The sequence below is a fragment of the Paracoccus sp. MKU1 genome, from assembly GCF_001447385.1.
Lineage (GTDB): Bacteria > Pseudomonadota > Alphaproteobacteria > Rhodobacterales > Rhodobacteraceae > Paracoccus.
The window spans coordinates 1-55,537 of sequence record NZ_LLWQ01000221.1 but is presented as its reverse complement, the minus strand read 5'-3'; the positions used below and the strand labels follow the sequence as shown (position 1 = coordinate 55,537).

Annotated in this window: 53 protein-coding genes, 3 tRNA genes, 1 pseudogene and 1 riboswitch (1 of these 58 cut by a window edge); of the genes and pseudogenes, 25 read left to right on the top strand and 32 right to left on the bottom strand. The window is 67.7% G+C overall.

The genetic code is table 11. The annotated features are described in order from the left end of the window. On the top strand, positions 1-591 hold the 3' portion of the coding sequence (gene hemN, locus AQY21_RS25750; RefSeq protein ID WP_058100431.1) for an oxygen-independent coproporphyrinogen III oxidase. The gene continues 765 nt to the left of window position 1, outside the view; only the last 591 of its 1,356 coding nucleotides appear in the window; the start codon falls outside the window, past its left edge; it ends in the stop codon at positions 589-591. Here the strand turns inward: hemN and AQY21_RS25745 are convergent. From AQY21_RS25745 to AQY21_RS25735, 3 genes are all read right to left on the bottom strand, one after another. After that, a complete protein-coding gene (locus AQY21_RS25745; RefSeq protein ID WP_058100430.1) occupies positions 588-1,532 on the bottom strand; it encodes a cation diffusion facilitator family transporter in 945 nt (314 codons plus the stop codon). The genes hemN and AQY21_RS25745 overlap by 4 nt on opposite strands. Before the next feature lie 70 nt (positions 1,533-1,602). Next, positions 1,603-4,422: a DNA polymerase I gene (gene polA, locus AQY21_RS25740; RefSeq protein ID WP_058100429.1), complete on the bottom strand. Its 2,820-nt coding sequence runs from the start codon at positions 4,420-4,422 to the stop codon at positions 1,603-1,605. Positions 4,423-4,601: 179 nt separating this feature from the next. After that, positions 4,602-4,790, bottom strand: a complete 189-nt coding sequence (locus AQY21_RS25735) for a zinc-finger domain-containing protein (protein ID WP_058100428.1) — start codon at positions 4,788-4,790, stop codon at positions 4,602-4,604. A gap of 69 nt (positions 4,791-4,859) precedes the next feature. On the opposite strand from AQY21_RS25735, the gene AQY21_RS25730 reads away from it, so the two are divergent. Next, entirely contained in the window at positions 4,860-5,819 is a 960-nt protein-coding gene (locus tag AQY21_RS25730; protein WP_058100427.1) for an ABC transporter ATP-binding protein, read from the top strand. On the opposite strand, the gene AQY21_RS25725 is transcribed toward AQY21_RS25730, so the two are convergent. Further along, a complete protein-coding gene (locus AQY21_RS25725; protein WP_058100426.1) occupies positions 5,807-6,181 on the bottom strand; it encodes a histidine triad nucleotide-binding protein in 375 nt (124 codons plus the stop codon). The genes AQY21_RS25730 and AQY21_RS25725 overlap by 13 nt on opposite strands. A gap of 11 nt (positions 6,182-6,192) precedes the next feature. Further along, positions 6,193-7,770 (bottom strand): DUF5928 domain-containing protein, encoded by a 1,578-nt coding sequence (locus AQY21_RS25720; RefSeq protein ID WP_058100513.1) that lies wholly within the window; start codon positions 7,768-7,770, stop codon positions 6,193-6,195. A gap of 156 nt (positions 7,771-7,926) precedes the next feature. On the opposite strand from AQY21_RS25720, the gene AQY21_RS25715 reads away from it, so the two are divergent. From AQY21_RS25715 to AQY21_RS25700, 4 genes are all read left to right on the top strand, one after another. Then, positions 7,927-8,745 (top strand): sulfotransferase family protein, encoded by an 819-nt coding sequence (locus tag AQY21_RS25715; RefSeq protein ID WP_058100425.1) that lies wholly within the window; start codon positions 7,927-7,929, stop codon positions 8,743-8,745. Between the two features lie 296 nt (positions 8,746-9,041). Then, the gene (gene rpmF, locus AQY21_RS25710) at positions 9,042-9,248 is read left to right on the top strand and encodes a 50S ribosomal protein L32 (RefSeq protein ID WP_010392407.1); all 207 of its coding nucleotides are present in this window, start codon (positions 9,042-9,044) and stop codon (positions 9,246-9,248) included. 17 nt (positions 9,249-9,265) lie between these two features. Then, positions 9,266-10,378 carry a phosphate acyltransferase PlsX gene (gene plsX / locus AQY21_RS25705; protein ID WP_058100424.1) on the top strand — a complete coding sequence of 371 codons (1,113 nt, stop codon included), beginning with the start codon at positions 9,266-9,268 and terminating at the stop codon, positions 10,376-10,378. Next, positions 10,378-11,349, top strand: coding sequence for a beta-ketoacyl-ACP synthase III (locus tag AQY21_RS25700; protein WP_058100423.1), 972 nt, complete (start codon positions 10,378-10,380; stop codon positions 11,347-11,349). Before plsX ends, AQY21_RS25700 begins: the two co-directional genes overlap by 1 nt. An 8-nt stretch (positions 11,350-11,357) precedes the next feature. Here the strand turns inward: AQY21_RS25700 and AQY21_RS25695 are convergent, their stop codons facing one another. Continuing rightward, positions 11,358-11,633, bottom strand: coding sequence for a DksA/TraR family C4-type zinc finger protein (locus AQY21_RS25695; protein ID WP_058100422.1), 276 nt, complete (start codon positions 11,631-11,633; stop codon positions 11,358-11,360). A gap of 213 nt (positions 11,634-11,846) precedes the next feature. Between AQY21_RS25695 and ihfA the strand changes: the two genes are divergently transcribed. The 4 genes from ihfA to AQY21_RS25675 all read left to right on the top strand — a co-directional run bounded on the left by ihfA (position 11,847) and on the right by AQY21_RS25675 (position 14,084). After that, positions 11,847-12,155, top strand: coding sequence for an integration host factor subunit alpha (gene ihfA / locus AQY21_RS25690; RefSeq protein ID WP_011748157.1), 309 nt, complete (start codon positions 11,847-11,849; stop codon positions 12,153-12,155). After that, positions 12,155-12,754, top strand: a complete 600-nt coding sequence (locus AQY21_RS25685; protein ID WP_058100421.1) for a MerR family transcriptional regulator — start codon at positions 12,155-12,157, stop codon at positions 12,752-12,754. Before ihfA ends, AQY21_RS25685 begins: the two co-directional genes overlap by 1 nt. A 124-nt stretch (positions 12,755-12,878) precedes the next feature. Next, positions 12,879-12,956 (top strand) — tRNA-Pro (locus AQY21_RS25680). 60 nt (positions 12,957-13,016) lie between these two features. After that, on the top strand, positions 13,017-14,084 hold the full coding sequence (locus AQY21_RS25675; RefSeq protein ID WP_058100420.1) for a 2'-deoxycytidine 5'-triphosphate deaminase: 1,068 nt from the start codon (positions 13,017-13,019) through the stop codon (positions 14,082-14,084). A gap of 84 nt (positions 14,085-14,168) precedes the next feature. On the opposite strand, the gene AQY21_RS25670 is transcribed toward AQY21_RS25675, so the two are convergent. The 6 genes from AQY21_RS25670 to argS form a co-directional block, all read right to left on the bottom strand. Beyond that, positions 14,169-14,339 (bottom strand): hypothetical protein, encoded by a 171-nt coding sequence (locus tag AQY21_RS25670; protein ID WP_238986907.1) that lies wholly within the window; start codon positions 14,337-14,339, stop codon positions 14,169-14,171. 42 nt (positions 14,340-14,381) lie between these two features. Next, positions 14,382-15,044, bottom strand: a complete 663-nt coding sequence (scpB, locus tag AQY21_RS25665) for an SMC-Scp complex subunit ScpB (RefSeq protein WP_058100418.1) — start codon at positions 15,042-15,044, stop codon at positions 14,382-14,384. Beyond that, positions 15,041-15,880: a ScpA family protein gene (locus tag AQY21_RS25660; RefSeq protein WP_082658268.1), complete on the bottom strand. Its 840-nt coding sequence runs from the start codon at positions 15,878-15,880 to the stop codon at positions 15,041-15,043. Before AQY21_RS25660 ends, scpB begins: the two co-directional genes overlap by 4 nt. 60 nt (positions 15,881-15,940) lie before the next feature. Then, entirely contained in the window at positions 15,941-16,927 is a 987-nt protein-coding gene (gene nagZ, locus AQY21_RS25655; RefSeq protein WP_058100417.1) for a beta-N-acetylhexosaminidase, read from the bottom strand. A gap of 9 nt (positions 16,928-16,936) precedes the next feature. Next, positions 16,937-18,091, bottom strand: coding sequence for an SPOR domain-containing protein (locus AQY21_RS25650; protein ID WP_058100416.1), 1,155 nt, complete (start codon positions 18,089-18,091; stop codon positions 16,937-16,939). Positions 18,092-18,159: 68 nt separating this feature from the next. Beyond that, positions 18,160-19,905: an arginine--tRNA ligase gene (argS, locus tag AQY21_RS25645; RefSeq protein WP_058100415.1), complete on the bottom strand. Its 1,746-nt coding sequence runs from the start codon at positions 19,903-19,905 to the stop codon at positions 18,160-18,162. A gap of 282 nt (positions 19,906-20,187) precedes the next feature. Here argS and AQY21_RS25640 point away from each other — a divergent pair. From AQY21_RS25640 to metK, 3 genes and pseudogenes are all read left to right on the top strand, one after another. Continuing rightward, positions 20,188-21,649: pseudogene (locus AQY21_RS25640) on the top strand (DEAD/DEAH box helicase); the annotation flags it as partial. A gap of 632 nt (positions 21,650-22,281) precedes the next feature. After that, positions 22,282-23,823 (top strand): apolipoprotein N-acyltransferase, encoded by a 1,542-nt coding sequence (gene lnt / locus AQY21_RS25635; protein ID WP_058100413.1) that lies wholly within the window; start codon positions 22,282-22,284, stop codon positions 23,821-23,823. Between the two features lie 31 nt (positions 23,824-23,854). Beyond that, positions 23,855-23,903, top strand: a riboswitch (SAM-SAH riboswitch). 5 nt (positions 23,904-23,908) lie between these two features. After that, positions 23,909-25,075, top strand: a complete 1,167-nt coding sequence (metK, locus tag AQY21_RS25630; protein ID WP_058100412.1) for a methionine adenosyltransferase — start codon at positions 23,909-23,911, stop codon at positions 25,073-25,075. Positions 25,076-25,248: 173 nt separating this feature from the next. Here metK and AQY21_RS25625 read toward each other — a convergent pair whose 3' ends face one another. Beyond that, complete coding sequence (locus AQY21_RS25625; RefSeq protein ID WP_058100411.1) at positions 25,249-25,875, bottom strand: J domain-containing protein; 627 nt, start codon at positions 25,873-25,875, stop codon at positions 25,249-25,251. Between the two features lie 69 nt (positions 25,876-25,944). On the opposite strand from AQY21_RS25625, the gene AQY21_RS25620 reads away from it, so the two are divergent. From AQY21_RS25620 to AQY21_RS25605, 4 genes are all read left to right on the top strand, one after another. Continuing rightward, complete coding sequence (locus AQY21_RS25620) at positions 25,945-26,196, top strand: BolA family transcriptional regulator (RefSeq protein WP_058100410.1); 252 nt, start codon at positions 25,945-25,947, stop codon at positions 26,194-26,196. Positions 26,197-26,277: 81 nt separating this feature from the next. Continuing rightward, the gene (glpX, locus tag AQY21_RS25615) at positions 26,278-27,243 is read left to right on the top strand and encodes a class II fructose-bisphosphatase (protein ID WP_058100409.1); all 966 of its coding nucleotides are present in this window, start codon (positions 26,278-26,280) and stop codon (positions 27,241-27,243) included. A 49-nt stretch (positions 27,244-27,292) separates the two neighbouring features. Then, the gene (recJ, locus tag AQY21_RS25610; protein ID WP_058100408.1) at positions 27,293-29,047 is read left to right on the top strand and encodes a single-stranded-DNA-specific exonuclease RecJ; all 1,755 of its coding nucleotides are present in this window, start codon (positions 27,293-27,295) and stop codon (positions 29,045-29,047) included. Positions 29,048-29,168: 121 nt separating this feature from the next. Next, positions 29,169-29,243, top strand: a tRNA-Glu gene (locus AQY21_RS25605). A gap of 9 nt (positions 29,244-29,252) precedes the next feature. Here the strand turns inward: AQY21_RS25605 and AQY21_RS29120 are convergent. Beyond that, positions 29,253-29,411, bottom strand: a complete 159-nt coding sequence (locus AQY21_RS29120; RefSeq protein WP_161906121.1) for a hypothetical protein — start codon at positions 29,409-29,411, stop codon at positions 29,253-29,255. A gap of 101 nt (positions 29,412-29,512) precedes the next feature. Between AQY21_RS29120 and AQY21_RS28855 the strand changes: the two genes are divergently transcribed. Further along, positions 29,513-29,887 carry a hypothetical protein gene (locus AQY21_RS28855; RefSeq protein WP_152988343.1) on the top strand — a complete coding sequence of 125 codons (375 nt, stop codon included), beginning with the start codon at positions 29,513-29,515 and terminating at the stop codon, positions 29,885-29,887. A gap of 328 nt (positions 29,888-30,215) precedes the next feature. Here AQY21_RS28855 and AQY21_RS25595 read toward each other — a convergent pair whose 3' ends face one another. Then, complete coding sequence (locus AQY21_RS25595) at positions 30,216-31,625, bottom strand: Glu/Leu/Phe/Val dehydrogenase (protein ID WP_058100406.1); 1,410 nt, start codon at positions 31,623-31,625, stop codon at positions 30,216-30,218. A gap of 62 nt (positions 31,626-31,687) precedes the next feature. Further along, positions 31,688-35,107, bottom strand: coding sequence for a bifunctional proline dehydrogenase/L-glutamate gamma-semialdehyde dehydrogenase PutA (gene putA, locus AQY21_RS25590; RefSeq protein ID WP_058100405.1), 3,420 nt, complete (start codon positions 35,105-35,107; stop codon positions 31,688-31,690). A 109-nt stretch (positions 35,108-35,216) separates the two neighbouring features. Between putA and AQY21_RS25585 the strand changes: the two genes are divergently transcribed. After that, positions 35,217-35,681: an Lrp/AsnC family transcriptional regulator gene (locus AQY21_RS25585; RefSeq protein WP_058100404.1), complete on the top strand. Its 465-nt coding sequence runs from the start codon at positions 35,217-35,219 to the stop codon at positions 35,679-35,681. 61 nt (positions 35,682-35,742) lie between these two features. Here AQY21_RS25585 and AQY21_RS25580 read toward each other — a convergent pair whose 3' ends face one another. After that, the gene (locus tag AQY21_RS25580) at positions 35,743-36,693 is read right to left on the bottom strand and encodes an ornithine cyclodeaminase family protein (protein WP_058100403.1); all 951 of its coding nucleotides are present in this window, start codon (positions 36,691-36,693) and stop codon (positions 35,743-35,745) included. A 16-nt stretch (positions 36,694-36,709) separates the two neighbouring features. Then, positions 36,710-37,738, bottom strand: a complete 1,029-nt coding sequence (locus tag AQY21_RS25575; RefSeq protein WP_058100402.1) for a proline racemase family protein — start codon at positions 37,736-37,738, stop codon at positions 36,710-36,712. A 231-nt stretch (positions 37,739-37,969) separates the two neighbouring features. Between AQY21_RS25575 and AQY21_RS25570 the strand changes: the two genes are divergently transcribed. Next, positions 37,970-38,629: a GntR family transcriptional regulator gene (locus tag AQY21_RS25570; protein WP_238986906.1), complete on the top strand. Its 660-nt coding sequence runs from the start codon at positions 37,970-37,972 to the stop codon at positions 38,627-38,629. A 620-nt stretch (positions 38,630-39,249) separates the two neighbouring features. Here the strand turns inward: AQY21_RS25570 and AQY21_RS25565 are convergent. Continuing rightward, on the bottom strand, positions 39,250-40,614 hold the full coding sequence (locus AQY21_RS25565; RefSeq protein WP_203416675.1) for an NCS2 family permease: 1,365 nt from the start codon (positions 40,612-40,614) through the stop codon (positions 39,250-39,252). A gap of 219 nt (positions 40,615-40,833) precedes the next feature. Between AQY21_RS25565 and puuE the strand changes: the two genes are divergently transcribed. Next, positions 40,834-42,240: an allantoinase PuuE gene (puuE, locus tag AQY21_RS25560; protein WP_058100400.1), complete on the top strand. Its 1,407-nt coding sequence runs from the start codon at positions 40,834-40,836 to the stop codon at positions 42,238-42,240. 36 nt (positions 42,241-42,276) lie between these two features. Next, a complete protein-coding gene (locus AQY21_RS25555) occupies positions 42,277-43,098 on the top strand; it encodes a bifunctional allantoicase/(S)-ureidoglycine aminohydrolase (protein WP_058100510.1) in 822 nt (273 codons plus the stop codon). A gap of 64 nt (positions 43,099-43,162) precedes the next feature. On the opposite strand, the gene alkB is transcribed toward AQY21_RS25555, so the two are convergent. Beyond that, positions 43,163-43,819 (bottom strand): DNA oxidative demethylase AlkB, encoded by a 657-nt coding sequence (alkB, locus tag AQY21_RS25550; protein WP_152988342.1) that lies wholly within the window; start codon positions 43,817-43,819, stop codon positions 43,163-43,165. Positions 43,820-43,886: 67 nt separating this feature from the next. Between alkB and AQY21_RS25545 the strand changes: the two genes are divergently transcribed. Beyond that, positions 43,887-44,504 (top strand): DsbA family protein, encoded by a 618-nt coding sequence (locus tag AQY21_RS25545; protein WP_058100398.1) that lies wholly within the window; start codon positions 43,887-43,889, stop codon positions 44,502-44,504. Positions 44,505-44,535: 31 nt separating this feature from the next. Here AQY21_RS25545 and trpB read toward each other — a convergent pair whose 3' ends face one another. From trpB to AQY21_RS25495, 10 genes are all read right to left on the bottom strand, one after another. Next, a complete protein-coding gene (trpB, locus tag AQY21_RS25540; RefSeq protein WP_058100397.1) occupies positions 44,536-45,768 on the bottom strand; it encodes a tryptophan synthase subunit beta in 1,233 nt (410 codons plus the stop codon). Positions 45,769-45,820: 52 nt separating this feature from the next. Then, positions 45,821-46,273 (bottom strand): GNAT family N-acetyltransferase, encoded by a 453-nt coding sequence (locus AQY21_RS25535; RefSeq protein ID WP_058100396.1) that lies wholly within the window; start codon positions 46,271-46,273, stop codon positions 45,821-45,823. Then, positions 46,270-46,917 carry a phosphoribosylanthranilate isomerase gene (locus AQY21_RS25530; protein WP_058100395.1) on the bottom strand — a complete coding sequence of 216 codons (648 nt, stop codon included), beginning with the start codon at positions 46,915-46,917 and terminating at the stop codon, positions 46,270-46,272. Before AQY21_RS25530 ends, AQY21_RS25535 begins: the two co-directional genes overlap by 4 nt. 4 nt (positions 46,918-46,921) lie before the next feature. Further along, the gene (locus AQY21_RS25525; RefSeq protein ID WP_058100394.1) at positions 46,922-47,323 is read right to left on the bottom strand and encodes a LapA family protein; all 402 of its coding nucleotides are present in this window, start codon (positions 47,321-47,323) and stop codon (positions 46,922-46,924) included. 36 nt (positions 47,324-47,359) lie between these two features. Next, positions 47,360-47,647: an integration host factor subunit beta gene (ihfB, locus tag AQY21_RS25520; RefSeq protein ID WP_058100393.1), complete on the bottom strand. Its 288-nt coding sequence runs from the start codon at positions 47,645-47,647 to the stop codon at positions 47,360-47,362. A gap of 196 nt (positions 47,648-47,843) precedes the next feature. Next, positions 47,844-49,523 (bottom strand): 30S ribosomal protein S1, encoded by a 1,680-nt coding sequence (gene rpsA, locus AQY21_RS25515; RefSeq protein ID WP_058100392.1) that lies wholly within the window; start codon positions 49,521-49,523, stop codon positions 47,844-47,846. 162 nt (positions 49,524-49,685) lie between these two features. Further along, positions 49,686-50,765: a nitronate monooxygenase family protein gene (locus tag AQY21_RS25510; protein WP_058100391.1), complete on the bottom strand. Its 1,080-nt coding sequence runs from the start codon at positions 50,763-50,765 to the stop codon at positions 49,686-49,688. Further along, on the bottom strand, positions 50,762-51,346 hold the full coding sequence (locus tag AQY21_RS25505; protein WP_058100390.1) for a d(CMP) kinase: 585 nt from the start codon (positions 51,344-51,346) through the stop codon (positions 50,762-50,764). Before AQY21_RS25505 ends, AQY21_RS25510 begins: the two co-directional genes overlap by 4 nt. A gap of 128 nt (positions 51,347-51,474) precedes the next feature. Beyond that, positions 51,475-51,550: transfer RNA gene (locus tag AQY21_RS25500), tRNA-Thr, on the bottom strand. A 55-nt stretch (positions 51,551-51,605) separates the two neighbouring features. Beyond that, entirely contained in the window at positions 51,606-51,971 is a 366-nt protein-coding gene (locus AQY21_RS25495) for a response regulator (RefSeq protein ID WP_058100389.1), read from the bottom strand. Between the two features lie 331 nt (positions 51,972-52,302). Between AQY21_RS25495 and rpsB the strand changes: the two genes are divergently transcribed. Together rpsB and tsf are read left to right on the top strand one after the other, a co-directional pair. Beyond that, positions 52,303-53,088, top strand: a complete 786-nt coding sequence (gene rpsB, locus AQY21_RS25490) for a 30S ribosomal protein S2 (RefSeq protein ID WP_082658266.1) — start codon at positions 52,303-52,305, stop codon at positions 53,086-53,088. Positions 53,089-53,185: 97 nt separating this feature from the next. Next, the gene (tsf, locus tag AQY21_RS25485; protein WP_058100388.1) at positions 53,186-54,097 is read left to right on the top strand and encodes a translation elongation factor Ts; all 912 of its coding nucleotides are present in this window, start codon (positions 53,186-53,188) and stop codon (positions 54,095-54,097) included. Between the two features lie 84 nt (positions 54,098-54,181). On the opposite strand, the gene AQY21_RS25480 is transcribed toward tsf, so the two are convergent. Next, positions 54,182-55,033 (bottom strand): LuxR family transcriptional regulator, encoded by an 852-nt coding sequence (locus tag AQY21_RS25480; protein WP_082658265.1) that lies wholly within the window; start codon positions 55,031-55,033, stop codon positions 54,182-54,184. Between the two features lie 221 nt (positions 55,034-55,254). Further along, positions 55,255-55,537: hypothetical protein (locus AQY21_RS25475; protein ID WP_238986905.1), on the bottom strand; the 283-nt coding region annotated here is incomplete at its 5' end.

The window sequence follows — 55,537 nt, the reverse complement described above, 5'->3', positions numbered from 1 at the left end:
TCCGAGGCGCTGCCCGATCCCCATGGCCGGCTGCGGCTGTTCGAAACCGCGCGCGAGCTGTTCCTGGCCGATGGCTATGACGAGATCGGCATCGACCATTTCGCCCGGCCCGGCGACGGGTTGGCCCGCGCGCAAAAGGCCGGACTCCTGCGCCGCAATTTCCAGGGCTATACCGACGACCGGGCCGAGGTTCTGGTGGGCCTGGGCGCCTCGTCGATCTCGCGCTTCCCGCAGGGCTATGCGCAGAACGCCCCGGCGACCGGCGCCCATCTGGCCAAGATCCGCGACGGGCGCTTCTCGACCACGCGCGGCCATGCCTTCACGCCCGAGGACCGCTGGCGCTCGCGCATGATCGAAGCGCTGATGTGCGATTTCGAGATCCGCTCCGACGAGTTCATCCGCGACCACGGTTTCGACTCCGACAGCCTGGCCAACGTCTTCGCCCCCGTCGTCGCACATTTCGGCGAGATGGTGGAAAGCGATGCCTCGGGCCTGCGCATCACGCCCAAGGGACGGCCGCTGACCCGGATGATCGCGCGCATGTTCGACGGCTACGACATGGCGGCCTCGGGCCATTCGGCCGCGATCTAGCGGCCATGGCCGTGGTCATGGTCGTGCCCATCATGCCGGTCGCCGCAGACCTCGCCCTCGCGCTCGGTCTCGATGGTGGCGTGATCGATGCCGAAATCGCGCCGCAGCAGCGCCTTGACCCGCCGCACCGCCAGCGCCGGATCGGCCCCCTCGCGCAGTACCAGATGCATCGATAGCGCCGTGCTGCGCTCGTCGATCTGCCACAGATGCAGGTGATGCGCACCCGCAACGCCCTCGACGCCGGTCACGGCACCGGCCAGCGCCGCGTGATCCGTGCCGGCGGGCGCGGCCAGCATCAGCATGCGCATCACCGGCCCGATCTGCTGCCCGATATGCCACAGGATCACCGCCGAGATCAGCAGCGTCAGGATCGGGTCGGCGAGATTCCAGCCAAAGGCCCAGATCAGCGCCCCGCCCAGGATCACCGCGACCGAAACCGCCGCATCGGCCAGGTTGTGCAGGAAGGCGGCACGGATATTCACGCTCTCCTTCGCCGCCCGCCAGACCAGCGCCGCCGTGGCCATGTCCACGAACAGCGCGAAAGCCGCCAGCGCCATGACCAGCCCGCCCGCCACCTGCGGCGGCTCGACCAGCCGCCCCAGCGCCTCGATCCCCAGCCAGACCGACACGGCGATCAGCGCGATATAGTTGACGAAGGCCGCGACGATCTCGGCCCGGCCCCAGCCATAGCTCATCTCGGGACTGGCGGGACGGCGCGCCAGCCGCCGGGCGCCAAAGGCCAGCACCAGCGCCAGCGCATCCGAGAGATTGTGCACCCCATCCGCGATCAGCGCCGTGGAATCCGCGACATAGCCGCCCAGGATCTGCGCCCCGGTCAACGCCAGGTTGACCACCACCGCAATCAGGATGGTGCCGTCGCCCACCCCGCCCGGCAGATGTGAATGGCCGTGTCCGCCGTCATGCGAATGCGAATGGCCCATCCCGCCCTCCACCGGCTTCTTCGTTGCCCAAATACCCATGCGACCGCGCAACCGGCACGGCCGCCGCCGCTCAATGCGCCTCGGCCCAGTTCGCTCCCTGCCCGGCGTCGACAATCAGCGGCACGTCCAGCCGGACCGCGGGATCGGCCGCGCCCTGCATGACGCCGCGCGCCGCCGCGATCAGCTCGGGCACCGCGCCCTCCTCGACCTCGAAGACCAGCTCGTCATGCACTTGCAGCAGCATCTTCGCCGGCAGGTGCCGGATCGCCTCCGGCATGCGGATCATTGCCCGGCGGATGATATCGGCGGCCGCGCCCTGGATCGGCGCGTTGATCGCCGCCCGCCGCGCCCCACCCGTCGCCGGCCCGGACTGGTTGATGCCCGGCGTCATGATCCGCCGCCCGAACAGCGTGCGCACGAAACCGTCCTGCTTCGCCCCGGCCACGGTGCGGTCCATATAGGCGCGGATCTCGGGGAAACGCTCGAAATAGGTGTCGATGAAGGCCTGCGCCTCGGCGCGCGGAATGCGCAGGTTGCGCGCCAGGCCAAAGCCGGAAATGCCGTAGATCACCCCGAAGTTGATCGCCTTGGCGCGGCGGCGGATCATCGGGTCCATGCCCTCGACCGGCACGCCGAACATCTGGCTCGCCGTCATGGCATGGATGTCGATGCCGTCGCGGAAGGCCTGCTTCAACGCCGGGATCTGCGCCACATGCGCCAGGATCCGCAGCTCGATCTGGCTGTAGTCGAGGCTCACGATCCGCATCCCCGGCCCGGCGACGAAGGCTTCGCGGATGCGCCGTCCCTCCTCGGTCCTGACCGGGATGTTCTGCAAGTTCGGATCGGTCGAGGCCAGCCGGCCAGTCTGCGCCCCGGCGATGGAATAGCTGGTGTGCACGCGCCCGGTCTCGGGGTTCACATGCAGCGGCAGCGCATCGGTATAGGTCGATTTCAGCTTCGAGATCGCCCGCCAGTCCAGCACCCGCGCCGGCAGCTCATGCCCCTCGGCGGCCAGGTCCTCCAGCACCTCGGCGCCGGTGGAGAAGGCTCCGGTCTTGCCCTGCTTGCCGCCGGCAAGCCCCATGCGCTCGAACAGGATCTCGCCCAGCTGCTTGGGACTGCCGACATTGAACGGCCCGCCGGCCAGGGCGTGGATATCGGCCTCCAGCCCCGCCATCTTCTGGGCAAAGGCGTTGGACATGCGCTTCAGATGCTCGGAATCGATGCGGATGCCGGCCATCTCCATGTCGGCCAGCACCGCGATCATCGGCCGCTCCAGCCGTTCATAGGCGGTGGTCACATGGTTCGGCGCCAGCTTGGGCCGCAGGTGATGCCAGAGCCGCCAGGTCACCTCGGCATCCTCGGCGGCATATTCGCTGGCCTTGTCGATCGCCACCTGCGAGAAATTGATCTGCGCCTTGCCCGAGCCGATCAGGTCCTTGATCGGCAGGCAGCGATGGCCCAGATACAAGTCCGCCAACTCGTCCATGCCGTGGTTATGCGCCCCGGCATTCTGCGCATAGGACAGCAGCATGGTGTCGTCCAAAGGCGCCATGCGGATGCCGTAGCGGGCCAGCAGCTTCCAGTCATACTTGATGTTCTGGCCGATCTTCAGCACCGAGGGATCCTCCAGCACCGGCTTGAGCATGGCCAGCGCCCGCTCCCGGTCCATCTGCCCCTCGACCCGGGCGCCGGAGCCGAACAGATCCGCCGCGCCATCGACATGGCCCAGCGGCAGATAGGCCGCCCGCCCCGGGCCGGTGCAAAGCGAGACCCCGACCAGTTCAGCCTGCATCTCGTCCAGGCCGGTGGTCTCGGTGTCGATGGCGACCACGCCCCTCTCGGCGATCTCGGCCAGCCACTCGGCCAGCACGGCCTCGTCGCGGATGGTGACGTAAAGGCTGCGGTCGATCGCCGGCAGTTCGGCGGCGACCGGCACCGCCGGGTCCGCACCGGCGGCGGGCGGGGGCGTTACATCGGCCATGGTCGGCGGCTCGGTCCCGAAACGCTCGGCAACCCGCTTGGTCAGGGTGCGCAGCTCCATCCGGGTCAGGAATTCCAACAGCGCCTCGGGATCGGGCTCGCGGATCTCCAGGCTTTCCAGCGTGAAATCCAGCGCCATCCCGCAATCCAGCTCCACCAGCCGCTTCGAGATGCGGATCTGCTCGGCATGGTCGATCAGCGTCTGCCGGCGCTTCGGTTGCCTGATCTCGCCGGCCCGTGCCAGCAAGCTCTCCAGATCACCATATTCGTCAATAAGTTGTGCGGCGGTCTTGATGCCGATTCCCGGCGCGCCCGGCACGTTGTCGATGGAATCGCCGGCCAGGGCTTGCACGTCCACCACCCGCTCGGGGCCGACGCCGAATTTCTCGCGCACCTCCTCGGGGCCGATGGGCTTGGCCTTGATCGGGTCCATCATCTCGACCCCGCCACCGACCAGCTGCATCAGGTCCTTGTCCGAGCTGATGATCGTCACCCGACCGCCCGCATCCCGCGCCTGGCAGGCCAGCGTGGCGATGATGTCGTCGGCCTCGAAGCCCTCGGTCTCGATGCAGGCGATGTTGAAGGCCCGCGTCGCCTCGCGGGTCAGCGGGAATTGCGGCCGCAGATCCTCGGGCGGCTCGGGCCGGTTGGCCTTGTAGAGCGGATAGATGTCATTGCGGAATGTCCGCGCAGAATGATCGAAGATCACCGCCGCATGGGTCGGCTGGTCCGAGCCCTTGCCGTCCTGCAAATATTTCCACACCATGTTGCAGAAACCCGCCACCGCCCCGATGGGCAGCCCGTCCGAGCGGCGGGTCAAGGGCGGCAGCGCATGATAGGCGCGAAAGATGAAGGCCGAGCCGTCGATCAGATGCAGGTGATGACCCTTGCCGAATCCGTCCGTCATATGTGCCGCGCGCCCCGTGCTCTCTTTCGTTCGCCAGCCTTGATGCCACGAAGCGGCCCCGGGGCCAAGGCCGCGCGGCCCGGCTTTTCACCGTTGAACAAATACCCCCGCCGGAGGCGTCGCAACGCCCCAGCCGGCCCGGCATGGCAGCCTCGGAAAGCTCCCGTCGCAGCCGGGCCTCAGTGATCCTCGTGCGCGTGCTCGCGGTCGATCACGAAACGCTTGTCGCAATAGCCGCATTCGACCCAGCCGGTGTCCCGCGGAATGGCCAGCCAGACGCGCGGATGGCCCAGGCCCCGCGCCTCGTCGCCGTCGCAGGCGACCTTCCAGGAGGTGACGGTCTGGATCTCGGGGGCCGGAATGGTCATGGCGGTTCCTTGAGCTTTGACGACAAACGGGGTTAAACCGGCGGCGATCATAATGAACGCCAAGAGCCGATGCCAGCCCCAGAGCAAAGCCCGAATGCCATCGAAATCAGCGGCCTGACCAAGACCTATGCCGCCGCGGGCAAGGCGCCCGCGAAACAGGCGCTGAAAGGTCTGGACCTGGCGATTCCCGCCGGCTCGATCTTCGGGCTCCTGGGACCGAACGGCGCCGGCAAGTCGACCACGATCAACATCCTGGCCGGGCTGGTGCGCAAAAGCTCGGGCAAGGTCAGGATCTGGGGCTTCGACCAGGACGTGAACCCGCGCCAGTCCCGCGCCGCCATCGGCGTCATGCCGCAGGAACTCAACATCGACCCGTTCCTGACCCCCCGCGCCAGCCTCGAGGTGCAGGCCGGGCTCTACGGCGTGCCGAAGCGCGAGCGCTGGACCGACGAACTCCTGGAACTGGTCGGGCTGACCGAACAGGCGGAAAGCTATTCGCGCCACCTGTCGGGCGGCATGAAGCGACGCCTGCTGCTCGCCAAGGCGCTGGTCCACCGGCCGCAGATCCTGGTGCTGGACGAACCGACGGCGGGCGTCGACATCCAGCTGCGCGAGATGCTGTGGCGCAATGTGCGCAAGCTGAATGACCAGGGCATGACCATCATCCTGACCACGCATTACCTGGAAGAGGCCGAGGAGATGTGCGACCGCATCGCCATCATCGACCATGGCGAGCTGATCCTGTGCGAGGATACCGCCGCCCTGCTCGGCCGCGCCGATTCCAAGACGCTGGTGGTCGATACCGGCGAGGCCCGCAGCCTGCCCGCCCTGCCCGAGGGCGTGCGGGCCGAGCGGCGCGAGGACGGCCGGCTGGCGCTCAGCTATGCGCCCTCGCGCATTCCGACGGACGGGCTGATCGACGCGCTGCGCGCCGCCCGCCTGCCGATTCGCGACCTCGCGGTCGAGGCGCCGGACCTCGAGGATGTCTTCGTCCAGCTGACCTCGCGCCCGGCGCCTCAGCCCGGCTGAACCATCCGGCCCATGGGCCGGCCGCCCAGGATGTGCATGTGGAAATGCGGCACCTCCTGCACGCCGTCCGGCCCGGCATTGGTGATGGCGCGAAAACCCAGCCCGCCCTCCAGCGCCACGCCCAGCTCACGGGTCACCTTGGCGATGGCGCGGTGGAAATCCACGATCTCGGCCTCCGAGGCATGGGCGGCGAAATCGTCATAGCTGACATAGGCGCCCTTGGGGATCACCAGTACATGCACCGGCGCCTGCGGCCGGATGTCGCGAAAGACCAGCGTATGCTCGGTCTCCAACACCGTGTCATTGGGGATCTCGCCGCGCAGGATGCGGGCGAAGATGTTGCTGTCGTCATAGGCGGGCATGCTCTCTCTCCTCAATCGCTGAACAGGTAGTCGGTCTTGGCAAGCGTCAGCGCGATCTCGGCCGGCACGTCCAGGAAACGCGCCAGCTGCGCGGCATTCTCCTGGCACGGCCGCCAGGGCGCGACGGAATGGAAGCCGGCGAAATCCATGTCGCGCAGCCGCTCGGCCTCGTGTTCCAGATCGGCGCGCACCGTGGGCAGCAGCCGCTCGATCACCTCGGGCGCGGTCTCGGCACCGGCCAGCCCGACGCGGGCGATGTGACCGCGCAGATAATCGTCGTCGAATTCGGAATCGACCAGCAGAATGCGGGTATCGGCCTTGTCCGAGGTCAGATCCTGAATCAGGTGCAGCGCCGAAGGATCCAGGCACAGCACCAGCCGGTGCGATTCGAAATGCTGGAACAGCAGCCGGATCAGCGCCCGGCGGTGCCGGTCGCGCTTTTCGACCGTGGTCTCGACGCCGCCCAGATCGGGCAGATGCGCCTCGTGCTCGTTGAAGACGAAATCCACCGCCGGAATCGGGGTATGCGCCCGGATCGCCGCGGTCAGCCGCTTGGCGACATGCCATTTCTTGGCCACCACCAGCAGCAGCGAATTGGCCCGGCCCAGGCTGCCCTCGGCCTCCCAGAACCGCTGGCCGAACCGCCGCCCGACCCGGCCGCGCGCGGTCAGGAAACGAAACAGCCCGGTCGCCTCGTTCGAGATCGGGAAATGCACGCCCGAGGCAGCCCAGAGCGCACCCAGCCGCTCGCGCAGCCGGATCGCCTCGGGGCTGATCTTGCGGGCGAACAGGTAGTCCTGCCCCATGAGCAGGTCGTAATGGTCGTTGTAGAACGTCACCGGCATGCCGTAATCGGTGAAGATCAAATAGGTCAGGGTGCGCGAGCGGATCTCCTTGCGCGGCACGACATGCGGCACCACGGTCTGGAAGAAGGTCTCGTCCGGGATCCAGGTGGTCGAGAAGAAGCGCATCACATCCGGGCGGCTGGCGCAGAAATCCAGCACCTTCTCGACGGTCTGGCGGCGCAGGCACCACCATTGCGAGCCGATCATGACCTGGATGTCGGCCGGCACCTTGCGGGCCAGGCCGAATCGCCTTTGCAGGTCATAGCTGGCATAGAACAGCCATTTCCGCCGGCGCTCGTTGAACCAGTGGCGATAGATCAGCCGCTCCTCCTTGAAGCCGGTCTTGATCCAATCCGATTCGAAGAAATCGAAGTTCTCGATGTAATCGCAATCCTCGGCATCCAGAAAGCCATGCGCATGTTCGGCCGACTTGATCGGCATGCAATCGCCCGACAGCATGTAGAAATGCGTGGCCTGCGGAAAGGCGGCGACGGCGGCGCGCACCGCCTCCAGCGTGGCGCCGACCAGCGACCATTCGCCCCAGCCGCATTTCCAGCGCCGTTGCGCAAAGGCGACCGAGGGATTGTCGGCCAGCGCCGCCCTTATCAGCTCGAAATCCCGGGGATTGGCCCGCCCGTCGAAATGGATCGACACGTAATCGCCCGAGGCGGTCAGCCGGCGGGCCTGCGCGACCACCCCCTTCGGATCCTTGTGGCAGAGAAGAATGAAGGCAATACGCGCCATCTCGATAGCCATCCCGTCCGGTTCACGCAGGCAACGCTTCGCGGCAGGTTGAAACTCTGCCGGCGATTTGCTTTGTGTCCTTACCGATTTTGACCGGAGGGGCAACCCGGCCGCGGTCCCGGCCGGCCGGCGCGGTTTTTGAAGGGAAAGAGAGTTATGGGTTTTCCAGGAACCTGGATGACGGAAAGCGAAAGCATGGTCTATCGCGTCGTCCCGAAATGCGCCTGCTCCTCGATCGGACAGATCATGTTCTATTCCGACCATGGCCGCTATTTCGACGGCGACATCCATGATTCCACCGGCGGGCTGCACAAGTGGAACCAGCCCGAAAGCCAGCCGCTGATCGAGGAAAACGTCAGGGCGCACAAGGCGCTGACCTTCACCTGCGTGCGCAATCCCTATGCGCGCATCTTGTCCTCGTTCTTCGACAAGATCGCCGGCATCCAGCGCAACGGCAAGCGCTATCGCGGCAACCTGGTGCCGCAGCTGATGCAGCGCTACGGCGTCGATGTCGGCAGCCCCGAGAACGGCTTCGAATTCGACCAGATCGCCAGCTTCCGCCGTTTCCTGCTGTTCGCTCGCGACACCATCCGCTGGCGCCGCCCGATGGAGCCGGACATCCACTGGTCGGCCATGTCGGGCCATATCTCGACCTTCATCGTCAACGGCGGCCGCTACGACCAGATCTTCTTCACCGAGAAGTTCAACGAGGGCATGCAGAAGGTGCTGGACGCCGCCCCGACCCCGGTCGGGCTCGACGTGAACGACGTGCCGAAGTTCAACGAATCCGCAGGCCACGGCCCCAAGCGCGCCCATAAGGCCAGCGCCTATTTCGACGACCTGTCGCGCCATCTGGTCTGGGAAATCTACAAGAAGGATTTCCAGCTGTTCAAATACGACTTCGACGATCCCGACAACAAGCTGCCGAAGAACGAGATCGACCTGGACGAGGTCCACGCCAAGCTCGGCCGCTGAACCGTCGCGCCATCCCGGCCCGCAGACCCGCTTCTTTCGTGTCCAAATATCCCCGCCGGAGGCAGCGGCGCGCAAGCGCCGCTTCCCTTGCAGATTTCCCTTGCGCAATGCGAAAATCCCGCTATTTTCCCGCGTTCATTCGACCGGCGGGGGAATCCCGGACCGCGGCCCCGCTCTGCGACCCGTTTTCGCGACTTGCGGCCCACGCTCCAGTGGCCTATGCCCGCCCCAGATACGAAACACCGAATCCGGGGCCGCCCAGCCGGGTTGCCCCCCGAACCACTTGAGGTTGAGACATGGCCGTCCCTCAGAACCGAGTTACCCGCTCCCGCCGCAACATGCGCCGTTCGCATGATGCGCTCGTCGCTGGCAACCCGAACGAATGCCCGAACTGCGGCGAACTGAAGCGCCCGCATCACGTCTGCCCGTCCTGCGGCCATTATGCCGACCGCGAGGTCGTGGCGCAGGCCAATGAGGTCGACCTGGACGAAGACGCGGCCTGAGCGGACCGACCGCGGATATGGCTTCGGCAGATTCCAGCATTCTGCCTCGCGCCCCTGGCGACGGGGGCGGCGTGGTGATCTCCGTTGACGCGATGGGCGGCGACCGCGGCCCGGCGACGGTGATCGCCGGCATGGCCGAGAGCGCCGGGAGAAATCCCGATATCCGCTTCATCGTCCACGGCCCGCAGGCCGAACTGGAACGGCTGATCGCCCGGCGCGGCGATCTGGCGCGGCGTTGCGACATTCGCGACGCCGCCGGCGTCGTGACCATGGACGACAAGCCCAGCCAGGTGCTGCGCAAGGGCGAGGGCACCTCGATGTGGTCCGCCCTCGAATCGGTGCGCCGGGGCGAGGCGACCGCCACCGTCTCCTGCGGCAATACCGGCGCGCTGATGGCGCTGTCGATGCTGCGGCTGCGCAAGCTGCCCGGCGTGAACCGCCCCGCCATCGCCTGCCTCTGGCCGTCGCGCAACCCGCAGGGCTTCAACGTCATGCTGGATGTCGGCGCCGATATCCGCGCCGATGCGCAGGATCTCCTGACCTATGCGCTGATGGGCGCCTCCTATGCCCGCAACGGTTTCGGACTGGAGCGGCCGCGCGTCGGCCTGCTGAATGTCGGGACCGAGGAGCACAAGGGCCGGCCCGAGCTGAAACAGGCTCATGAGCTGATCCCCACCACGGCGCAGGCGGCAAATTTCGACTATGTCGGCTTCGTCGAGGGCGGCGACCTGCCCTCGGCCCGCGTCGATGTGATCGTGACCGACGGCTTTACCGGCAATGTGGCGCTGAAGACCGGCGAGGGCACGGCGAAGCTGGTCGGCGAGCTGCTGAAGGAAGCCTTCGGCAAGTCGGTGATGTCGAGATTCGCGGCGCTTCTGGCCATGGGTTCGCTGAAGCGGCTGCAAAAGCGTATCGACCCGCGCCGCGTCAATGGCGGCGTCTTCCTGGGCCTGAACGGGACGGTGGTGAAATCGCACGGCTCGGCCGATGCCACCGGCGTCTCGGCGGCGATCAAGCTGGCCTTCCGGCTGGCGCAATCCGGCTTTCAGGACCGGCTGGCGGCGCGCGTGGCGCAATCCGTCGCGGCGGCCGGCCAAATCAACGGCAGCAAGGAAAGCGAGGCGTCCTGATGCGGCGTGCAATCGTCCGGGGAACCGGCCATTACCTGCCCGAGCGCGTGGTCGAGAACAGCTGGTTCGAGGACAAGCTGGACACCAGCGACGAATGGATCCGCGCCCGCACCGGCATCGAGCGGCGCCATTTCGCCGCCGAGGAGCAGCGCACCAGCGACCTGGGCATCCTGGCGGCGCAGGCCGCGCTGGCCGATTCCGGCCTTGAGGCCGGGCAGATCGACGCGGTGATCGTGGCCACCTCGACCCCCGACCTGACCTTCCCCTCGGTCGCGACCATGGTGCAGGCCGGGCTGGGCATGCGGCATGGCTTCGCCTATGACCTGCAAGCAGTCTGCGCCGGCTTCGTCTATGCCCTGGCCAATGCCGATGCGATGATCCGCGCCGGGCTTGCGGATCGCGTCCTGCTGATCGGGGCCGAGACCTTCAGCCGCATCATGGACTGGACCGACCGCGGCACCTGCGTGCTGTTCGGTGACGGCGCCGGCGCCGTGGTGCTGGAGGCCGCCGAGGGTCAGGGCACCTCCGCCGATCGCGGCATCCTCGCCACCGACCTGAACAGCGACGGGCAATATCGCGACCTGCTCTATGTCGATGGCGGCGTCGCCTCGACCGGCACGGCCGGGCATCTGCGCATGCAGGGCAACCTGGTGTTCCGCCATGCGGTCGAGAAGCTGGCCGACACCGCGCATCGCGCGCTGGACCGCGCCGGGCTGAACACCGATCAGGTGGATTGGCTGGTGCCGCACCAGGCCAACCTGCGCATCATCGAGGCCACGGCCAAGCGCATGCACCTGCCGATGGAGAAGGTGGTGCTGACGGTGGCCGATCACGGCAATACCTCGGCTGCCTCGATCCCGCTGGCCCTGTCGGTGGCCAATGCCCAGGGCCGCTTCAAGCCCGGCGACGTGGTGGTGGCCGAGGCCATCGGCGGCGGCCTCGCTTGGGGCTCGGTCGTGCTGCGCTGGTAGGCAAACCCTTATTTCAGCTGCGAATCCTTCGATCCGCGCCGGTTGATTCCGGCGTCGGGACGCCAGGCCCTGTCCCGGCCCGACTGGCAGTTCACGCACAGCCGCACGCCGGGAATCGCCTGCCGCCGCGCCTCGGGGATCGGCTCGTCGCATTCCTCGCAGAACGCGGCACTTTCCCGGTCGCCGCGCTGCGCATTGCGCAGCCGCATCCGCTCGATCGCCTCTTGCGTCGAAACCTCGATCTGTTCGTTCACCGCATCGTCGCGCGCCCAGCCGCCAGCCATGTCAGTCCCGTCCTGCTTGCCTTTCCAGCCATGAAGATAGGCACGAATTGCCGCGCTTCCAAGCAGGGCATTGGGTGCCATGCGCGGGGCCTTGCGGATAAGGCGCGAATAATGCGGGACAAAATCGGCCGATGAGGGAACGGAATCGGGCGGGGGTTGTTGACTCGGCGCCGTAAAGAAATCATCCTTCGCACCATTCAAGAGGTTTCCGAGATGAGCGACTCTACCCTGACCCGCATGGACCTGGCCGAGGCCGTGTTCCGTGAGGTGGGTCTGTCCCGCCACGAATCGGCCCAACTCGTCGAAAGCGTGCTTGGCCATATCTCCGATGCGCTGGTGCGCGGCGAGCAGGTCAAGATCTCGTCCTTCGGCACGTTTTCGGTCCGCGACAAGAACGAACGCATCGGCCGCAACCCCAAGACCGGCGAGGAAGTGCCGATCACGCCGCGCCGGGTGCTGTCCTTCCGCCCCTCGCATCTGATGAAGGATCGCGTCGCGGCGGGGAACAGGCGCAAGGGCTGATGAGCAAGTCGCCCGACGCCTTCAGGTCCATCGGAGAGGTCTCGCGCCTCGTGGGCGTCGCGCCGCATGTGCTGCGCTATTGGGAATCGCAATTCACGCAGCTTGCACCCGTGAAGCGCGCCGACGGCCGCCGCTATTACCGGCCGGACGACGTCCGGCTAGCCGCTGGCCTCTGCCAGGTCATGCGCGAGGAAGGGCTCAGCATCCGCGGCGCCAAGCGGCTGATCGCCGCCGACCGCGGCGCCGCGCTGCGCGAGATCGGCGCTGCCCGGCTCGGCGAGACCCTGGGCGATGTCGGCCCCGCCGAACGCCCTTCCGCCCCTGGCCCGGCGGTGCGCTTGGCCCTGCCCGGCTCGGACGGACCGGCTGCGCCCACCCCGTCCCGATCCGCGCCGAAGCCGGCCCGCCCCCGGCCCGAACACGCCGAATCGTTGCCGCTTTTCGTGGCGCTCGATCCAGGCCACGCGTCGCGGCCCGAGCCGGACTGGCTCAGCCGCCTGGTGGCCACCGCGCTGGCGCTGCGCCAGCACGAATTGCAGGGCAAGCCCCTGCCTGTGCAGGCGAAATCCCTGCGTGACGCGCTGTCGACCGCGCTCTGACGCGCATGGCCGGCCGCTTTCCCGCCCTCGGCAGCAGTCTATCCACAGCAATCGAGAATCTTGCCGAAATTTCCGCCCTTCTCCCCTTGTGCTGGCGGCCCGCTTCGCTCTATATGCCCCTCGTCGGGCCGTGGCGCAGCCTGGTTAGCGCGTCCGTCTGGGGGGCGGAAGGCCGCGAGTTCGAATCTCGCCGGCCCGACCATTCCGAAAACGCCCATCCCTGTCCGGGGGTGGGCGTTTCCTTTTGCCGAAAGGGTTTCGCGTGAACGGTGTGCTTCCCGATACGTCCCTGCGCCAGCTGATCGCAAGCGGCGCGATCTCGGCGGACCAGCCGATCTTGCCCGAACAGGTCCAGCCCGCCAGCCTCGACCTGCGGCTGGGCGCCACCGCCTGGCGGCTGCGCGCCTCGTTCCTGGCCGGGCGCGGGCGCAGGGTCAGCGACCGGCTCCGGGATTTCGAGATGCATCGCATGGACCTCACCGACGGTGCCGTGCTGGAAAAGGGCTGCGTCTACCTGGTGCCGCTGATGGAGCGCCTGACGCTGCCCGCCGGCCTCGACGCGGTGGCCAATGCCAAAAGCTCGACCGGCCGGCTCGACCTGCTGACCCGGCTGGTCACGGACGAGGGCACCGAGTTCGACCGGCTGCCCGAAGGCTATGACGGCCCGATCTATGCCGAGATCTGCCCGCGCAGCTTCTCGGTGCTGGTGCGGCCCGGCATGCGGTTGAACCAGTTGCGGCTGCGCCAGGGCCAGGCCGTGCTGTCGGATACCGAGTTGCGCAACCTGCACGCGCGCGAGCCGCTGGTGACGGGCGAGGCGCTGATCGACGATGGCTTGGGCTTCTCGGTCGACCTGCGCCCCGAGGCGGGCGACCTGGTCGGCTACCGCGCCCGGCCGCATAGCGGGGTGATCGACCTCGACCGCATCGGCGCCTACCAGGCCCGCGACTTCTGGGACGAGCTGCGCACCACCGACGGCCAGCTGATTCTCGACCCCGGCGCCTTCTATATCCTGGTCAGCCGCGAGGCGGTGGCCATCCCGCCTGATTACGCTGCCGAAATGGCACCCTATCTGGCCATGGTGGGCGAGTTCCGGGTGCATTACGCCGGCTTCTTCGACCCGGGCTTCGGCCACGGCAGCGCGGGCCGGGGCGCACGCGGCGTCCTCGAGGTGCGCTGCCACGAGGCCCCCTTCGCGCTGGAGCACGGCCAGGTCGTCGGCCGACTGGTCTACGAGCGGATGGCCGCCCGGCCGGAACGGCTCTACGGCAGCGGCATCGCCTCGAACTACCAGGGCCAGGGCCTCAAGCTGGCCAAGCAATTCGCCTGAATCGCCGCCCCGCCCTGCGTTTTCTTTCGTGTCCAAATATCCCGGGGGGAGTCGCGCGCCAGCGCGACGGGGGCAGAGCCCCCCTTATTGCATCCGCCGGGTGATGCGCGCCGCCTGACGGGCGCGCTTGACCGCCTCGCGCATGGCCTTTTCGTGGCTCTGCTGCTGAGGGGTCCGGCGCGCGCCCGGTTTCGGCGCATTCGCCCGACGGATGCCCCAGTTCATCAGCCGGTCGGCCGCCATACGCGCGATCAAGGCAACAAAATTATTGATATTCATGGTTTTAAAATCAATTCTTCACTCATCTTCGAACAGATCCTCCGCCATGCTCCCGGCGTCCTCGGCGTCCTCCTCGCCGAACAGGCCGGGCGCCAGGCCCTCCCCGGGCGGGCGCGACTCCAGCAGGCCGGCAGCACGCAACTCGGCCAGCCCCGGCAGGTCGCGGGCGCTTTCCAGTCCGAAATGATCCAGGAAGGTCTCGGTCACCACGAAGGTCACCGGTCGGCCGGGGGTCTGGCGGCGGCGACCGATGCGAACCCAGTCCAGCTCGATCAATTGGTCCAGCGTGCCGCGGCTGACGGCGACGCCGCGAATCTCCTCGATCTCGGCACGGGTGACGGGCTGGTGATAGGCGATGATCGCCAGCGTCTCGGTGGCGGCGCGCGACAGGCGGCGGCTTTCGACAACGCTTTCCTGCATCAGGAAACCCAGATCGGCGGCGGTGCGAAAGGCCCAGGCATCGCCCACACGCGCAAGCTGCACCCCCCGCCCCTCATAGCGGGCGCGCAGCGCGCGCAGCGCCTCACCCGCATCGCAGCCGGCCGGTAGGCGCGCGGCGATCTCGCGCTGGCTCATCGGCTCGGCCGAGGCGAACAGGATCGCCTCGACCATGCGCTCCTGCTCGGCCAGCGGCGGCGGGGGGAAACGCTGCAGGTCGGGGGCGGTGTCGTCCTGGCTCATTGCGGGCGCCTGCGGATGGTGATCGGGGCAAAGGTCCCGGCCTGGCTGATCTCCAGCGCACCCTGACGCGCCAGTTCCAGCGTCGCGGCAAAGGTCGCCGCGGTGGCCGAGCGGCGGCGCTGCGGATCGGCCTCCCAGCCGTCGGGCAGGAAGGCGGCAAGCTCGGTCCAGTCGCCGGCAAAGCCGATCAGCCCGCGCACCCGGTCCAGCGCCTGCTCCATGGTCAGCACGTCGCGGCGGTCGAAGGCATAGGGGCGGAACTCGTCGCGGGTGCGCAGCCGGGCATAGGCGCGCATCAGGTCGATCAGCCCGGCCTGCCAGGCGACCTGGCACTGCCGGGCGACGGTCTCGGGCGCGCCACGCGCAAAACGGTCCTGCCCCAGCCGGTTGCGGGCCATCAGCCGCGCCGCCGCCTCGCGCATGGCGTTCAGCCGCTCGAGCTGGAAGGCCAAATGGGCGGCCATTTCCTCGGCGCTCGGCCCCTCAGCCTCGGGGTCTGGCGGCAGCAGCAGCCGCGATTTCAGATAGGCAAGCCAGGCCGCCATGACCAGGTAATCGGCCGCCAGCTCGATGCGCAGCGCCCGCGCCTCCTCGACGAAGGCCAGATACTGGTCGGCGAGCTCCAGCACCGAGACCTGCATCAGGTCGACCTTCTGCGTGCGCGACAGCGTCAGCAGCAGGTCCAGCGGCCCCTCGAAGCCGGAAACATCGACGACCAGCACCTCCTCGGCGCACCGCTCGGCCACGGCTTGCGGCGCGAACCCTGGCAGATGCGGCGCCGGGTCCCGCTCAGGGTCCGGGTCGGGCACGGGGGTCAGGTAGGGTACCTTGGTCATGACGCGTCCGGGCAAGAGAATCTGCGCAGAATCCGCCATGGACCGGGCTTAGTCAACCGATCAGGCCGCCAGCCCGCCAAGCGCCGCCAGTTCGGCCCGCAGCACGGCAGTATCCTCGGCCAGCGGCGCGCGGCGCAGGGCCAGCGCCGCCTCGGCCCGCGCGACGGCGCGCGGCGCCATGGTCCCGGCAGCGGCGACGATCTCTTCCATCTGCGCCGGCGTCTCGTTGCAGGACAGCACCAGGTCGCAGCCCGCGGCGATGGTGGCGGCGGCGCGCTCGGCCGGGCTGCCAGACAGCGCCTGCATGCCGATATCGTCCGACATCAGCAGCCCGTCGAAGCCGATCTCGCGCCGGATCAAGTCGATCACGGCGGACGAGGCGGTGGCTGGTGCATCGTCGATGGCGGTAAAGCGGATATGCGCGGTCATCGCCATGGGCAGGTCGGCCAGCGCGCGGAACGGGGCGAAATCCGTGGCGCGCAGCTCGTCCAGCGCAGCCTCGACCACCGGCAGGTCCTTGTGGCTGTCCACCCGCGCCCGGCCATGGCCCGGCATGTGCTTGATCACTGGCAGCACCCCGGCGGCCAGCATCGCCTGCGCGGCGGCCCGCCCCAACCGGATCACCGTATCGGCATCCGAACCGAGGCAGCGGTTCTTCAGGAAGGGATGAGTGTCGTCGCGGGCGATATCCAGCACCGGGGCGCAATCGGCGTCGATGCCCACGGCGCGCAGTTCCTGCGCCAGCAGGTGATGGTGCAGCCAGATCGCGCGCTCGCCGCGCCCGGCCTGGTCCAGCGGCGCCGGCCAGTCGGTCCAATGCGGCGCGCGCATGCGCTGGACCCGGCCGCCCTCCTGGTCGATCAGCACCGGGGCGTTGCGGCCTAGCGTCTCACGCAATTCGGCGGTCAGCCGGCGCAGGCGGTCCGGCGTATCGACATTGCGTGCGAACAGGATGAAGCCCCAGGGATCGGCGGCGCGGAAGAAATCGCGCTCGGCCCGGCTCAACTCCGGGCCGGCGATGCCGCCCAGGATGGTGGCGCTGGTCATGTCAGCGGCTCACTTCGCCGCAGCGGGAATGCAGTCCACGCCCTCGGCGATCAGCGCCGCGCAGAAGCGGCGCGCCTCGTCGCGCGAGGCGAAGCCGGCGGCGCGCAGGCGCCAGAAGGTGCGGCCATTGGCCTTGTGCTCCTGAACCACCATGCCCTTGCCGGCGAACAGCGCGCCGAACTTGCCCGAGACGCGGTTCCATTCGCCCCGTGCCAGCGCATCGCTGTCGAAGGCGCCGATCTGCACCAGCGGCGCGCCGGAGGCGACCTGAGCCGGGGCCGGCGCCGGGGTTTCGGGCGCAGCGGCGGGGCGGCTTTCGGCGGCCGCAGGCGCGGGCGTCGGGGCGGCATCGCTCGCCACCACAGGCGCGGCGGCCAGACGGCGTGGGCGCGGCGCGGGACGCGCCGATTGCGCGATGGCACCGGGAACCGGCGCCGCACCGGCCTCGGCCAGCGCCGTGGTGATGGCGATGTCGCGCGTCTCGTTGCCGGCAAGGTCGGTCACCGCCTCGTTCACCGGCGCCTCGGCGGCCGGGGCATCCGAGATCACCGCATTGGCGACGGATTCCGCGGCCGGATCGGGTTCGGCCAGGATCTCGCCGTCGGGACGAGCGATGACGCGGGCGGTTTCATCCATCAGCGGCAGTTCGACCGGGTGCGAGGGCTCTTGCGCGGTGGCGCCCAGCTCGCCCATGGGCACGTCCTGGTCCTCGAGCGGGGTAGCGGGCGGCGCGATGGCCACGCGGTCCACCGCCGCGGTCTCGGCCCCGGCAGCGACCGAATTCACGGCCAGGCCGGTGCGGTCGGTGAGTTCGCCCCCCGGATTGTCGGGGGCGGTACGGGCCTCGCCTTCGATGGCGCGGATGACCGGCACGCCCGAGACGTCGCGCACCACCAGCTTGTAGCCCCAGACCGCCAGAATCACGATCAGCCCGACCGAGACCAGCGCGCCCAGGTAATGCGTCAGCCGCGTGATCCGCCCCAGAAGCGAGGGCGAATCGGTCAACGCCTCGGCAGGGGTGTGATAGTGCTGTTCGTCCCAGCCTTCATCCGGCCAATCGTCAGCATAGCCCTGCTGCCCCTCGGCATGGGGATAGTCATGCGACAGCCTGCCCGGCTGCGCCCCGTCAAACCCGCCCGAGGAGCGGAAATCTACTACCGTCATTCCTGCCTGCCTGCCGGTTGTTCCGACGCTGCTCGTTTATCTGCTCGTCCCCGGCAGAGCGCCGTTTTTCAGCGCATTTCCTTGGCCGGAGTCACCCCCAAGATACCAAGACCGGCCGAAATGACAACGCCAACGGACCGCACCAGCGCGATTTTCGCCGCCATGGCCGCCGGATCGCCCTCTTGCAGGAAGCGCAGCGACGGCTCGTCATTGCCGCGGTTCCACAGCGAATGCAGCTCGGAGGCGATGTCATAGAGGAAAAACGCGATCCGATGCGGCTCATGCGCGCGGGCGGCGATTTCGACGGTGCGTGGCCATTCTGCAACTTTCTTGGCCAGTTCCAGCTCGGCCGGATGCGATAGCCGGGCCAAATCGGCCCGGGCCAGCCCGGCATCCGAGGTATCGACGCCCATCTCGGCGGCCTTGTTCAGCACCGAGTTCACCCGGGCGCTGGCATATTGCACATACCAGACCGGGTTGTCCTTGGACTGCTCCAGCACACGCGCGAAGTCGAAATCCAGCGCCGCGTCGTTCTTGCGCGTCAGCATGTGGAAGCGGGTCACGTCCGCGCCCGCCTGCTCGACCACGTCGCGCAGGGTGACGAAGGTGCCGGCGCGCTTGGACATCTTGAAGGGCTCGCCGTTCTTGAACAGCTTGACCAGCTGGATCAGCTTGACGTCCAGCGGCACCCGGCCGTTCGACAGCGCCTTGACCGCCGCGGTCATGCGCTTGACATAGCCGCCATGATCGGCGCCGAACACGTCGATCAGCGCGTCGAAGCCGCGCTCGATCTTGTCCCAGTGATAGGCGATGTCGGGGGCGAAATAGGTCCAGGAACCGTCCGATTTCTTTACCGGCCGGTCCACGTCGTCGCCATGGACGGTGGAACGGAACAGCGTCTGCTCGCGCGGTTCCCAATCTTCTGGGGTCTTGCCCTTGGGCGGCTCCAGAACGCCTTCATAGATCAGGCCCTGCTGGCGCAGCCGCTCGATCGCGGCCTCGATCCGGCCGGTGCCGTAAAGCGCCTTCTCGCTGGAGAACACATCCATATGGACGTTGAGCAGCGCCAGATCCTCGCGGATCATGTCCATCATCGCCGCAGTGGCGAAGTCGCGCAGCTCGGCCAGCCATTCCGATTCCGGCTTGTCGAGCAGGCTGGTGCCGTATTTCGCCTTCAGCGCCTCGCCCACCGGGATCAGGTAGTCGCCGGGATAGAGCCCCTCGCGAATCTCGGGTTCCAGCCCGTTGGCCTCGCGGTAGCGTTCATAGGCGGAACGGGCCAGCACATCGACCTGGGCGCCGCCGTCGTTGATATAGTATTCGCGCGTGACCTCGTGGCCCGAGAAATCCAGCAGCGCCGCCAGCGCATCGCCGAAGACCGCGCCGCGGGTGTGGCCGACATGCATCGGCCCGGTCGGGTTGGCCGAGACGAATTCCACGTTGATCCGCTGGCCTCTGCCCATGTCGGAACGGCCGTAATCCGCGCCCTCGGTCAGCGCGGCACGCAGCACCCCCTGCCATTCGGCCGGCGCCAGGCGCAGGTTCAGGAAGCCCGGCCCCGCCACCTCGGCCGAGGCGATGCGGGGATCGGCGGCAAGGCGGGCGGCCAGCGCCTCGGCGATGTCGCGCGGCTTTTTCCCGGCCGGCTTGGCCAGCACCATGGCGGCATTGGTGGCCATGTCGCCATGCGCGGCGTCCCGGGGCGGCTCGACCGTCACATTGGCGGTGTCGAGTCCCGCAGGCAGCTCGCCCGCCTGTTCCATCTGCGCCAGCGCGCCGATCACCAGCGCGCGGATATCCGAAAAGAGGTTCATGGCTTCCATCCGTAAGATCGCACGGGGATAGCGCCTGCCCGAGGGGGCCGTCAACCGGGCCGGCTTTCGGACGCAAGGCCGGTCTGCAAGACGAAAAAGCCGCATCAGATTGACGCAGAGCGGGTTTTCGGCTAGGTCCGCGCTGTCTGCATCCGGCAGGCAAGGCAAGGGGCGTGCGGAAATTGCGTCCCGAACCGCCGCGAAGCCCCGGTTTCCGGGATGGGCGGCGATGGACGCAAGCACGGCGCGGGCTGGTTCCGCGCATTGATACGAAAGCCCTGAATGACCAAATTTTCCGATCTGAAGCTCGACCCCAAGGTCCTGAAAGCCATCGCCGAGGCGGGGTATGAAACCCCCACGCCGATCCAGGCGGGGGCGATTCCCCCGGCGCTGGAAGGCCGCGACGTGCTGGGCATCGCCCAGACCGGCACCGGCAAGACCGCCAGCTTCACCCTGCCGATGATCACGCTCCTGGGCCGGGGCCGCGCCCGCGCGCGGATGCCGCGGTCGCTGGTGCTGTGCCCGACGCGCGAACTCGCCGCCCAGGTGGCCGAGAACTTCGACATCTATGCCAAGCATACTCGGCTGACCAAGGCGCTGCTGATCGGCGGCGTCTCCTTCGGCGAACAGGACAAGCTGATCGACCGCGGCGTCGACGTGCTGATCGCCACGCCCGGCCGGCTGCTCGACCATTTCGAGCGCGGCAAGCTTCTGCTGACCGGCGTGCAGATCATGGTGGTGGACGAGGCGGACCGGATGCTCGACATGGGCTTCATCCCCGACATCGAGCGGATCTTCCAGCTGACGCCCTTCACCCGGCAGACGCTGTTCTTCAGCGCCACCATGGCGCCCGAGATCGAGCGCATCACCGACACCTTCCTGCATGCGCCCGAGCGCATCGAGGTGGCACGCCAGGCCACCACCAGCGAGACCATCACCCAGAAGCTGGTCGAGATCACCCCCACCCGCCGCGACCAGACCGCCAAGCAAAAGCGCGAATTGCTGCGCGCCCTGATCCGGGCCGAGGGCGAGGGGCTGAAGAACGCCATCATCTTCTGCAACCGCAAGACCGAGGTGGACATCGTCGCCAAGTCGCTCAAGGCGCATGGCTTCGACGCTGCGCCGATCCATGGCGACCTGGACCAGCGCCACCGCATGGCGACGCTGGACGGGTTCCGCGAAGGCACGCTGCGCTTCCTGATCGCCTCGGACGTGGCGGCGCGCGGGCTCGACATCCCGGCGGTCAGCCATGTGTTCAACTTCGACCTGCCCAGCCATGCCGAGGACTATGTCCACCGCATCGGCCGCACCGGCCGCGCCGGCCGCCAGGGCACGGCGATCTCGATCGCGACGCCGGCGGACGAGAAATATCTCGGCGCCATCGAATCGCTGGTCAAGCAGACCTTGCCCCGCGCCCCGGTCCCGGAAGGGTTCACGCTCTCCACCGCCGCCCAGGGCGCGCCCCGCCCCGCGCGCGAGGGCGGCCGCAAGGAACGCGGTCGCGACCGCGACCGCCGGGGCCGCCGCGACGACAGCGAGCAGCGTCCCGCCCATGAGCCGCGCGCCGAGGTCAAGCCCGTCGAACAGGCCGAACGCCGGCACGACCGCGCGCCCCGCGACGAGCGTCGCGAACGCCATGGCGAGCGTCACGACCGGCGCGAGGATCGCCGCACCGACCGCCATCCGGTCATGGGCATGGGCGACCACGTGCCCGAGTTCCTGACCCGCAGCTTCCGCCCGGGCTTCACCGAACCCGCCGAGGACGCGCCGACCGAGGAAACCGTCGCAGCGCCCCTGCGCGATCACGTCGCCGCGGCCCCGGCGCAGCAAGCCCGCCCCGAGCCCGAGCCGGCCGCACCCCCTGCTCCCCCTGCCGAGACCGCCATCTCCGAACCGCCTGCCGGGACCGAGGCCCAGGCCGAGCCGGTCGCCGAAGACCAACCCTCGACCGAACCTGCCGCCGCGCAGCCGGCCGAAGTCGTGTCGGAGCCGGCACCGGAAGCCGCGGCCTCTGCCGAACCTGCCGTGGCAGCCCCTGCCGAGCCGGCCGTAACCGCCGAACCCGAAGCCAAGGAAAAGCCTGTCCGCAAGCGCAAGCCGCGCACGCCCAAGGCCAAGGCCGAGCTGGAGGCTCCCGCTCCCGAGGTTCCGGAGGTGCAGGCGGAGGTCGCACAACCCGAGGCCGGGCAGGCCGAGGTCCCCGCCGAAGCCGAGCCCGCCGCCAAGCCCGCGCGCAAACCGGCAAAGAAGCCGGCCAAGCCCCGTGCACCCCGCAAGACCAAGGCGGCCAAGGCGGAAGCTCTCGGCAGCGAAGAACCCGGCGCCGATGCGGCGCCGAGCCCGGACGATACCATCGCCGGGGCCTGAGCCGGTTCCATGGCCTTCCCGGCCTTCACGCCATCCTCGCAGCGCGGGCGCCCGTCCTGGACGAGCCTCGTTCTCGGCGTGGGATTGGGCGCCATGGCGGCGCTGGGTCAGGCGCCCTGGGATCTCTGGCCGCTGACCCTGCTGGCGCTGGCGCTGCTCTGCCGGCAGATCGCCCATGCCGCAACGGCCCGCGCCGCCGCCTGGCATGGCTTTGCCGCCGGGCTGGGGCATTTCGCGCTGGCGATGTCCTGGATCGTCGAGCCTTTCCTGGTCGAGCCCGAGATCTATGGCTGGATGGCTCCTTTCGCGCTGGTCTTCATGGCGGCAGGCGGGGCGCTGTTCTGGACCGTCCCGGCCTGGCTCGGCGCCCGCCTCGCCCCCGGCTTCCCCGGGCAGGGGCTGGGCTTCGCGGCGCTGCTGGTGCTGTCGGACTGGATGCGGGGCTGGATCTTCACCGGCCTGCCCTGGGCGCTGACTGGCCATGTCTGGATCGACACCCCCGCCGGGCAGGTCGCGGCGACCTTTGGCGCGATCGGGCTGTCGGGCCTGACCATGCTGGCCGCCGCCCTGCCCCTGTGCTTTCACCGGGCCGGCCGGTTCCCGGCACTACCCGGCACGGTTCTTGCCGTGCTGGTCGTCGCCACCGCCTGGAGCGCGGGGCTTGCGCGCCTGGCCCAGCCCCTGCCGCCCGATACCGGCCTGCGCCTGCGCCTGATCCAGCCCGACGCCACCCAGGCGCTGAAATGGGATCCCTTCTGGTCCGAGGTGTTCTTCCGCCGCCTGCTCGACCTGTCGGCCGTGCGCGACGCCGATGTGCCGCCGCCCGATGCGGTGATCTGGCCCGAAACGGCGGTGAACTTCCTGCTCGAGCAATCCGGCACCGCCCCGAAGGAGATCGCCGCCTATGTCGGCACCCCGGTGATCCTTGGCATCCAGCGGGTCGAGGGCAGCCGCTATTTCAACAGCCTGACCGAATTCTCGGCCGCCGGAATCGGCCCCGTCTACGACAAGTTCCATCTGGTTCCCTTTGGCGAATACACGCCTTGGGGCGACATGATGGCGCAGTTCGGCATCCGCGCCTTTGCCGCGCAGCACGGTTTCGGCTATTCGGCCGGGCCGGGGCCGCAGGTCATGCGCCTGCCCGGCCTGCCGCCGATGCAGCCGCTGATCTGCTACGAGGCCGTGTTCGCCCATCACCTGATCGCCGGCGAGAACCGTCCGGACTGGCTCTTGCAAGTCACCAACGATGCTTGGTTCGGCCAGCTTTCTGGGCCGTGGCAGCATCTGGCGCAGGCCCGGCTGCGCACCATCGAATCGGGCCTGCCGCTGATGCGGGCCGCCAATACCGGCGTCTCGGCGGTAATCGACGCACGCGGGGGGCTTCGCGCCACGCTGGGGTTGAACCGCGCCGGCCGCATCGACGCGGCATTGCCCGGCGCGCTGCCGCCCACGCCCTGGTCGCGCTGGGGCGACTGGCCGGCCGTGGCGCTGGCGCTGGCGGCCTTCCTGCTCATCGCCGCGACGAGGCACCGCGCCACGTTGCGCAGTTGACGGCGACGGGCGCGTCCACTAACGCTTCGCCTGACCGTCACAACGGCTTCCTGGCGTGGCGGCGTCATTCCAACGGAGCATCTTCATGGCCAGACAGGACTATGTGTTCACCTCGGAATCCGTCTCCGAGGGCCACCCCGACAAGTTATGCGACCAGATCTCGGATGCGGTTCTGGACGCGCTTCTGGCCGAGGACCCGGCCGCCCGCGTCGCCTGCGAGGCTTTCGCGACCACCGGCACGGTCGTCATCGGCGGCGAGATCGGGCTGAGCGACAAGAAGAAGCTGGGCGAATACATGGGCAGCATCGCCGAAATCGCCCGCGACACCATCCGCGACATCGGCTATGAGCAGGAAAAGTTCCACTGGAACACCTGCCATGTCCACAACTACCTGCACGAGCAATCCGCCCATATCAGCCAGGGCGTCGACCGCGACGGCGCCGGCGACCAGGGCATCATGTTCGGCTATGCCGTGGACGAGACGCCGGAATTGATGCCCGCGCCGATCCAGTATGCCCATGCCATCCTGCGCCGCCTGGCCGAGGCGCGCAAATCCGGCGCCGAGCCGACGCTGGGGCCGGATGCGAAATCCCAGTTGAGCCTGCGCTACGAAAACGGCAAGCCGGTCGAGATCACCAGCCTGGTGCTGTCGCACCAGCACAAGGACGAGACGCAGACCTCGGACGACATCCGCGCCATCGTCGAGCCCTATATCCGCGAGGTGCTGCCCGAGGGGTGGCTGACCGAGCGCACGGAATGGTGGGTGAACCCGACGGGCACCTTCGTCATCGGCGGGCCGGACGGCGACGCCGGCCTGACCGGGCGCAAGATCATCGTCGATACCTATGGCGGCGCGGCCCCGCATGGCGGCGGCGCCTTCTCGGGCAAGGACCCGACCAAGGTCGACCGCTCTGCCGCCTATGCCGCGCGCTACCTGGCCAAGAACGTGGTCGCGGCGGGCCTGGCGAAGCGCTGCGTGATCCAGCTCTCCTATGCCATCGGCGTGGCGAAGCCGCTGTCGATCTATGCCGATACCTTCGGCACCAGCGAGATCCCCGAGGCCGAGATCGAGCGCGCCGTCTCGCGCGCCATGGACCTGACGCCGCGCGGCATCCGCGAGCATCTGGCGCTCTGCCGCCCGATCTATCGCCGCACCGCTGCCTACGGCCATTTCGGCCGCACCCCCGAGGCCGATGGCGGCTTCTCCTGGGAACGGACCGATCTGGCCGAGGCGATCAAGCGCGAGCTGTAAGGCAGCCGGGGGCTTCGCCCCCGCGCGTTCCGCGCTCCCCCAGGATATTTCGGCACGGAAGAAGCCAGGAGGTCGCGCCCGAGCTTCGCCCTGCTTCTTTCGTGGACAAATATCCTGCGGGGGAAGCCCGTCGGGCTTGCACGACGGGCGTGGGGGCGCAAAGCCCCCATTCCTCAATCCTTGAAGCTGCGGCTGTCCTTGATCTGGTCCCAAGCCCAGACCACTTCCTGAAGGCGATCTTCGTCCGAGCGATCACCGCCGTTCATATCGGGATGAAGATCCTTGACCAGGGACTTGTATTGCTTGCGGATCTCGGCCCGGGTCCAGGTTTCCTTGGCCTCGAGGATCTCCAGCGCCCGGCGCTCGGTGGGCGGCAGTTTCCGGGTCGCAGCCTTGCGCAGCTCGGGATTGGTGCCGTTCGCGCCCAGGATCTCCAGCGGATCGTCGATGCCGTGGCGGGCCCATTTCTGCTCCTGCGCGGCGCGGCCGAAGGGCTTGGTCGGCCGTTCCCAAACCGTGGCATTGTCCAGGAACTCCTGGAACTCGGCCTCGGACTGGCCCTGGAAATAGTTCCAGTTCAGGTTGTATTCGCGCACGTGGTCCTTGCAGAACCAGTAATATTCGTCCAGCGCCCGCGGCGATTTCGGCGCGCGATACTGGCCGGGCTGGTTGCAGCCTTCCTTGTCGCAGATCCGCTTCGAGGTCTCGAAGGCGCCGGACATGCCGCGCCGGCCCTTGGCCCGGCGTTTCTTGTCCGAAGCCGCGGAAATGTCGAATCCGAACGGGTCGCTGTTGCTCATCTGCCTGCCTTGTCCTGAACGGGACAGGCAGTTTAGGCTATTTCGCGAGACATGAAAGGGGGCAAGCGCATGATTGCCGACGAGATGCGAAAAAGACTGGCCGAACTCCAGCCCTCGCGGCTGGAAATTATCGATGAAAGCGAGATTCATCGTGGTCATGGCGGCTGGCGCGAGGGCGGCGAGACGCATTTCCGCATCCGCATGGCCAGCCCGCAATTCGCCGGGCTGGGCCATGTCGCGCGCCATCGGCTGGTGCATGCCACCTTGGGCGACATCGTGCCGCGCATCCATGCGCTGGCGCTGGAACTGGCGGAAAACTGACCCGTTAGCGCGCGCGGTCTTGCCCGGCCGGGGCGCCGGGCGTAGAAGCCCCGAAAAGCAGAAAGCACAAGGAATTCCCGCATGACCTCGCCCAAGGATTTCAACGATCGCATGCTGTCGCTCGGCCTTGCCCGCGTCAGCGAGGCGGCCGCCCATGCCTCGGCGCGGCTGATCGGCCGCGGCGACGAGAAAGCCGCCGACCAGGCCGCCGTGAACGCGATGCGCGACCAGCTGAACATGCTGGACATCAAGGGCGTCGTCGTCATCGGCGAGGGCGAGCGGGACGAGGCGCCGATGCTGTTCATCGGCGAGGAGGTCGGCACCGGTCAGGGGCCCGCCGTCGATATCGCGCTCGACCCGCTGGAGGGCACCACGCTGACCGCCAAGGACATGCCGAACGCGCTGACCGTGATCGCCATGGCGCCTCGCGGCACGCTGCTGCATGCGCCCGATGTCTATATGGAAAAGCTCGCCATCGGCCCCGGCTATCCCAAGGACGTGGTCAGCCTGGACATGTCGCCCTCCGAACGGGTGCGGGCGCTGGCCAAGGCGGGCGGCGTCAAGGACAGCGACATCACCGTCTGCATCCTGGAGCGGCCCCGGCACGAGGATCTGGTGGCCGAGGTACGCTCGACCGGCGCGGCCATCCGCCTGATCACCGACGGCGACGTCGCCGGCGTGATCCATTGCGCCGAGGCGGAACTGACCGGCATCGACATGTATATGGGCTCGGGCGGCGCCCCCGAGGGGGTTCTGGCTGCCTCGGCGCTGAAATGCATGGGCGGTCAGATGTGGGGCAAGCTCCTGTTCCGCAACGAGGATGAGAAAGCGCGCGCCGCCAAGGCCGGCATCACCGACCTGGACCGCATCTATTCGCGCGACGAGATGGTCACCGCCGACGTGATCTTTGCCGCGACCGGTGTCACCAACGGCTCGATCGTCGCCGGCGTCAAGCGCGAGCCGCATTACCTGCAAACCGAGACCATCCTGATGCGCTCGAAAACCGGATCGGTGCGGCGCATGATCTATCGCAACCCGATCAAGTAAGCGGCCAGACAGGCTTGAACAGCGGGCGGTCATGGGGGATGAAGCCCGCATGACCGCCTTTCTTTCCGTAGAATCCTCGCTGACCGGCCGTCTCTGGCGCGGTCCCGATGCCATGCTGGAACGCGCCGCCGAGGCGCTGGCCCAGGACAGCCGCCTGCCCCTGCCCGTCAGCCGGGTGCTGGCCGCGCGCGGCGTGCCCGCGCATGAGGCGCCGCTTTACCTCGATCCCAAGCTGCGCGACCTGCTGCCAGATCCCCTGAGCCTGCGCGACATGGACAAGGCCGCCGAGCGGCTGGTCGCCGCCGTGCTGGCCGGCCAGCGCATCGCCATCTTCGCCGATTACGACGTGGATGGCGGCGCCTCGGCGGCACTGCTGCTGGACTGGCTGCGCCGCCAGGGCCGCGACGCCACGCTTTATATCCCCGACCGCATCGACGAGGGCTATGGCCCGAACGCCCCGGCTATCGCGGCGCTGTCGCAGGAGCACGACCTGATCGTCTGCGTCGATTGCGGCACGCTCAGCTTTGATGCCCTGGCGGCCTCGACCTGCGACGTGATCGTGCTGGACCACCACCAAGGCGGCGAGACCCTGCCCCCGGTGCTGGCCGTGGTGAACCCGAATCGCGCCGACGAGGACGGCAGCCTTGGCCATCTCTGCGCCGCGGGCGTGGTGTTCCTGACGCTGGTGCGCTGCAACAGCCTGCTGCGCCAGTCCGGCCAGCCGCAGCCCGACCTGATCGCGCTGCTCGACCTGGTGGCGCTGGCGACGGTGGCGGATGTGGCGCCGCTGGTGGGGGTGAACCGCGCCTTCGTGCGGCAGGGTCTGCTGATCATGGCCCGGCGCGAGCGTCCCGGCCTAGTGGCGCTGTCGGACGTGGCGCGGCTCGATTCGGCGCCGAACGCCTTTCACCTGGGCTTTCTTCTGGGGCCGCGCATCAATGCCGGCGGCCGCGTCGGCCGCGCCGACCTGGGGGCGCTGTGCCTGTCCTGCACCGATGGCCGGCAGGCCGAGCGGCTGGCGGCCGAGCTGGACGCGCTGAACCGCGACCGCCGCGCCATCGAGGCCGCGGTGCGCGACGAGGCCCTGGCCCAGGTCGAGGCGCGGGCCCAGGCCGGGGCCGGCGACGGCCTGGTCGCCTGGGCGGCGGGCGACGGCTGGCATCCCGGCGTCGTCGGCATCGTTGCCGCGCGGGTGAAGGAGGCGACCGGTCTGCCCTCAGTGGTGATCGGGATCGAGCGCGGCATCGGCAAGGGCTCGGCCCGCTCGGTGCCCGGCGTCGATCTGGGCCGCGCCATCCAGCGCCTCGCCGCCGAAGGGCTGCTCCTGAAGGGCGGCGGGCATGCCATGGCGGCCGGGCTGACCATCGAGGAGGCGAAGATCCCCGAGGCCATGGCGCGGCTGTCCCAGCTTCTGGCCCGCGAGATGGCCGAGCGGCCCGGCGCTGGCGAGCTGCGCATCTCGGGGCTGCTGGACCCCGCGGGCGCCACGGTCGAGCTGATGCAGATGCTGGAGCGCGCCGGCCCCTTCGGCCAGGCCGCGCCGGCGCCGCGCTTTGCCTTTGCCGAGCAGCTGATCGACAGCGCCGGGGCGATGGGCGACAGCCACCTGCGCCTGCGCTTCCGCAGCCCCGGCAGCCCGGCGCTGGAGGCGGTGGCCTGGGGCGCGATGAGCGGCCCGCTCGGCCCGGCGCTGCTGGGCGCCAGGGGCCGGCGCTTCCATCTGGCGGGCAAGCTGGAACTCACGCAATGGGGCGGGCGCGAGCGGGTGCGGCTGCGCCTGGACGATGCCGCGCCGGCAGGGTGAGCCTGTCGGCTCCGGCCGGAAAAAACTTTGTGCTGAGGTGATTTTTCCGCTTGCAGGCCCCGAGCAGAGAACCTAAATACCGCCCCACGCCGCAGGGCACCGCCCGGCGGATACAGAAAGTGGCCCGTTCGTCTATCGGTTAGGACGTCAGGTTTTCAACCTGAAAAGAGGGGTTCGACTCCCCTACGGGCTGCCACTTCATCACTTATTCCCCCTTACTTTCAATGGCTTGAGAACTGCGATTGTCCTGCAATTCGTGGAATGAGGGCAATTTACTCATGCCGCTATCGGCGAACTGGGCGCGCCCTGCCGCCTTGGTATAGGTCGCGGCTTCCTGCCGCATCTTATGCGCGAGGAATGCCATGATCTCGTATCCGTCGCCCCAGCATAGGCCAAGCGGGTCGGGCGCCGCCTATCGGGCGCTGATGGCCGGACCGAAGTCACGGGCTGCCGACGATCTGCCCGATGCTGCTGGCAAAACCGACATCGTCTCGGCGGCCGCCACGGCACGACAACCCGTTCTCATGGGCGATTGGATGCGCCCCGGGCACGCATGTCGACCAGATCGGCGAGTTGATGCAGCCGACCTGCTCCGGCGCCATTACCCCCGACCATGTGCGGGGGAACCGGCACGACCTGATGGCGGCGGGCAGGTCCAGCCGCCAGCCCGATGGCCAGATCACATTGCTCAAGGATGGCGGCGGCGACGCACATCCGATGATCGCCACAGACGTCGTCGAAGCGGCCAGGTCTGCCAGATCGTCATGGGCAGGCCATGCCTATCGCTGGCCGATCCGGATGCGGTGCCGGTCATCGATGGTGAGCCGGAAAAGCGAGTGATCCGGTGAATCATTCGCCCGGCGGACGGTTTTCTGAAGCAGGGTCAGGCCGCGCCTCCTCCCCTGATCCGATGGTCCATCCAGAAAATCCGCCGCGTCGCCAACCGCATGGCACAGCGCCGGATCCAACCCGCACGCATCATTGCATGGTCGCCGTGGCGAAGGGCGCATCAGGCCGCGGCAAGACAGGCACACATCAAACCAAAAACGCAACGGTAATGATAGGTCGGGCTCCTTCGCGGCAAGACGGGCGCTGCGGGTCGTCCCACCGGGCGATCGTTCCCCTCGCCGGCAAGCCGGTTACGCCTCTCAGCCGCCGATCGCCGGATCTACAGCCCGATGGCCTTGTAGGCCTGCGCCACCTCGTCGATGGCCAGCACATAGGCGGCGGTGCGCAGGTCCGGGTAGCTGCCGTCGGGGCGGTTCCACAGCGCGCTCATCCGGCGATAGGCGGCGCGCATGATGTCGTCGAGCCCCGAGCGGACCAGCGCGATCTCGCTGCGCGCTTCCAGGAAGCGGGCATGTTCGCTGGGAAAGTCCCGGCCGGTCATCTGCTCCAGCGAGCGGGCCAGCAGCCGGTGCTCGTCCTCCTCCAGCCGCCGCTCCATCAGGCCGAAGGGGATGTGGCTGAGGTTCTTCACCCATTCGAAATAGGACACCACCACGCCGCCGGCATTGGCAAACAGGTCGGGCAGGATGATCTTGCCGGCCTGGCGCAGGATCGTGTCGGCCGCTTTGGTCGTGGGGCCGTTGGCGGCCTCGACGATCAGCGCCGCCTTGATGGTGGCGGCATTCTCCTCGGTGATCGCGCCCTCGGCGGCGGCGGGGATCAGGATGTCGCAATCGTCGGCCAGCGCCCCCATGTCGGGCGGGCTCACCGCGCCGCCGGCAAAGCCCTCGACCGAGCCGGTCTGGACCAGATGCGCCTTGAGCGCGTCGATGTCGATGCCCTGGGGATTGCGCACCACGCCGCTGCGTTCGATCACCGTGACGATGCGGACGCCGTCCTCTTGCGACAGGAACTTGGCCGCGTGGAAGCCCACGTTTCCAAGGCCCTGCACCACGCAAGTGAGGCCGTTCAGGGTCTCGGCCTGGAAGCCGGCGCGGGCCCGGTCGGCGGGATGGCGGAAGAATTCGCGGATGGCGTATTGCACGCCGCGGCCTGTGGCCTCGGTGCGGCCCTCGATGCCGCCGCCGCCGACCGGCTTGCCGGTGACGCAACCCAGGGCGTTGATGTCCTGCGGGCGGGCGCGGCGGTATTCGTCGGCGATCCACATCATGTTCAGCTCGCCCGTGCCCATGTCCGGCGCTGGCACATTGGCAGCCGAGCTGAGGAATTCATGCGCCATCAGTTCCTGGGCGAAGCGGCGGGTGATCTTTTCCAGCTCGGTCTCGGTCCAGTCGGCGGGGTCGATCTTCAGCGCCCCCTTGGAGCCACCGAAGGGCAGCCGCACCAGCGCGCATTTATAGGTCATCAGCGCCGCCAGCGCCTCGACCTCGTCCTGGTCGGCATTGGGGGCGAAGCGGATGCCGCCCTTGGCCGGGCGGTTATGCGTCGAATGCACCGCCCGCCAGCCGGTAAAGGTATGCATCCGCCCGCGCAGCCGCACGCCGAAGCGGGTGACATAGGTCGCGTTGCAGACCTTGATCTTCTCGGCCAGCCCCTCGGGCAGGTCGCAATGCGCGGCCGCGACGTCGAACATCTCGTTCACATCGGCCAGGAATGATTGATTGCTCATGGAACGCCTCCTCCGGGCTCTTTCTGGAAAACAGGGGGCCGTGGCGGGCCCCCTGCGGAATGTCAGCCGGCCAGCAGCGCGGCGTTGCCGCCTGCTGCGGTGGTGTCCACGCAAAGGTGGCGCTCATGCGCGACATGGGCAAGGTCGGGCATGGCGGTGATCAACTGCACGATCTCGCCCTCGCGCGCGGCCAGGGCCTGGGCATAGGCGCGGCCGCGCGCCTCGTCCCCCCACCAGAGCACGGCGGAAAGCTGCGGCAGCCGGGTCAGGGCCTCGGGGGGCAGTGCGCCATCGGCGCCGACGGCCTGCCCGCCAAGCGCCTCGACCGCCGCCACCTGCGCCGCCACGGCCTCGGCCCCAGGGCCAAGGCAGAGGACCGGCGGGCGGGTATGGGCGGTCAGGCGGTTCAACTCGCCCGTGGGGCCGGGCATCAGCCGCTCCTCGATCTTCTTCGGGGCCGCATCGGCGAGCGCGCCGCGCAGCCGGGCCTCGTCGGCCTGGCCCTGCCAGGTTCCGGCAGAGGCCGCAGGCGCGGCGGGCGTGAAGAAGCGCGGCACATAGCGCGGCCCGCCGGCCTTGGGCCCGGTGCCCGACAGCCCCTCGCCGCCGAAGGGCTGGCTGCCCACCACGGCGCCGATCTGGTTGCGGTTCACGTAGATGTTGCCGACGTGAATCGCATCCGACACCTCCTGCACGCGGCTGTCGATGCGGGTGTGCAACCCGAAGGTCAGGCCGAAGCCGCGGGCGTTGATCTCGGCGATCACCTGGTCCAGCTGGTCGCCGCGGAAGGTCGCGACATGCAGGACCGGGCCGAAGATCTCGCGCTCCAGATCGGCGATGCCGCCGACTTTCAGCATGGTCGGCGGGATGAAATAACCGCGCGACGGGACCGCCAGCTTGTGCAGCAGGCGATTTGCATTGGCGGCGATGTAATCGGCGATTTCCTTTTGCGCGCCGGGGTCGATCACCGGACCGACATCGGTGGTCAGATCCCACGGGTCGCCGACACGCAGCTCGTCCATGGCGCCCTTGATCATCTCGATCAGATGCGGCGCCACGTCCTCCTGCACATAAAGGCAGCGCAACGCAGAACACCGCTGGCCGGCCGAACGGAAGGCCGAGTTCACGATGTCGCGCACCGCCTGTTCCGGCAGCGCGGTGGAATCCACGATCATCGCGTTCAGCCCGCCGGTCTCGGCAATCAGCGGCGTGCCGGGCGCCAGGTTTGCGGCCATGGTGCGGGCGATGGTCTGCGCGGTCTCGGTCGAGCCGGTAAAGACCAGCCCGGCGACGCGCGGGTCCGAGGTCATCGCGGTGCCGACCACGCTGCCGCGGCCGGGCAGCAGTTGCAGCGCGGTTTTCGGAACGCCCGCCTGATGCAGCAGGCCGATGGCATAGGCGGCAATGATCGGCGTCGGCTCGGCCGGCTTGGCGATCACCGCATTGCCGGCCATCAGCGCCGCCGCGATCTGGCCGGTGAAGATCGCCAGCGGAAAGTTCCACGGGCTGATTGCGCCGACGATGCCGCGCGGGGCATCGGAGCAATTCTCGCCCTCGGCGGCGTAATAGCGCAGGAAATCCACCGCCTCGCGCAGTTCGGCCACCGCATCGGCCAGCGACTTGCCGGCCTCGCGGCCGAGAATGCCGAAGATCGGGCCGTAATGGTCCTCGTAGAGATCGGCGGCGCGGCGCAGCACCGCGGCGCGTTCCGCCGCCGGCGCGTCCCAGACCCGCGCGTCGTCGATGGCGCGGGCAGCGGTCTCGGCATCGACCATCATCACCCGGGCGATCTTCTCGCCCGTCGCGGGGTTGACGACATCCTGCATCTTGCCCGTGGGCTCCGAGACGGTCAGCGGCATCGCATCCGGGATTGCCACGTCGCGGGCGGCATAAATACGGGCCAGCGTTTCCTCGTCGGTCAGGTCGAAGCCGGTCGAGTTCCGACGCGAGGTCCCGAACAGCGCATCGGGCGCCACCAGCGACCGCGGCGGCTGGGCAGTCGCCAGCGCCTCGAAGGGATCGCGGGCGACCTCCTCGGGCGAGACGGATTCATCCACGATCTGGTGCACGAAGCTGGAATTGGCACCGTTCTCCAGCAGGCGGCGCACCAGATAGGCCAAGAGGTCGCGATGCGCGCCGACGGGCGCATAGATGCGGCAGCGGGCGTTGTGGTCGCGCAGCACGATGTCGTGCAGCCGCTCGCCCATGCCGTGCAGGCGCTGGAACTCGAAGCGGGTCTCGCCCGCCATCTCCAGGATCGCCGCGACGGTATGGGCGTTATGGGTGGCGAATTGCGGATAGATGCGGTCGGCATAGCCGATCAGCTTGCGGGCATTGGCGATATAGCTGACATCGGTCGCGACCTTGCTGGTGAACAACGGAAAGCCGGGGAAGCCCTCGACCTGGGCGCGCTTGATCTCGGTGTCCCAATAGGCGCCCTTGACCAGCCGCACCATGATGCGCCGGTCGAGCCGGGCGGCGGTGTCGTAAAGCCAGTCGATCACCTGCCCGGCGCGCTTGCCATAGGCCTGCACCACCACGCCGAACCCGTCCCAGCCGGCCAGAGAGGGGTCGGCCAGCACCGCCTCGATCACCTTCAGCGACAGCACCAGCCGGTCCTGCTCCTCGGCGTCGATGTTCATGCCCATGCCGGCGGCCTTGGCCTGGCGCGCCAGCTTCAGCACCACCGGCACCAGCTCGGTCATGACGCGGGCTTGCTGCGCCACCTCGTAGCGCGGATGCAGGGCCGAGAGCTTGATCGAGATGCCGGGATTGTCCTCGACCGAGCCCTTGGTGCAGGCTTTCGCGATGGCCGCGATGGCATCGGAATAGGCGCGGTCGTAGCGCGCGGCATCAGCGCCGGTCATCGCCGCCTCGCCCAGCATGTCGTAGCTGTAGGTAAAGCCCTGCGCCTCGCGCTTGGCCGCGCGTTCCAGCGCCGCCTCGATGGTCTGGCCCAGCACGAATTGCCGGCCCATCTCCTTCATGGCGCGGCCGACGGCGGTGCGGATCACCGGCTCGCCCAGCCGCCGCACGGCGCGGCGCAGCGTGCCCGCGATGCCGGCCTGATCGTCATCCAGCACCTTGCCGGTCAGCATCAGCGCCCAAGTCGAGGCGTTGACCAGCGACGAGGATGCCTCGCCCAGATGCCTGCCCCAGTCCGATGGCGCGATCTTGTCCTCGATCAGCGCGTCGATGGTCATGCGGTCGGGGACGCGCAGCATCGCCTCGGCCAGGCACATCAGCGCCACGCCCTCGCGCGTGGACAGCCCGTATTCGGCCAGGAAATGCTCCATCATCGTCGGCCGGGCCTCGGCGCGGATGCGGCGCACCAGACCCGCGGCCCGGTGCGTGATCGCGGCGCGCGCCCCGATGTCCAGCGCGGCTTGCGCGACCAACCCCCTGAGCAGTTCCGCCTCGTCGGCGAATTTCGCCTGCGTGGAAAACACGTCCGAAAGCACGGTGGGGTTGACACGAGTCATGCCGATCTCCTTATTCGATAGGATAGGAATACCAGATGGCTGCTAGGCGGTGCGCCTGAAGATGACCCATCCGGTAGGCTGATGGAACAAATTCGAGGCGATTTTCAGAATGGACCTGGATCTGGACGCGCAGGACCGCAAGATCCTGGCGGAACTGACCGAGAACGCGCGAATCCCGATTGCCGAGCTGGCGCGGCGGGTCGGCCTGTCCAAGACCCCGGTCGCGCAGCGGATCAGGCATCTGGAGGAAATCGGCCTGATCACCGGCTATCGCGCCATCCTGTCGCCCCTGAAACTGGGCCTGACCCATGTGACCTATGTCGAGGTCAGCATGAACGACACCCGCGAACATGCGCTGCAACAGTTCAACGCCGCCGTCCGCGCCATCCCCGAGGTCGAGGAATGCTACATGATCGCCGGGGGATGCGACTACCTGATGAAGGTCCGCTCGCGCGACATGGCCGATTTCCGGCGCATCCTGGCCGAGAAGATCTCGACCCTGCCCCATGTCAGCAACACCTCGAGCCATGTCTCGATGGAGGCGGTGGTCGAGCAGAACTTCCGCCTCGGCTGACCGTCCTGTGCAGGGAAGAACGGCCAGCCGCCGGCAAGCCGTCGTCTTCCCGATCCTGCGTTCAGCCCGCCATGACCCGAGCGATCCAGGACGCGATCATCAGGTCCAGATGGGCGCCGCCGCCGTTCTTGAACAGGGTGATCTCGTCATTCGACAGCCGCCGACGGGCATCGGGCCGCACGAGGTCGTAAAGATCGCCCAGCACGCTCTCGGCCGTGATCGCGCCCGAGGCGATGGGCAACATCAGCTCGCCGATATGGCCGAGCGTCGTCTCCCGGCTGTCCACGAACAGCGCCGCCCTGGCCATCAGCGCATCGTCGGCCTCGCGCATGTCGGCCTTGAAGGCGCCGATCAGGTCGACATGGGTGCCGGGCCGCACCCAATCGCCCCGGATCACCGGCTGGCGCGCCATGGTGGCCGAGGAGATGATATCGGCCTGCCCCACCCCGTCTTGCAGATCCTCGACCGCCACCAGTTCGGCCTCGATACCAGACATGTTCGCGACCAATTCCCGCGCCTGTTCCGGCCGGCGCGACCAGACCGAGACCCGCTCGACCCCCGGCAGCACTGCCGTATAGGCCCTGACCAGGCTGGTCGCCACGGTGCCGGCGCCGACAACCAGCAGATGCCGGCTCTCCGGCCGCGCCAGCAGGCTGGCACCCAGCACGGAATCGGCGGCGGTCTTGATCTCGGTGACCAGCGGGCTGTCCACGATGGCCTGTAACCTGCCGTCATCCTTGTCGAAAACCAGCATCGCGCCCTGGACCGTGGGCAGTCCCCGCGCGGCATTGCCGTCGAAGACGGTGAAGGTCTTGGCCCCGTAGCCCAGCCCCTCGATATAGGCCGAGCGGCTCATCATCGTGCCGGTGGGCGGGCCAAGGAACACGTCCCTGATCTCGGCCCGGGGCAGCGCGTGGCCCTGGCGCAACGCCTCGACGGCATCGAACCAGTCAAGCCGGCCAATCGCGGCCTCGTAAGACAGGAATTGCAGCGCGGAGCCGTTGCTCATCATGAAAATGCGATCCTCCTTAGACATCCATCGGCCAGGTATCCGACAGACGATAGCCGCCCGGGAACGGGTCGGCCGGATCGACCATCAACTGTTTCGTCCCGATGATCCAGGCCCGGCCCGAGATGATCGGGCTGATGGCCGGTTTCCCGTTCAGCTCGACCGCATCCGCGATCGAGCAATGGAACTCGGTGTCGATGATCGAGCGGCCGACGAAACGATCCCCGACCCTCATCTGTCCGCGCGCATGCAGCACCGCCATCCGCGCCGAACAGCCCGTCCCGGTCGGAGAGCGGTCGATCTTGCCCGGACGGATCGCGACGGCATTCCTGCCGTAGAGCACCCCGTCCCTTTCGCTCAGGGGATCGGTGAACTGGCAAAACGAAATGTGGTTCCAACCGTTCGCCGGGTGCCGGAAGCCCAGCTGTTCGTTGGCGGCGCGCGTGATCCGCACCCCCATTTCGGCCAGGTCGCGCGCCTGATCGGGGGCGATGCGCATCCCGACCGACGCCGCATCGACCAGCACGAAACTGTCGCCGCCATAGGCGGTGTCCACGGTAAGCGTGCCCAGCCCCTCGACCTCGATCCGCGCATCCAGCCGGTCGGCGAAGGAGGGCAGGTTGCGGACCCGGATGCGTTCGGCCTTGCCGCCTCGGCACTCGGCCTCGACCTCGATCAGCCCGCCCGGCGGCTCCAGCACCATGCGGGTGATCGGCTCCTGCATGGGAATGATGCCGGTGTCGAGCAGCACCGTCGCCACGCAGATCGCGTTCGAGCCGGACATGGGCGGCGTATCGGCCGGTTCCATGATGATCCAGCCCATCTGGGCGCGCGGGGCCTTGGGCGGCACCAGCAGGTTGACATGGCGGAACACGCCGCCGCGCGGCTCGTTCAGCACGAAGTTGCGCAGCGTCTCATCGCGCGCAATCCAGCGCGACTGCTCCCAGACCGTCTCGCCCGGCGGCGGGGCCACCCCGCCGACGATGACATCGCCGACTTCGCCTTCGGCATGGCAGGACACGACATGCACGATTCTGGAGCTGCGCATTCTTCCTCGCTCAGGGGTGGAAGCATAATAATATTTCGTATACGATATTGACGCCTAACCTGCCCGGCCCATCCGCAGCTGTCAAGCGGCATCGGCAGTGTCCGCACGCCGACCGGCCCGCACCACCGTCGCCAACCGGGATACCGCTGTCCCTTGCACCAGGATATCGGCTACCATATCTTGCATGCAGTTCGGGCATGGGAGAGCGGGATGCCATTCAAGGAAGCAGAGGTGCCCAATCTCGGGAAAGCCCCCACCGCCTCGGACATCATCCTGAAATTCATTCGCGATTCGATCGCCGACGGATCGCTGGACGAGGGCGAGCCGATCCGCCAGGACGATGTCGCGCGGATGTTCAACGTCAGCAAGATCCCGGTCCGCGAGGCGCTGAAGCGGCTGGAGGCCGAGGGGCTGGTCGAGTTCCAGCGCAACAGGGGCGCCGTCGTCACCTCGGTCTCCGAGCCCGAGATCGCCCAGATCTTCGAGACCCGCGCCATCCTCGAATCGAATGCCATCAGGCTCTCGGTGCCGCATATGACACCCGAGACCTTCGCCGAGGCCGAGGCCTTCTGCGACGCTTTCGCCGGGGAAACGGACGTGGCGCAATGGTCAGCACTGAACTGGCAGTTCCACAGCCGCCTCTATCTCGATGCGCAGCGGCCCTTCCTGGTCAGCACCATCCGCTCGGTGAACGACCGGCTGGAGCGCTACCTGCGCATCCAACTCAGCCTCTCGCATGGCCAGGAAACGGCCGACCGCGAGCATCGCCAGATCCTTGCCGCCTGCCGCGCGGGCGACGCGAAAAAGGCGGCAGAACTGGTCCAGGCCCATATCATGGGCGCCTGCTCGTCCCTGCTGCACCACCTGCCGGCCAGCAAGGCCACGCGGTAAGGCTGAAATGACTTTTTGCCGCTAAGGGCATGACGTTCTGCCACAAACCTGACCCGCTGTGGAAGGTTGTCTGGAGCAATCGGCACGGCGTCTGTCGCACCCCGCTATTCCTGCCAACAAGGTCTGCCGCCTCACCCGGCCCGATCCGCAGCCTGATCCCGCAAGAGAACCGGGTTGATCCACCCTGACGCTCATCCCTCGCTGTCGACGTTGGCATAGCCCTGGTTCTGGCCGCACCAGTATCGTTAGCCCAATGCAGCGATGAGGGGGGAAGGAACCCGCAAGCTGATGGGCCGCATCCCGTGCGCAAGACAGGGATCAGCCCTCAGCCGGCACCTGAAGGCTCCGAAATGGATTGCCGCGCATGACTGTGCGTGTCGGCCACGCCTTGGACATCGCCGATATAGCAAGAGCCCGAGCGGCATGCGCACCACCCCCTCTCCCGCAGCTTCGGGCAAACCGGGCCGGCCATCGCGAAAGAACGGGCAGCATGCAGCACCAAGCCAGAACCCCCGCATCAGCCACAGCCTAAGGCCGACATTGGCGGGCGAGCCTCATTCTTTCGTGCCCAAATATCCTCGGGGGGTCCGGGGGGCAGACAGCCCCCCGGTTACCGAGGCTCACTCCATGAAGAAGGCAAAGCGGATCACGAACAGCGCCGCCACCACCCAGGTCGCGGCATGCACCTCGCGCGCGCGGCCGGTCGCCAGCTTGATCGCAGCGTAGCTGACAAAGCCGAAGGCCAGGCCGTTGGCGATCGAATAAGTGAAGGGCATCATCAACGCCGTCAGCACCGCCGGCGCGCTTTCGGTCACGTCGCTCCACTGGATTTCCTCGAATTCGCGCACCATCAGGCAGGCGACGTAAAGCAGCGCCGGCGCCGTGGCATAGGCCGGGACCGAGCCCGCCAGCGGCGCGAAGAACACGGCCAGCAGGAACAGCCCCGCGACGACCAGCGCGGTCAGCCCGGTGCGCCCGCCCGCCTGAACGCCCGAGGCGCTTTCCACATAGGCCGTGGTCGAGCTGGTGCCCAGCATCGAGCCGGCCAGGATCGCCGTCGAATCCGCCATCAGCGCCCGGCCGAGATTCTTGTTGGTATGGGTCGGCCCCTCGGTCAGCAGCCCGGCGCGCTTGGCCACGCCGATCAGCGTGCCGGTGGCGTCGAAGACCTCGACCAGCACCATGACCAGGATGACGTGGAAGATGCCCACCGTCAGCGCCCCCGCCACGTCGAGTTGCAGGAAGGTCGGCGCGATCGAGGGCGGCATCGAGATCACCCCGCCGAAGGGGCTGGCGCCGATGGCGATGGACACCACCGTAATCACCAGGATGCCGATCAGGATCGAGCCGCGCACTTTCAGCGCGTCCAGCGCCGCGATGATGAAGAAGCCGACAATGGCCAGCAGCGTGCCGGTCTGGGTCAGGTCGCCCAGCCCCACCAGCGTCGCCGGATTGTCCACCACGATGCCCGAATTCTTCAGCGCGATCAGCCCCAGGAACATGCCGATGCCGGCGGCGATGGCGCTGCGCATGGAGGTGGGGATGCCGGCGATCAGCCAGCGCCGGATGCCGGTCACCGACAGGAACAGGAATATCAGGCCGGAGATGAACACCGCCCCCAGCGCCTGCTGCCAGGTGAACCCCAGCGCGCCGACCACGGTGAAGGCGAAGAAGGCGTTCAGCCCCATGCCCGGTGCCATGCCGATGGGCCAGTTGGCCCACAGCGCCATGATCGCCGATCCCAGCGCTGCGGCCAGGCAGGTCGCGACGAAGACCGCGTTGCGATCCATGCCGGTCGAGGACAGGATCTCGGGGTTCACGAAGATGATATAGGCCATCGTCAGGAAGGTGGTGATCCCCGCGATCACCTCTGTCCTTACGCTGGTGCCATGGGCCGTCAGGCCGAACTGCTTGTCTAGCACGGTTCCTTCCCCTGGACTGATGCTGGCGCCGCTGGCCGTCAGGCCGGATTGCTTGTCTGGCATGGTTCCTCCCACTTGGCGGCTTGCCCGCCGTGCTGGCCAGATTATGCCCGGGCATCTTCAACGAGAATGCAAGGTCTAGCGACAGAGTTTCAATGAGATATTTATAAACAGCGATTTTCAAGAAAAACTTGGTTCTGTTTATAGTAATTCGCGGGTTGCCTGAAAGGCTGGCAGGGTGATGAGTGCTAGTCAGCCAGAAATCAGGAAAGGAAGCAAGCGATGCGATACAGCCGCGACATGATCGGTTATGGCGAGCACACGCCCGATCCCAAATGGCCCGGCAATGCCCGGATCGCGGTGCAGATCGTCATCAATTACGAGGAAGGCGGCGAAAACAGCATCGAGCACGGCGACGCCGCCTCGGAAGCCTTCCTGTCCGAGATCATCGGCTGCCAGCCCTGGCCCGGCAAGCGCCACTGGAACATGGAATCGATCTATGACTACGGCGCGCGGGCGGGTTTCTGGCGTCTCCACCGCCTGCTCAAGGACGTGCCGGTGACCATCTACGGCGTTGCCACCGCGCTCGAGCGTGCACCCGAGCAGGTGGCGGCCATGCAGGCCGCTGGCTGGGAGATCGCCACCCACGGCCTGAAATGGATCGACTACAGGGACATCCCGCGCGAGGTCGAGGCCGAGCATATCGCCAGGGCCATCGAGCTGCACACCCGCGTCACCGGCGAACGGCCGCGCGGCTTCTACCAGGGCCGCACCTCGATGAACACGGTCGAGCTGGGCTGCGAGGAAGGCGGCTTCGAATACCTGGCCGACACCATCGCCGACGACCTGCCCTATTGGCACGTCCACAACGGCAAGCCGCAGCTCATGGTGCCCTATACGATGGACGCCAACGACATGCGCTTCTCCTCGGGCCAGGGCTTCGGCACCGGGGTCGAGTTCTTCGACTACCTGCGCGACAGCTTCGACGTGCTCTATGCCGAAGGGCAGGCCGGCGCGCCCAAGATGATGTCCATCGGGCTGCATTGCCGCCTGGCCGGCCGTCCGGGCCGCGCCATCGCGGTGCAGAAATTCATCGAACACGCCCGCAAACATGAGGGCGTCTGGTTCGCCACCCGGCTCGACATCGCCCGGCACTGGGCCAGGACGCATCCCTACCAGCCGAAGCAGCGCCCGTCCGAGATGGCGCGCGAGGAATTCGTGCAGAAATTCGGCGGCATCTACGAGCATTCCCCCTTCATCGCCGAACGGGTCTGGGACGGCGAGATGGGCGCCATCCACGACACGCCCGCCGGCCTGGCCGCGCGCATGGCGCAGGTCTTCCGCGGCGCCTCCGATGAGGAGCGGCTGGGCGTGCTGGTCGCGCACCCGGACCTGGCCGGCAAGCTGGCGCAGGCCAAGCGGCTGACGGCGGAAAGCACTTCGGAACAGGCCTCGGCCGGGCTCGACGCGCTGACCGATACCGAGCGCGAGTCCTTCCAGGCGCTGAACACTGATTATGTCGCCAAGCACGGCTTCCCCTTCATCATCGCGGTCCGCGACCACGACAAGCCCGGCATCATGGCGGCGATGAAGGCGCGCATCGGCAATGACACCGCGACCGAGCGTGCCGAGGCCGAGCGCCAGGTCATGCGCATCGCCGAGTTGCGGCTGCATGACGCGCTGAAATAGGATTCCCCGATGAACCATATCCCGAAAGGCGCGACCATGGCCGCACCGACATATGCCGGACCCTTCGCCGGTCTGCCGCCCCAGACCGACCTGACCACCGACACCGCCATCTTCACCGAGGCCTATGCCGTCATCCCCGCCAGCACGATGCGCGACATCGTGACCAGCTTCCTGCCGGGCTGGACCGGCATGCGGCTGTGGATGATCGCCCGGCCGCTCTCGGGCTTCGCCGAGACCTTCAGCCAGTATATCGTCGAGCTGCAACCGCAGGGCGGCTCGGACCGGCCGGAAGAGGACGCGGGCGTGCAATCGGCGATCTTCGTCACCGACGGTGCCGTCACCCTGACCATCGCGGGCCAGGTGCATGAGCTGACCCCGGGCGGCTTCGCCTATATCCCTGCCGGCACCGAATGGACGGTGCGCGCGGGCGACCAGCTTTCGCGCTTCCATTGGTGGCGCAAGCGCTGGCAGGCGGTCGAGGGGCTCGACAAGCCCGACGTGATCATCGCCAACGAACGCGACATCGCGCCGATCCCGATGCCCGACACCAATGACAGCTGGGCCACCACCCGCTTCATGGACCCGGCCGATATGCGCCATGACATGCATATCACCATCGTGACCTTCAAGCCGGGCGGCTCGATCCCCTTCGCCGAGACGCATGTGATGGAGCACGGGCTGTTCGTGATCGAGGGCAAGGCGGTCTATCGGCTGAACCGCGACTGGGTCGAGGTCGGCCCCGGCGATTTCATGTGGCTGCGCGCCTTCTGCCCGCAATGCTGCTATGCCGGCGGGCCGGGGAATTTCCGCTATCTGCTCTACAAGGACGTGAACCGGCACGCGCCGATCTGGAAGTAAGGGGGCTCTGCCCCCCGCCGCTGCGCGGCTCCCCCCGGGGTATTTGGAAAACGGAGAAGGCCGGTCAGCGGGCGCGGCGGAAGGTCAGGTTGATGCGGGCGGCGCCGGTCAGCGGATGCTCGCCCGGCTTCAGCGTCAGGATGCCGTGCCAGGCCAGCCGCGCCGGACCGCCCCAGACCACCACGTCTCCGTGGGTCAGCAAGTGTTTCGTCACCGGGTCGCGGCGGTCCGGGCCGCCGAACTGGAAGGTGGCCGGCAGGCCCAGCGAGACCGAGACGATGGGCGCGGCCATGTCGGCCTCGTCCCGGTCCTGGTGCAGGCCCATCTTCGCCCCCGGCTGATAGCGGTTGACCAGGCAGGCATCCGGTTGGAAGCCGGGGAAGCCCGCCCGCGCGGCGGCCTCGGTCGCCAGCTCCTGGAAGCGCGGCGGCATGTCGGGCCAGGGCTGGCCGGTCAGAGGGTCGCGCGGCTCGTAGCGATAGCCGCGCCGGTCGCTGACCCAGCCGAGCGCGCCGCAATTCGTCATCTCGACGCCGATCCGGCGCCCGCCCGGCGTCTGCATGTGGCGGAAAGGCGAGATGCCGGCGATGCGCGCAACCTCATCGAGGATGGCGGGGTCGAGCGCGAAGCCGCGCAGGATCATCGCGCCGGGGCCGATGGGCTCGTCGCGGCGGGTTCCGAACAGGTCTGGCTCCATGCTGCCCTCCCACGGGATTGTCATGCCGCGGCCCTTGACCCGCGCCCTTGGCGATGGCTTTCAAGAAGGGCCACAGGAAAGGACTCATGCCATGCCCCGTCCCCTTGCCGCAATTGCCCTGGCGCTGCTGTGCGCCCTGCCCTTGGCGCCGGTTCGGGCGCAGGATCACGGCGGGCCCGAGGTCGCGGCAATCAAGGAAGCGGTGTTCAACGGCCCCGGCCTGCCGGTGATGGGCAATGAGGGGGGCGATACGGTGCTGGTCGAGTTCTCGGATTACAATTGCGGCTTTTGCCGCAAGAGCGCGCCGGAGGTGGCGGCGCTGCTGCAAGCGGATCCGGACGTGCGGCTGGTGGTGCATGAGATCCCGATCTTCGGCGAGGGCTCGCGCTTTGCCGCCGAGGCGGCGCTGGCCGCGCAGGCGCAGGGCAAGTATCCCGAGTTTCACCGGGCCCTGATGGCGATGCGCGGCAAGGCCGAGAAGGCCTCGGTGCTGCGCGTCGCGCGCGAGGTCGGGCTGGATGTAGAACGGTTGCAGCGCGACATGCAGGCGCCCGAGATCACCCGGCGGATCGAACGCTCGCTGGCGCTGGCCGACGAGATCGGGCTGGTCGGCACGCCCAGCTTTATCGCTGGCGACCGGGCGGTGTTCGGCTATCTGCGCAAGGAGGACCTGGCCGAACTGGTGGCCGAGGCGCGCGGCGCGCGATAGCGCGCGCCAGAGCCAGGACCCGCGAGGCCGGTCAGGTGCGGATATCGACGCCCAGATGCTTGGCGACGGTGAAGATGTCCTTGTCGCCCCGGCCCGACAGGTTCACCACCATGATGTGATCCTTGGGCAATTCGGGCGCGATCTTGACGACATGGGCCAGCGCATGGCTGGGCTCCAGCGCCGGGATGATGCCTTCCAGCCGGCAGAGGGTCTGGAAGGCCGCCAGCGCCTCGTCATCGGTCACGCTGACATATTCGGCGCGGCCCTGCTCCTTGAGCCAGGCATGTTCAGGGCCGATGCCGGGATAGTCGAGACCGGCGCTGATCGAATGGCCTTCGAGGATCTGGCCCTCGTCGTCCTGGAGCAGATAGGTGCGGTTGCCGTGCAGCACGCCGGGCCGGCCGCCGGTCAGGCTGGCGCAATGCTGCATGCGCTCATCGACGCCCTTGCCGCCGGCCTCGACGCCGATGATGCGCACCGAGGGCTCGTCCAGGAAGGGGTGAAACAGCCCCATGGCGTTCGAGCCGCCGCCGATCGCGGCGACCACGCTGTCGGGCAGGCGCCCCTCGCCCTCCTGCTCGGCCAGTTGCCGGCGGGTCTCGCGGCCGATGATGCATTGGAAATCGCGCACCATGGCCGGATAGGGATGCGGGCCGGCGACGGTGCCGATGCAATAGAAGGTGTCGCGCACATTGGTCACCCAATCGCGCAGCGCATCGTTCATCGCGTCCTTGAGCGTGCCGCGTCCCGAGGTGACCGGCACCACCTCGGCGCCCAGCAGGCGCATGCGGAACACGTTCGGCGCCTGGCGCTCGACGTCATGCGCACCCATGTAGACGATGCATTTCAGCCCGAAGCGGGCGCAGACCGTCGCGGTCGCCACGCCATGCTGGCCGGCGCCGGTCTCGGCGATGATCCGGGTCTTGCCCATGCGGCGCGCCAAGAGGATCTGGCCCAGGACGTTGTTGATCTTGTGGCTGCCGGTATGGTTCAGCTCTTCGCGTTTCAGGTAGATCTTGGCGCCGCCCAGTTCCTCGGTCAGGCGCGGGGCGAAATAGAGCGGGCTGGGGCGGCCGACATAATGCTTCCACAGATCGTCCATCTCGGCCCAGAAGTTCGGATCGTCCTTGGCGCGCTCGTATTCCGCCTCGAGGTCGAGGATCAGCGGCATCAGAGTCTCGCTGACGAAGCGGCCGCCGAAGATGCCGAAGCGGCCCTGCTCGTCCGGGCCGGTCATGAAGCTGTTGATGAGGTCTTCGGCCATGGCTCTCCTCGCGCGCGGTCGGAATGGGTATTTGGGCAACAGAGAAGCCCCGTCAGAGGGTTTTCTTATATCCGATATGGGAAGGGGTAAAGCCGAGCCTGTCGTAGAAGCGATGCGCGTCGGCGCGGCTGCGGTTGGTGGTGAACTGCAAGAGCGTGCAGCCGGCGGCGCGGGCGCGGGCTTCGGCGTCGCCGATCAGGGCCGCGCCGATGCCCTGGCCGCGCAGGTCGGGGCGAACGCGCAGGCCCTCGATCTGGGCGCGGTGGGCAGCAGAGAGCGACAGGCCGGAGATGAAGGTGATCTGGTAGCAGGCGATCACCTGCCCGTTCATCAGGCCGACGACCAGATGGTTCGCGGCCTCGGCCTGCATGGCCTCCCAGGCCGCGAGATAGGGGGCGAGACCGTCGGCTTCGCGCGCGCGGCCCAGCATGTCGTCGCGCAAGAGCGCAAGCACGGCGGGAACCTCGTCGCGCAGGGCCTCGCGGAACGTGACGGCAGCAGTCACAGGACCGGCGCCGTAGCGCGGGCAATGAAGCGGCGGATGCGTTCGGGGTCCTTCATGCCGGGCGCGCTTTCGACGCCCGAGGAGACATCGACGCCCGGCGGGCGGGTCAGGCGGATCGCCTCATGCACGTTCTCGGGCGTCAGGCCACCGGCCAGAAGCCAGGGCTTGAGAATCTGCCGCCCGGCCAGCAGCCGCCAGTCGAATGCGAGGCCGTTGCCGCCCGGCAGCACCGCATCCTTGGGCGGCTTGGCATCGATCAGCAGCATGTCGGCCACGAGGCCGTAATCCCAGAGCGCATGCAGATCCTGCGGATCGGCCACGCCCACCGCCTTCATCACCGGCAGGCCGGTGCGCGTCTTGACCTCGGCCACGCGAGCGGGAGTCTCGGTGCCGTGCAACTGGATCAGGTCCAGCGGCACGCGGGAGAGGACCGCGTCCAGCGCCGCGTCATCAGGATCCACGAACAGCCCGACCTTGGCCACGCCCAACGGCACTTGCGCGGCAAGCTCCGCTGCCGCCTCGAGCGTTACATGGCGCGGGGATTTCGGAAAGAAGACGAAGCCGACATAGCGCGCGCCGGCTTCGACCGCCGCCGCGAGGCCGGCGGCCTCGGTCAGGCCGCAGATCTTGACGGAAATGGCCATCGGATCAGCGCGAAGCCGGCAGGGTCGTGCCAGAGCCGGTCGGCGCGGCCGGCTGGCGCGCCGATTCGTCCAAGATGGCCAACACATCGTCGCGCGGCGCGGCATGGGTGCGGCGCAGGTCGCCGACCTCGCGCTGCAACTGCGCCAAATCCTGCGCCCGGCGGCTGGATTCGGCGCGCAGATGCGCCTCGCGCAGCCATTCCCAGACCAGCCCGACCAGCACGCCGAAGACCATGGCCAGGAACAACGCCACGAAGGCCGGCATGGTCAGCGACCAGCGGCCGCCGGTGAATTGCGCCAGCGCCTCGGGCATCAGGCTGACGGTGACAAGCTCGCGATTCGCCGCCGCCAGCAGCATCAGCACGATGGCCAGAATGACGAAGAAGAAGATCCGGATCGCGCGCATGCCTTACCCCGCAGAGATTGTCGCCGGCAATCTGGCCTATTCGGCGTCGCCGTTCAACCGTTCACGCAGGAGCTTGCCGGTCTTGAAGAAGGGCACGTGCTTTTCGTCCACGCTGACGGTTTCGCCGGTGCGCGGGTTGCGGCCCTGGCGCGCGTCCCGCTTCTTGACCGAGAAGGCGCCGAAGCCGCGCAATTCCACCCGGTCGCCCCGGGCCATCGCCTCGATGATCTCCTCGAAGACGGTATTCACGATCCGCTCGACATCGCGCTGGAACAGATGCGGGTTTTCTTCGGAGATCTTCTGGATCAGTTCGGATCGGATCATTGCGGTTCCTGAATCTGGTGTTCCAACAATTCCTGCCGCCCGATCATAGGTCAGACATCGCGGCATTCAACGACAGAACGCATGGTCGGCGGATTGGTTGCCGTGCTTTTCAAGACTTTATGGTTCAATCGGCGGCGATCCGCAACGAAAAGCGCCCCCGGACAAGCCGGGGGCGCAAAGTTCAGCCGATCACGGCTCAGCCGCGACCTTTGAGCGCAGCGCCCAGGATGTCGCCCAGCGAGGCGCCCGAATCCGAGCTGCCATACTGTTCGACGGCTTCCTTCTCTTCGGCGATTTCGCGCGCCTTGATCGACAGGCCCAGACGGCGGGTCTTGGTGTCGATATTGGTGACGCGGACATCGACGTGGTCGCCGACCTGGAAGCGCTCGGGACGCTGGTCCTGGCGGTCGCGGGCCAGGTCCGAACGGCGGATGAAGGACTTCATGCCGTTATATTCGACCTCGATGCCGCCATCCTCGATCGCCGTCACGGTGACGGTGATGACCGAGCCGCGCTTGACGCCCTCGACGGCCTCGGCCATCGCGTCGTTTTCCAGCGCCTTGATCGAGAGCGAGATGCGCTCCTTCTCGATGTCGACTTCCTGGACCACGGCTTTCACCACGTCGCCCTTGCGGAAGTCCTGGATGGCTTCCTCGCCGCGGGTATCCCACGAGATGTCCGACAGGTGGACCATGCCGTCGATATCGCCTTCCAGGCCCACGAACAGACCGAATTCGGTGATGTTCTTGACTTCGCCCTCGATGACGGTGCCGACCGGATGGGTCTCGGCAAAGACCTCCCACGGGTTGCGCATGGTCTGCTTGAGACCCAGCGACACGCGGCGCTTGGCTTCGTCGATCTCCAGCACCATGACGTCGACTTCCTGCGAGGTCGAGACGATCTTGCCGGGATGGACGTTCTTCTTGGTCCAGCTCATTTCCGAGACGTGGACCAGGCCCTCGACACCGGCTTCCAGCTCCACGAAAGCGCCGTAATCGGTGATGTTGGTCACGCGGCCGGTATGGACCGAGCCGATCGGGAACTTGTCGGCCACGGTATCCCACGGGTCGGCCTGAAGCTGCTTCATGCCCAGGCTGATGCGGTGGGTGTCCTTGTTGATCTTGACGACCTGGACCTTGACGGTCTCGCCGATCGACAGGATCTCGGACGGGTGGTTGACGCGGCGCCAGGCCATGTCGGTGACGTGCAGCAGGCCGTCAACACCGCCCAGATCGACGAAGGCGCCGTATTCGGTGATGTTCTTGACCACGCCCTCGACGGTCTGGCCTTCCGACAGGTTGGCGATGACCTCGGCGCGCTGCTCGGCGCGGCTTTCTTCCAGGATGGCGCGGCGCGACACGACGATATTGCCGCGGCGGCGATCCATTTTCAGGATCTGGAAGGGCTGCTTCAGCCCCATCAGCGGGCCGGCGTCGCGCACGGGGCGCACATCGACCTGGCTGCCGGGCAGGAAGGCCACGGCACCGCCCAGATCGACGGTGAAGCCGCCCTTGACGCGACCGAAGATGGCGCCTTCGACGCGCTCTTCCGCGGCATAGGCTTTCTCCAGGCGGTCCCAGGCCTCTTCGCGGCGGGCTTTCTCGCGCGAGATCGAGGCTTCGCCACGGGCGTTCTCGACGCGGTCGAGATAGACCTCGACCTCATCGCCGATGGCGATGGCGGGAGCTTCGCCGGGATTGGCAAATTCTTTCAGATCGACACGGCCTTCCATCTTGTAGCCGACGTCGATGATGGCCTGGCCCGCCTCGATGGCGATGACCTTGCCCTTGACGACCGAACCCTCTTCGGGCGTGTCGATGGCGAGGCTTTCATTCAGGAGGGCCTCGAATTCCTCCATGGTCGCTTTAGCGCACATATATATCCAGTTTCCTTTTCGATCATTGCTGGCCATGCGGTTGGCTCCGCCGGTCTTTTTGTAGATGCCGGGATAAGCGCAAAGGGTCGCGGCATGCGCCCGACCCTGTTGAAGCGGCCCGTTCTGGCCCCATCGTTTACCCTGACGGGCGCGATATAGCCTTCATCGGCCGTTCTGGCAAGCGCCGAGGCTGGGGAAATGCGCCCGAATCTCCTGCTCCAGCACCGCCACCAGATCGGCGGCCGGCATGGGACGGGCGCGCGGCGCCTCGGTTCCGGCCCATTGCGCCGCGTAATCCGAGCCCCCGGCCACCGCATGCAGCCGCTTGGCCGCGTCATAGGTGATCGGGTAATCCGGCAGGGGCGGCGCAGCCTCCGCCTCGCCGAGCGCGGTCAGCCGATTGGCAAGCCCGCGCGCCGGCCGGCCGGAAATGGCGCGGGTCATCACCATATCGCCCGGCTTTGCCGCGGCGAGCCGGCTGCGGTAGGCCTCATTGGCCGCCGACTCCGGGCAGGCGACGAAGGCGGTGCCCATCTGCACCGCGGCCGCCCCGGCCTTGAGGAACCGTGCCGCATCCGCGCCGTCCATGATGCCGCCGGCCGCGATGACCGGCAGGCCGAGATCAAGCAGCTCGCGCAGCAGCGCCTCGGTCGGAAGCCGATCGTCGGGGCCGTCGGGATCGAAGATGCCGCGATGCCCGCCTGCCTCGTAGCCCTGGGCGATGATCAGGTCGAGCCCGGCGTCGCGGATCGCCAGCGCCTCGGCCCGCGAGGTCGCGGTCGCCGCCAACACGGCACCGCTGTCGCGCAGCGCGGCGATGCGCCCGGCCGGGGGCAGGCCGAAATGGAAGCTGACCAGCGCCGGCCGCGCCGCCAGCACGGCGCCCAGCATGTCGTCATCGACGAGAAAGCTGCGATAGATCTCCTCGATCCGGACCGGAGGCTCGGCACCGAAGCGGCGGAATTCGGGGGCGAGATAGTCGAGCCACGCCTTTTCCCGCGCAGGATCGGCCTGGGCGGGGCGGTGACAGAACAGGTTGACGCCAAAGCGATCCGAACCGAGCCGCTCGCGCGTCTCGGCCATCATGGCGGCCGCCTGGGCGGCGCCCGAGGCGGCCAGGCCCAGCGAGCCCAGCCCCCCTGCCCGGCTGACCTCGGCCGCAAGGGACGGCGTGGCGGTGCCGGCCATCGGCGCCTGGATCACCGGCACGCGCAGGTCGGAAAGCTGGAAACGCAGACTCATGCGCCGGCCTCCTTGGCGCAGGCGATGGCGCGGGCCACGGCCTCGTCGATGCTCATCCCGGTGGTGTCGAGCAGCAGCGCATCCTCGGCCGGGCGCATCGGCGCAACGTCGCGGGCTGCGTCGCGGGCATCGCGCTCGCGCAGTTCGGCCAGGATCCGGGCCTCGTCGGCGCCGAGCTCCAGCGCCCGGCGGCGGGCGCGCGTCTCGTCGCTGGCGGTGACATAGAGCTTCAACTCGGCCTCGGGGCAAATCACCGTGCCGATGTCCCGCCCGTCCAGCACCGCGCCCGGCTCCCGCCGCGCGAAGCAACGCTGGAACTCGACCAGCGCGGCCCGCACCTCGGGGATGGCGGCCACGCGGCTGGCGGCCTGCCCGGCCTCGGCGCTGCGCAGGTCGTCGCGGGCCAGATCCTCGGGGGCAAGGCTTCGGGCCGCGGCGACGGGATCGCCGCCCCTGGCGCCGACCGCGCGGTAAAGCAGCCCGGTGTCGAGATGGGCAAAGCCGAAATGCCGGGCGAGCGCCCGGGCAATGGTACCCTTGCCCGAGGCGGCGGGTCCGTCGATGGCGATGGTGAAGGGCATGGGTCCTCGGATTCTGGTGCGAGCGGCCCGAACCATGCCTGAAGCCGAATCCCGCCAGCCAGACCACAGCTTCGCCAGGACCGCACCAAAGACACCTGCCGGACGGCCGCCCGTCCGCAACTGGATCATGGTGCCGGTTGCAGGAATCGAACCCGCGACCTTCTGATTACAAATCAGCTGCTCTACCAGCTGAGCTAAACCGGCATCCTGCCTGTTCCGTAGCGCCTGATGGGCGCGGGCGCAAGCTTGGCGTCGTCCATCAGGCGGTGACGATGCGCACCGTCTCGACCAGCCGGGCGGGATCGAGCGGATGCGGCAGCCAGCCCGCCGCCCCGGCATTGCGGGCGCGGGTCTTCAACTCGGGCGTGGCCGAGACCGCCATGACCAGAATCGGAATCGCCCGCAGCCGGTCGCGCCCCCGCACCGCCTCGATGAAGCCGAAACCGTCGAGCTGCGGCATGTTGATGCCGGTGAGGATGACATCGACCGGCGCCGTTTCGAGCGCGGCCAGCCCCTGAGTGCCGTCGCTGGCTTGCCGCACCGCCATGCCCGCCGCCTCCAGCACCGCGGCGGCATGCTCGCGCAGCTCGCGATTGCTGTGCTGGACCAGAATCGTCAGCGCCATCTCCACCCCCCGCCCTGGCGCCATCGCCGTTTCATCCTGCCGCGTGCCACCATGCCGCCCTCCGATTCCAAACCGTTTCGTGCAAAAATCGCGCAGAAAGATTAAACTTCGGTTGACGCGCGCCGGGACGCCGGGGCAATCCCTCATCCTTGCGGTTTTCTTGCGCAAGCGGGCGCATTTCCCGCGGGCAGGGCTTGCATTCGCGACGCAAAGGGACTATCTCGCGCGCACTTCACAGGCGGGGTCGGGCCCCGGAGGGAGACATCCTTCGACGGTCCACCGGTTGGGGTCAGCCCCTGAAAGCCCCGCCAAGGCGCAAACCGGAAAGGATATGGACATGGCGCTTCCCGAATTCTCCATGCGTCAGCTGCTTGAAGCTGGCGTTCACTACGGCCACCAGACCCAGCGCTGGAACCCTCGCATGGCCGAGTTCATCTATGGTGAACGCAACGGCATCCACATTCTCGACCTGACCCAGACCGTGCCGATGCTGGACGCGGCGTTGCAGGTCGTGCGCGACACCGTCGCCAAGGGCGGCCGGGTTCTGTTCGTCGGCACCAAGCGCCAGGCGCAGAAGGCCGTCGCCGAAGCCGCCGAGAAATCGGCGCAGTATTACATGAACCACCGCTGGCTGGGCGGCACGCTGACCAACTGGAAGACCGTCTCGCAGTCGATCCAGCGGCTGAAGGCGCTGGACGAGACCCTGTCCTCGGGCGCCGAGGGCCTGACCAAGAAGGAACGGCTGCAAATGGAGCGCGAGCAGGCCAAGCTGCAAGCCTCGCTGGGCGGCATCCGCGAGATGGGTGGCCTGCCGGACCTGCTGTTCGTCATCGACGTGAACAAGGAAGACCTGGCCATCGCCGAGGCGAAGAAGCTGGGCATCCCGGTCGTCGCCGTGGTCGATACCAACTGCTCGCCCAAGGGCGTGGACTATGTCATTCCGGGCAATGACGACGCTGCCCGCGCCATCGCGCTTTACTGCGACCTCGTCAGCCGCGCCGCGCTGGACGGCATGACCGCCCAGATGGGCGCCGCCGGCGTGGACCTTGGCGCGCTGGAAGCCAGCGTCGAGGAAGCCCTGGCGGGCGAGACCGCCGAGGAAGCCGCCGAAGCCTGATCGACCCTGGCCCGGACCGGGCCGCGACAGGTTTACGGAACATTCATCAGGCGGGGATAAACCCCGCCTGACGCATTGAAAAGCAAGGAGACTCCCGATGGCTATCACCGCTGCGATGGTGAAAGACCTGCGTGAAACGACCGGCGCGGGCATGATGGACGCCAAGAAGGCGCTGACCGAAACCAATGGCGACATGGAAGCCGCCATCGACTGGCTGCGCACCAAGGGTCTGGCCAAGGCCGCGAAAAAGGCCGACCGCGTCGCCGCCGAGGGCCTTGTCGGGGTGCAGGTCACGGCAGGCCGCGGCGTCGCGGTGGAGATCAACTCGGAAACCGATTTCGTCGCCAAGAACGCCGACTTCCAGCAGCTGGTGCGCGAAATCACCGCCGTGGCGCTGGAAACCGCCACGGATGTCGAAGTGCTGAAGGCCACGCATCTGAACGGCAAGCCGGTCTCGGACGTCATCACCGACGCCATCGCCCGCATCGGCGAGAACATGACCCTGCGCCGGATGCATGCGCTGGAAGGCGACACCGTCGTCTCCTACGTCCATAACGCCGCGGCCGAGGGCCTGGGCAAGATCGGCGTGCTGGTGGCGCTGAAGGGCGACGTCGAGAAGGCGCAGGCCATCGGCAAGCAATTCGCCATGCATATCGCCGCGACCAACCCGGTCTCGCTGTCGGAAGCGACGCTCGACCCGGCGCTGCTGGCGCGTGAACTGGAAGTGCAGACCGCCAAGGCGCTCGAGGAGAACGCCGCCTCGGCCAAGCCGAAGCCCGAGGCCGTGATCCAGAACAACATCATCCCCGGCCGGATGAAGAAATTCGTCGCCGAGAACACGCTGCTGGGCCAGCCCTTCGTGGTCAATCCCGACCTGACCGTCGAGCAGGCCGCGAAAGAGGCCGGCGTCGAGATTACCGGCTATGCCCGCGTGATGGTCGGCGAAGGCATCGAGAAGAAGGAAGAGGACTTCGCCGCCGAAGTCGCCAAGACCCGCGCCGGCGCCTGATCCCCGCCCGCCCGCGAATTGCAAGCGCCGGCCCTTTCGGACCGGCGTTCTTGCATATCGCACCGGTATTCGGTTGCTGCGGGCTCAATGTGCGCAACAGATCGGAAGGCCCGGCGCACCCGGTTGAGACCTGCCCTTCCTTTCGGGATGAAAGGTGCCGTCCTGCGAGACGTGACGCGGCTCCGCAGTGGAATTGAAGATCTGCTTGCGGCTGGCGGCCAGCAGGATCGCCTGGGCCGTGGTCTTTGCCCCCAGCGCCTTGCGCGCCAGCCGCAGATGCTTTTCCACCGTCGCCGGGGCAACCTCCAGGATCCCGGCGATCTCCTGCGTGGTGCGGCCCACCGAGATGCATTCCAGCACCTCGCGCTGGCGCAGCGTCAACAGGCTTTCGCGCTCGACATGAGGCAGGCTCGAGATGCGCAGGTGCATAAGCCCGCTCAGCGCCTCGACGACGCGGCCATGCTGCGCCCAAAGCGCGTCCAACCTGTCCTGCCGCATGCCGATCGGGCCGCCGACAATCACCCCCGCGCGAATCCGGTCCACATCCTCGCCCATGCTGATCGCATAGCCCGCGACATGGCCGTAGCGCGCAAAGATATCCATCGCCCGCTCCTCTCGCGGGCTCAGCCGTCCGGCCAGCCGGCGCCGCTGCATCCAGTCCCAGCTTTCACTGCCCCGGTTGTGGGCAAGCCACTGATGCATCGGCGCACTTTCGAGCAGGTCCAGCGCGGCAAGCTCCTGCATCAGGCGCTGCGAATAGCTGGAGAGCAGAACCCCGTCGTCGCGCATCCTGTCGCAGGGCGCCTGGAGAATCTGCACCGCATGATAGGAGACATGGGGAAAGCCGAGACCGGTCAATCGCGCGACATAATGTTGCCAGACGGCCTGCGTCGAACGGGCCGCCAGGATGACCTCAATGTCTTTCAGCATTTCCATGTTGACCGAACTCTTTCCCAAATTTCTTTAGAATAAATTGCACCGCAACCGATACCCTTGAAAGAATATTGCCAAGAACCGCAAAGGATCAATCCATCAGGTACTCTCCCTAAGTTGATATTAGGTTAAAGCAGCTGAGGGAATATATGAAACCAATTGATAACAAAGGTGATATTCATAAAATCTTCCCAAAGTTCTTCTTCTCCGTAACCGACCGATTGTTACCGCGGCGATTGGGTTTTGATGCGGGCGACGAGTTCCGCGTCATCGACAAAGTCGTCGAGGAACGCGTGCCAGGTTTCGGTGGTGATGCGCGCGTCCCTGAGCATGTCTTTCAGTTCATCGATACCGTCATCGGTCAGGGCGGTGACGGTGTCATCCGGGCCGGTATAGACGCTGATGATCGAGCCATAGGTCAGGTTGTCGTCGTTGTAGACGATGGCTTTGAGAAGCTCGGGGTCTTCGCCCAGCATCTTTGCGATGTAGTCGAGGGTGCAGACGTGG

Bases quoted from the DNA above. Each gene is read 5' to 3' on its own strand.
- AQY21_RS25745 (WP_058100430.1), bottom strand. From the start codon at position 1,532: ATGGGCCATTCGCATTCGCATGACGGCGGACACGGCCATTCACATCTG.
- polA (WP_058100429.1), bottom strand. From the start codon at position 4,422: ATGACGGACGGATTCGGCAAGGGTCATCACCTGCATCTGATCGACGGC.
- AQY21_RS25735 (WP_058100428.1), bottom strand. From the start codon at position 4,790: ATGACCATTCCGGCCCCCGAGATCCAGACCGTCACCTCCTGGAAGGTC.
- AQY21_RS25730 (WP_058100427.1), top strand. From the start codon at position 4,860: ATGCCAGCCCCAGAGCAAAGCCCGAATGCCATCGAAATCAGCGGCCTG.
- AQY21_RS25725 (WP_058100426.1), bottom strand. From the start codon at position 6,181: ATGCCCGCCTATGACGACAGCAACATCTTCGCCCGCATCCTGCGCGGC.
- AQY21_RS25720 (WP_058100513.1), bottom strand. From the start codon at position 7,770: ATGGCGCGTATTGCCTTCATTCTTCTCTGCCACAAGGATCCGAAGGGG.
- AQY21_RS25715 (WP_058100425.1), top strand. From the start codon at position 7,927: ATGGGTTTTCCAGGAACCTGGATGACGGAAAGCGAAAGCATGGTCTAT.
- rpmF (WP_010392407.1), top strand. From the start codon at position 9,042: ATGGCCGTCCCTCAGAACCGAGTTACCCGCTCCCGCCGCAACATGCGC.
- plsX (WP_058100424.1), top strand. From the start codon at position 9,266: ATGGCTTCGGCAGATTCCAGCATTCTGCCTCGCGCCCCTGGCGACGGG.
- AQY21_RS25700 (WP_058100423.1), top strand. From the start codon at position 10,378: ATGCGGCGTGCAATCGTCCGGGGAACCGGCCATTACCTGCCCGAGCGC.
- AQY21_RS25695 (WP_058100422.1), bottom strand. From the start codon at position 11,633: ATGGCTGGCGGCTGGGCGCGCGACGATGCGGTGAACGAACAGATCGAG.
- ihfA (WP_011748157.1), top strand. From the start codon at position 11,847: ATGAGCGACTCTACCCTGACCCGCATGGACCTGGCCGAGGCCGTGTTC.
- AQY21_RS25685 (WP_058100421.1), top strand. From the start codon at position 12,155: ATGAGCAAGTCGCCCGACGCCTTCAGGTCCATCGGAGAGGTCTCGCGC.
- scpB (WP_058100418.1), bottom strand. From the start codon at position 15,044: ATGAGCCAGGACGACACCGCCCCCGACCTGCAGCGTTTCCCCCCGCCG.
- AQY21_RS25660 (WP_082658268.1), bottom strand. From the start codon at position 15,880: ATGACCAAGGTACCCTACCTGACCCCCGTGCCCGACCCGGACCCTGAG.
- nagZ (WP_058100417.1), bottom strand. From the start codon at position 16,927: ATGACCAGCGCCACCATCCTGGGCGGCATCGCCGGCCCGGAGTTGAGC.
- AQY21_RS25650 (WP_058100416.1), bottom strand. From the start codon at position 18,091: ATGACGGTAGTAGATTTCCGCTCCTCGGGCGGGTTTGACGGGGCGCAG.
- argS (WP_058100415.1), bottom strand. From the start codon at position 19,905: ATGAACCTCTTTTCGGATATCCGCGCGCTGGTGATCGGCGCGCTGGCG.
- lnt (WP_058100413.1), top strand. From the start codon at position 22,282: ATGGCCTTCCCGGCCTTCACGCCATCCTCGCAGCGCGGGCGCCCGTCC.
- metK (WP_058100412.1), top strand. From the start codon at position 23,909: ATGGCCAGACAGGACTATGTGTTCACCTCGGAATCCGTCTCCGAGGGC.
- AQY21_RS25625 (WP_058100411.1), bottom strand. From the start codon at position 25,875: ATGAGCAACAGCGACCCGTTCGGATTCGACATTTCCGCGGCTTCGGAC.
- AQY21_RS25620 (WP_058100410.1), top strand. From the start codon at position 25,945: ATGATTGCCGACGAGATGCGAAAAAGACTGGCCGAACTCCAGCCCTCG.
- glpX (WP_058100409.1), top strand. From the start codon at position 26,278: ATGACCTCGCCCAAGGATTTCAACGATCGCATGCTGTCGCTCGGCCTT.
- recJ (WP_058100408.1), top strand. From the start codon at position 27,293: ATGACCGCCTTTCTTTCCGTAGAATCCTCGCTGACCGGCCGTCTCTGG.
- AQY21_RS29120 (WP_161906121.1), bottom strand. From the start codon at position 29,411: ATGGCATTCCTCGCGCATAAGATGCGGCAGGAAGCCGCGACCTATACC.
- AQY21_RS28855 (WP_152988343.1), top strand. From the start codon at position 29,513: ATGCTGCTGGCAAAACCGACATCGTCTCGGCGGCCGCCACGGCACGAC.
- AQY21_RS25595 (WP_058100406.1), bottom strand. From the start codon at position 31,625: ATGAGCAATCAATCATTCCTGGCCGATGTGAACGAGATGTTCGACGTC.
- putA (WP_058100405.1), bottom strand. From the start codon at position 35,107: ATGACTCGTGTCAACCCCACCGTGCTTTCGGACGTGTTTTCCACGCAG.
- AQY21_RS25585 (WP_058100404.1), top strand. From the start codon at position 35,217: ATGGACCTGGATCTGGACGCGCAGGACCGCAAGATCCTGGCGGAACTG.
- AQY21_RS25580 (WP_058100403.1), bottom strand. From the start codon at position 36,693: ATGATGAGCAACGGCTCCGCGCTGCAATTCCTGTCTTACGAGGCCGCG.
- AQY21_RS25575 (WP_058100402.1), bottom strand. From the start codon at position 37,738: ATGCGCAGCTCCAGAATCGTGCATGTCGTGTCCTGCCATGCCGAAGGC.
- AQY21_RS25565 (WP_203416675.1), bottom strand. From the start codon at position 40,614: ATGCCAGACAAGCAATCCGGCCTGACGGCCAGCGGCGCCAGCATCAGT.
- puuE (WP_058100400.1), top strand. From the start codon at position 40,834: ATGCGATACAGCCGCGACATGATCGGTTATGGCGAGCACACGCCCGAT.
- AQY21_RS25555 (WP_058100510.1), top strand. From the start codon at position 42,277: ATGGCCGCACCGACATATGCCGGACCCTTCGCCGGTCTGCCGCCCCAG.
- alkB (WP_152988342.1), bottom strand. From the start codon at position 43,819: ATGACAATCCCGTGGGAGGGCAGCATGGAGCCAGACCTGTTCGGAACC.
- AQY21_RS25545 (WP_058100398.1), top strand. From the start codon at position 43,887: ATGCCCCGTCCCCTTGCCGCAATTGCCCTGGCGCTGCTGTGCGCCCTG.
- trpB (WP_058100397.1), bottom strand. From the start codon at position 45,768: ATGGCCGAAGACCTCATCAACAGCTTCATGACCGGCCCGGACGAGCAG.
- AQY21_RS25530 (WP_058100395.1), bottom strand. From the start codon at position 46,917: ATGGCCATTTCCGTCAAGATCTGCGGCCTGACCGAGGCCGCCGGCCTC.
- AQY21_RS25525 (WP_058100394.1), bottom strand. From the start codon at position 47,323: ATGCGCGCGATCCGGATCTTCTTCTTCGTCATTCTGGCCATCGTGCTG.
- ihfB (WP_058100393.1), bottom strand. From the start codon at position 47,647: ATGATCCGATCCGAACTGATCCAGAAGATCTCCGAAGAAAACCCGCAT.
- rpsA (WP_058100392.1), bottom strand. From the start codon at position 49,523: ATGTGCGCTAAAGCGACCATGGAGGAATTCGAGGCCCTCCTGAATGAA.
- AQY21_RS25510 (WP_058100391.1), bottom strand. From the start codon at position 50,765: ATGAGTCTGCGTTTCCAGCTTTCCGACCTGCGCGTGCCGGTGATCCAG.
- AQY21_RS25505 (WP_058100390.1), bottom strand. From the start codon at position 51,346: ATGCCCTTCACCATCGCCATCGACGGACCCGCCGCCTCGGGCAAGGGT.
- AQY21_RS25495 (WP_058100389.1), bottom strand. From the start codon at position 51,971: ATGGCGCTGACGATTCTGGTCCAGCACAGCAATCGCGAGCTGCGCGAG.
- rpsB (WP_082658266.1), top strand. From the start codon at position 52,303: ATGGACATGGCGCTTCCCGAATTCTCCATGCGTCAGCTGCTTGAAGCT.
- tsf (WP_058100388.1), top strand. From the start codon at position 53,186: ATGGCTATCACCGCTGCGATGGTGAAAGACCTGCGTGAAACGACCGGC.
- AQY21_RS25480 (WP_082658265.1), bottom strand. From the start codon at position 55,033: ATGGAAATGCTGAAAGACATTGAGGTCATCCTGGCGGCCCGTTCGACG.